The 57,671-nt window shown below is 43.4% G+C and carries 55 protein-coding genes, 2 tRNA genes and 2 pseudogenes (2 of these 59 cut by a window edge); 44 read left to right on the top strand and 15 right to left on the bottom strand.

Annotation, left to right across the window (positions count from 1 at the left end; all coding sequences use genetic code 11):
* The 7 genes from ftsY to PPIS_RS12110 form a co-directional block, all read left to right on the top strand.
* Window positions 1-1,638 carry the 3' portion of a signal recognition particle-docking protein FtsY gene (ftsY, locus tag PPIS_RS12140; RefSeq protein WP_096040879.1) on the top strand. Its footprint begins 546 nt before the window's first position, so only the last 1,638 of its 2,184 coding nucleotides appear in the window; the start codon falls outside the window, past its left edge; the stop codon is at window positions 1,636-1,638.
* A 113-nt stretch (window positions 1,639-1,751) separates the two neighbouring features.
* Complete coding sequence (ftsE, locus tag PPIS_RS12135; RefSeq protein ID WP_010374106.1) at window positions 1,752-2,429, top strand: cell division ATP-binding protein FtsE; 678 nt, start codon at window positions 1,752-1,754, stop codon at window positions 2,427-2,429.
* Window positions 2,426-3,412, top strand: coding sequence for a permease-like cell division protein FtsX (ftsX, locus tag PPIS_RS12130; RefSeq protein ID WP_010374104.1), 987 nt, complete (start codon window positions 2,426-2,428; stop codon window positions 3,410-3,412). Before ftsE ends, ftsX begins: the two co-directional genes overlap by 4 nt.
* 298 nt (window positions 3,413-3,710) lie before the next feature.
* On the top strand, window positions 3,711-4,568 hold the full coding sequence (gene rpoH, locus PPIS_RS12125) for an RNA polymerase sigma factor RpoH (protein WP_010374102.1): 858 nt from the start codon (window positions 3,711-3,713) through the stop codon (window positions 4,566-4,568).
* A 194-nt stretch (window positions 4,569-4,762) separates the two neighbouring features.
* Entirely contained in the window at window positions 4,763-5,476 is a 714-nt protein-coding gene (locus tag PPIS_RS12120) for a 1-acylglycerol-3-phosphate O-acyltransferase (protein WP_010374100.1), read from the top strand.
* Window positions 5,476-5,811 carry a ribonuclease E inhibitor RraB gene (gene rraB, locus PPIS_RS12115; protein ID WP_010374098.1) on the top strand — a complete coding sequence of 112 codons (336 nt, stop codon included), beginning with the start codon at window positions 5,476-5,478 and terminating at the stop codon, window positions 5,809-5,811. The genes PPIS_RS12120 and rraB overlap by 1 nt, the downstream gene beginning before the upstream one ends.
* Window positions 5,812-6,036: 225 nt before the next feature.
* Entirely contained in the window at window positions 6,037-7,311 is a 1,275-nt protein-coding gene (locus PPIS_RS12110; RefSeq protein WP_026345593.1) for a cyclic di-GMP phosphodiesterase, read from the top strand.
* On the opposite strand, the gene PPIS_RS12105 is transcribed toward PPIS_RS12110, so the two are convergent.
* Window positions 7,308-7,625: a hypothetical protein gene (locus tag PPIS_RS12105; protein ID WP_010374094.1), complete on the bottom strand. Its 318-nt coding sequence runs from the start codon at window positions 7,623-7,625 to the stop codon at window positions 7,308-7,310. The genes PPIS_RS12110 and PPIS_RS12105 overlap by 4 nt on opposite strands.
* Window positions 7,626-7,998: 373 nt before the next feature.
* On the opposite strand from PPIS_RS12105, the gene PPIS_RS12100 reads away from it, so the two are divergent.
* The gene (locus PPIS_RS12100; protein ID WP_010374092.1) at window positions 7,999-9,255 is read left to right on the top strand and encodes an outer membrane protein transport protein; all 1,257 of its coding nucleotides are present in this window, start codon (window positions 7,999-8,001) and stop codon (window positions 9,253-9,255) included.
* 46 nt (window positions 9,256-9,301) lie between these two features.
* Here PPIS_RS12100 and mutS read toward each other — a convergent pair whose 3' ends face one another.
* On the bottom strand, window positions 9,302-11,893 hold the full coding sequence (gene mutS, locus PPIS_RS12095) for a DNA mismatch repair protein MutS (RefSeq protein WP_010374090.1): 2,592 nt from the start codon (window positions 11,891-11,893) through the stop codon (window positions 9,302-9,304).
* Window positions 11,894-11,917: 24 nt separating this feature from the next.
* Here mutS and PPIS_RS12090 point away from each other — a divergent pair, with 24 nt between their 5' ends.
* The 5 genes from PPIS_RS12090 to PPIS_RS12070 all read left to right on the top strand — a co-directional run bounded on the left by PPIS_RS12090 (window position 11,918) and on the right by PPIS_RS12070 (window position 17,697).
* The gene (locus PPIS_RS12090) at window positions 11,918-12,409 is read left to right on the top strand and encodes a CinA family protein (RefSeq protein WP_010374087.1); all 492 of its coding nucleotides are present in this window, start codon (window positions 11,918-11,920) and stop codon (window positions 12,407-12,409) included.
* A 66-nt stretch (window positions 12,410-12,475) separates the two neighbouring features.
* Window positions 12,476-13,531 (top strand): recombinase RecA, encoded by a 1,056-nt coding sequence (recA, locus tag PPIS_RS12085; RefSeq protein ID WP_010374085.1) that lies wholly within the window; start codon window positions 12,476-12,478, stop codon window positions 13,529-13,531.
* A 155-nt stretch (window positions 13,532-13,686) separates the two neighbouring features.
* Window positions 13,687-15,033, top strand: coding sequence for an IS1182 family transposase (locus PPIS_RS12080; RefSeq protein ID WP_096040873.1), 1,347 nt, complete (start codon window positions 13,687-13,689; stop codon window positions 15,031-15,033).
* A 466-nt stretch (window positions 15,034-15,499) separates the two neighbouring features.
* Complete coding sequence (locus PPIS_RS12075; protein WP_010378944.1) at window positions 15,500-16,816, top strand: adenylosuccinate synthase; 1,317 nt, start codon at window positions 15,500-15,502, stop codon at window positions 16,814-16,816.
* A 242-nt stretch (window positions 16,817-17,058) separates the two neighbouring features.
* Window positions 17,059-17,697, top strand: coding sequence for a tetratricopeptide repeat protein (locus PPIS_RS12070; RefSeq protein ID WP_010378945.1), 639 nt, complete (start codon window positions 17,059-17,061; stop codon window positions 17,695-17,697).
* A gap of 347 nt (window positions 17,698-18,044) precedes the next feature.
* Here PPIS_RS12070 and PPIS_RS12065 read toward each other — a convergent pair.
* Window positions 18,045-19,001: pseudogene (locus tag PPIS_RS12065) on the bottom strand (NAD-binding protein); the annotation flags it as partial.
* A gap of 231 nt (window positions 19,002-19,232) precedes the next feature.
* A pseudogene (locus PPIS_RS12060) lies at window positions 19,233-21,104 on the bottom strand (cation:proton antiporter).
* Between the two features lie 565 nt (window positions 21,105-21,669).
* Between PPIS_RS12060 and proB the strand changes: the two are divergent.
* Window positions 21,670-22,776, top strand: coding sequence for a glutamate 5-kinase (gene proB, locus PPIS_RS12055; protein ID WP_039955965.1), 1,107 nt, complete (start codon window positions 21,670-21,672; stop codon window positions 22,774-22,776).
* A gap of 3 nt (window positions 22,777-22,779) precedes the next feature.
* Window positions 22,780-24,027 (top strand): glutamate-5-semialdehyde dehydrogenase, encoded by a 1,248-nt coding sequence (locus PPIS_RS12050; RefSeq protein WP_010378947.1) that lies wholly within the window; start codon window positions 22,780-22,782, stop codon window positions 24,025-24,027.
* A gap of 179 nt (window positions 24,028-24,206) precedes the next feature.
* Here PPIS_RS12050 and PPIS_RS12045 read toward each other — a convergent pair.
* Window positions 24,207-24,282, bottom strand: a tRNA-Ala gene (locus PPIS_RS12045).
* Window positions 24,283-24,411: 129 nt separating this feature from the next.
* Here PPIS_RS12045 and PPIS_RS12040 point away from each other — a divergent pair.
* Both PPIS_RS12040 and PPIS_RS12035 read left to right on the top strand, forming a co-directional pair.
* Window positions 24,412-24,807: a hypothetical protein gene (locus PPIS_RS12040; RefSeq protein ID WP_010378948.1), complete on the top strand. Its 396-nt coding sequence runs from the start codon at window positions 24,412-24,414 to the stop codon at window positions 24,805-24,807.
* A complete protein-coding gene (locus tag PPIS_RS12035) occupies window positions 24,804-25,316 on the top strand; it encodes a prolyl-tRNA synthetase associated domain-containing protein (protein WP_010378949.1) in 513 nt (170 codons plus the stop codon). The genes PPIS_RS12040 and PPIS_RS12035 overlap by 4 nt, the downstream gene beginning before the upstream one ends.
* On the opposite strand, the gene PPIS_RS12030 is transcribed toward PPIS_RS12035, so the two are convergent.
* On the bottom strand, window positions 25,275-26,408 hold the full coding sequence (locus PPIS_RS12030; protein ID WP_010378950.1) for an MFS transporter: 1,134 nt from the start codon (window positions 26,406-26,408) through the stop codon (window positions 25,275-25,277). The two genes, PPIS_RS12035 and PPIS_RS12030, sit on opposite strands and share 42 nt — an antisense overlap.
* Window positions 26,409-26,596: 188 nt before the next feature.
* Between PPIS_RS12030 and PPIS_RS12025 the strand changes: the two genes are divergently transcribed.
* The 4 genes from PPIS_RS12025 (at window position 26,597) to PPIS_RS12010 (ending at window position 29,602) form a co-directional block, all read left to right on the top strand.
* Complete coding sequence (locus tag PPIS_RS12025; protein ID WP_010378951.1) at window positions 26,597-27,133, top strand: DUF2058 domain-containing protein; 537 nt, start codon at window positions 26,597-26,599, stop codon at window positions 27,131-27,133.
* 72 nt (window positions 27,134-27,205) lie between these two features.
* Window positions 27,206-27,529, top strand: coding sequence for a c-type cytochrome (locus PPIS_RS12020; protein ID WP_010378952.1), 324 nt, complete (start codon window positions 27,206-27,208; stop codon window positions 27,527-27,529).
* Between the two features lie 121 nt (window positions 27,530-27,650).
* Complete coding sequence (locus tag PPIS_RS12015; RefSeq protein ID WP_010378953.1) at window positions 27,651-28,418, top strand: class II aldolase/adducin family protein; 768 nt, start codon at window positions 27,651-27,653, stop codon at window positions 28,416-28,418.
* 8 nt (window positions 28,419-28,426) lie between these two features.
* A complete protein-coding gene (locus PPIS_RS12010; RefSeq protein ID WP_010378954.1) occupies window positions 28,427-29,602 on the top strand; it encodes a mandelate racemase/muconate lactonizing enzyme family protein in 1,176 nt (391 codons plus the stop codon).
* A gap of 128 nt (window positions 29,603-29,730) precedes the next feature.
* Here PPIS_RS12010 and suhB read toward each other — a convergent pair whose 3' ends face one another.
* Window positions 29,731-30,534 (bottom strand): inositol-1-monophosphatase, encoded by an 804-nt coding sequence (gene suhB, locus PPIS_RS12005; protein WP_010378955.1) that lies wholly within the window; start codon window positions 30,532-30,534, stop codon window positions 29,731-29,733.
* 215 nt (window positions 30,535-30,749) lie between these two features.
* On the opposite strand from suhB, the gene trmJ reads away from it, so the two are divergent.
* From trmJ to PPIS_RS11925, 16 genes are all read left to right on the top strand, one after another.
* Window positions 30,750-31,478, top strand: a complete 729-nt coding sequence (gene trmJ, locus PPIS_RS12000) for a tRNA (cytosine(32)/uridine(32)-2'-O)-methyltransferase TrmJ (protein WP_010378958.1) — start codon at window positions 30,750-30,752, stop codon at window positions 31,476-31,478.
* Window positions 31,479-31,768: 290 nt separating this feature from the next.
* Window positions 31,769-32,260 carry a Fe-S cluster assembly transcriptional regulator IscR gene (iscR, locus tag PPIS_RS11995; RefSeq protein ID WP_010378960.1) on the top strand — a complete coding sequence of 164 codons (492 nt, stop codon included), beginning with the start codon at window positions 31,769-31,771 and terminating at the stop codon, window positions 32,258-32,260.
* 23 nt (window positions 32,261-32,283) lie between these two features.
* Window positions 32,284-33,498 carry an IscS subfamily cysteine desulfurase gene (locus PPIS_RS11990; RefSeq protein WP_010378962.1) on the top strand — a complete coding sequence of 405 codons (1,215 nt, stop codon included), beginning with the start codon at window positions 32,284-32,286 and terminating at the stop codon, window positions 33,496-33,498.
* 60 nt (window positions 33,499-33,558) lie between these two features.
* Window positions 33,559-33,942 (top strand): Fe-S cluster assembly scaffold IscU, encoded by a 384-nt coding sequence (iscU, locus tag PPIS_RS11985; protein ID WP_010378965.1) that lies wholly within the window; start codon window positions 33,559-33,561, stop codon window positions 33,940-33,942.
* A 9-nt stretch (window positions 33,943-33,951) separates the two neighbouring features.
* A complete protein-coding gene (iscA, locus tag PPIS_RS11980) occupies window positions 33,952-34,275 on the top strand; it encodes an iron-sulfur cluster assembly protein IscA (protein ID WP_010378967.1) in 324 nt (107 codons plus the stop codon).
* 60 nt (window positions 34,276-34,335) lie between these two features.
* Complete coding sequence (gene hscB / locus PPIS_RS11975; RefSeq protein WP_010378969.1) at window positions 34,336-34,860, top strand: co-chaperone HscB; 525 nt, start codon at window positions 34,336-34,338, stop codon at window positions 34,858-34,860.
* A gap of 41 nt (window positions 34,861-34,901) precedes the next feature.
* Window positions 34,902-36,764, top strand: coding sequence for a Fe-S protein assembly chaperone HscA (hscA, locus tag PPIS_RS11970; RefSeq protein ID WP_010378972.1), 1,863 nt, complete (start codon window positions 34,902-34,904; stop codon window positions 36,762-36,764).
* A 1-nt stretch (window position 36,765) separates the two neighbouring features.
* On the top strand, window positions 36,766-37,104 hold the full coding sequence (fdx, locus tag PPIS_RS11965; protein WP_010378974.1) for an ISC system 2Fe-2S type ferredoxin: 339 nt from the start codon (window positions 36,766-36,768) through the stop codon (window positions 37,102-37,104).
* An 89-nt stretch (window positions 37,105-37,193) separates the two neighbouring features.
* A complete protein-coding gene (locus tag PPIS_RS11960; protein WP_010378976.1) occupies window positions 37,194-38,627 on the top strand; it encodes an NAD-dependent succinate-semialdehyde dehydrogenase in 1,434 nt (477 codons plus the stop codon).
* A 99-nt stretch (window positions 38,628-38,726) separates the two neighbouring features.
* Complete coding sequence (locus PPIS_RS11955; protein ID WP_010378978.1) at window positions 38,727-39,608, top strand: nucleotidyltransferase family protein; 882 nt, start codon at window positions 38,727-38,729, stop codon at window positions 39,606-39,608.
* Between the two features lie 46 nt (window positions 39,609-39,654).
* Window positions 39,655-40,728: a phosphotransferase enzyme family protein gene (locus tag PPIS_RS11950; protein ID WP_010378980.1), complete on the top strand. Its 1,074-nt coding sequence runs from the start codon at window positions 39,655-39,657 to the stop codon at window positions 40,726-40,728.
* Between the two features lie 141 nt (window positions 40,729-40,869).
* Window positions 40,870-42,246, top strand: coding sequence for a Gfo/Idh/MocA family protein (locus PPIS_RS11945; RefSeq protein ID WP_010378982.1), 1,377 nt, complete (start codon window positions 40,870-40,872; stop codon window positions 42,244-42,246).
* Between the two features lie 80 nt (window positions 42,247-42,326).
* Window positions 42,327-42,827: a nuclear transport factor 2 family protein gene (locus PPIS_RS11940; RefSeq protein WP_017218495.1), complete on the top strand. Its 501-nt coding sequence runs from the start codon at window positions 42,327-42,329 to the stop codon at window positions 42,825-42,827.
* A 29-nt stretch (window positions 42,828-42,856) separates the two neighbouring features.
* A complete protein-coding gene (locus PPIS_RS11935) occupies window positions 42,857-43,123 on the top strand; it encodes a YkoF family thiamine/hydroxymethylpyrimidine-binding protein (protein ID WP_010378984.1) in 267 nt (88 codons plus the stop codon).
* Window positions 43,123-43,743, top strand: coding sequence for a nicotinamide riboside transporter PnuC (pnuC, locus tag PPIS_RS11930; RefSeq protein ID WP_010378986.1), 621 nt, complete (start codon window positions 43,123-43,125; stop codon window positions 43,741-43,743). Before PPIS_RS11935 ends, pnuC begins: the two co-directional genes overlap by 1 nt.
* A complete protein-coding gene (locus tag PPIS_RS11925; RefSeq protein ID WP_248694222.1) occupies window positions 43,706-44,518 on the top strand; it encodes a phosphotransferase in 813 nt (270 codons plus the stop codon). The genes pnuC and PPIS_RS11925 overlap by 38 nt, the downstream gene beginning before the upstream one ends.
* Before the next feature lie 66 nt (window positions 44,519-44,584).
* On the opposite strand, the gene PPIS_RS11920 is transcribed toward PPIS_RS11925, so the two are convergent.
* A complete protein-coding gene (locus tag PPIS_RS11920; protein WP_010378988.1) occupies window positions 44,585-44,767 on the bottom strand; it encodes a helix-turn-helix domain-containing protein in 183 nt (60 codons plus the stop codon).
* Window positions 44,768-44,964: 197 nt separating this feature from the next.
* On the opposite strand from PPIS_RS11920, the gene PPIS_RS11915 reads away from it, so the two are divergent.
* Window positions 44,965-45,039: transfer RNA gene (locus PPIS_RS11915), tRNA-Arg, on the top strand.
* Between the two features lie 14 nt (window positions 45,040-45,053).
* On the opposite strand, the gene PPIS_RS11910 is transcribed toward PPIS_RS11915, so the two are convergent.
* Complete coding sequence (locus PPIS_RS11910) at window positions 45,054-46,019, bottom strand: zinc transporter ZntB (RefSeq protein WP_010378989.1); 966 nt, start codon at window positions 46,017-46,019, stop codon at window positions 45,054-45,056.
* A 283-nt stretch (window positions 46,020-46,302) separates the two neighbouring features.
* Here PPIS_RS11910 and PPIS_RS11905 point away from each other — a divergent pair, with 283 nt between their 5' ends.
* Genes PPIS_RS11905 through PPIS_RS11895 form a run of 3 tightly spaced genes read left to right on the top strand, consistent with a single transcriptional unit; the run spans window position 46,303 to window position 48,654 of the window.
* Window positions 46,303-46,737, top strand: a complete 435-nt coding sequence (locus PPIS_RS11905; RefSeq protein ID WP_010378990.1) for an ATP-dependent zinc protease family protein — start codon at window positions 46,303-46,305, stop codon at window positions 46,735-46,737.
* The gene (gene rimK / locus PPIS_RS11900; RefSeq protein ID WP_010378991.1) at window positions 46,734-47,639 is read left to right on the top strand and encodes a 30S ribosomal protein S6--L-glutamate ligase; all 906 of its coding nucleotides are present in this window, start codon (window positions 46,734-46,736) and stop codon (window positions 47,637-47,639) included. Before PPIS_RS11905 ends, rimK begins: the two co-directional genes overlap by 4 nt.
* Entirely contained in the window at window positions 47,626-48,654 is a 1,029-nt protein-coding gene (locus PPIS_RS11895; RefSeq protein WP_010378992.1) for a succinylglutamate desuccinylase/aspartoacylase family protein, read from the top strand. Before rimK ends, PPIS_RS11895 begins: the two co-directional genes overlap by 14 nt.
* Here the strand turns inward: PPIS_RS11895 and PPIS_RS11890 are convergent.
* The 4 genes from PPIS_RS11890 to recQ all read right to left on the bottom strand — a co-directional run bounded on the left by PPIS_RS11890 (window position 48,644) and on the right by recQ (window position 53,195).
* Window positions 48,644-49,207 carry a mechanosensitive ion channel domain-containing protein gene (locus PPIS_RS11890; RefSeq protein ID WP_010378993.1) on the bottom strand — a complete coding sequence of 188 codons (564 nt, stop codon included), beginning with the start codon at window positions 49,205-49,207 and terminating at the stop codon, window positions 48,644-48,646. The genes PPIS_RS11895 and PPIS_RS11890 overlap by 11 nt on opposite strands.
* A gap of 58 nt (window positions 49,208-49,265) precedes the next feature.
* A complete protein-coding gene (locus PPIS_RS11885) occupies window positions 49,266-50,933 on the bottom strand; it encodes a POTRA domain-containing protein (protein ID WP_010378995.1) in 1,668 nt (555 codons plus the stop codon).
* Between the two features lie 151 nt (window positions 50,934-51,084).
* Window positions 51,085-51,372, bottom strand: a complete 288-nt coding sequence (locus PPIS_RS11880) for a DUF3630 family protein (protein WP_010378996.1) — start codon at window positions 51,370-51,372, stop codon at window positions 51,085-51,087.
* Window positions 51,372-53,195 carry a DNA helicase RecQ gene (gene recQ / locus PPIS_RS11875; protein WP_010378997.1) on the bottom strand — a complete coding sequence of 608 codons (1,824 nt, stop codon included), beginning with the start codon at window positions 53,193-53,195 and terminating at the stop codon, window positions 51,372-51,374. The genes PPIS_RS11880 and recQ overlap by 1 nt, the downstream gene beginning before the upstream one ends.
* A gap of 184 nt (window positions 53,196-53,379) precedes the next feature.
* Between recQ and rarD the strand changes: the two genes are divergently transcribed.
* The gene (rarD, locus tag PPIS_RS11870; protein WP_010378998.1) at window positions 53,380-54,270 is read left to right on the top strand and encodes an EamA family transporter RarD; all 891 of its coding nucleotides are present in this window, start codon (window positions 53,380-53,382) and stop codon (window positions 54,268-54,270) included.
* Here the strand turns inward: rarD and PPIS_RS11865 are convergent.
* Window positions 54,259-55,494 carry a GGDEF domain-containing response regulator gene (locus PPIS_RS11865; RefSeq protein WP_026345641.1) on the bottom strand — a complete coding sequence of 412 codons (1,236 nt, stop codon included), beginning with the start codon at window positions 55,492-55,494 and terminating at the stop codon, window positions 54,259-54,261. The two genes, rarD and PPIS_RS11865, sit on opposite strands and share 12 nt — an antisense overlap.
* A 228-nt stretch (window positions 55,495-55,722) precedes the next feature.
* The gene (gene maoP, locus PPIS_RS11860) at window positions 55,723-56,094 is read right to left on the bottom strand and encodes a DUF413 domain-containing protein (RefSeq protein ID WP_010379000.1); all 372 of its coding nucleotides are present in this window, start codon (window positions 56,092-56,094) and stop codon (window positions 55,723-55,725) included.
* Window positions 56,095-56,181: 87 nt separating this feature from the next.
* On the opposite strand from maoP, the gene PPIS_RS11855 reads away from it, so the two are divergent.
* A complete protein-coding gene (locus tag PPIS_RS11855) occupies window positions 56,182-57,027 on the top strand; it encodes a LysR family transcriptional regulator (RefSeq protein WP_010379001.1) in 846 nt (281 codons plus the stop codon).
* A 148-nt stretch (window positions 57,028-57,175) separates the two neighbouring features.
* Window positions 57,176-57,671: the 5' portion of a porin gene (locus PPIS_RS11850; protein ID WP_010379002.1), read on the top strand. 434 nt of this gene lie beyond the right edge of the window; the window shows 496 of its 930 coding nt (coding positions 1-496); it begins with the start codon at window positions 57,176-57,178; the stop codon falls past the right edge of the window.

The raw sequence follows: 57,671 nt of genomic DNA, 5'->3' as shown, positions 1-57,671 counted from the left end.
GCCGAACGTCAGGCACAGTTAGCTAAAGAACAAGCTGAGCATGAAGAAGCAGAACGCCAGGCACAGTTATCAAAAGAGCAAGCCGAGCGTGAAGAAGCGGAACGTCAGGCACAATTAGCAAAAGAGCAAGCTGAGCGTGAGGAAGCAGAACGTCAGGCACAATTAGCAAAAGAGCAAGTCGAGCGTGAAGAAGCAGAACGTCAGGCGCAATTAGCGAAAGAACAAGCTGAGCGTGAGGAAGCAGAACGTCAGGCACAATTAGCAAAAGAGAAAGCCGAGCGTGAAGAAGCAGAACGTCAGGCACAATTAGCAAAAGAGCAAGCTGAGCGTGAGGAAGCAGAACGTCAGGCGCAATTAGCGAAAGAACAAGCTGAGCGTGAAGAAGCGGAACGTCAAGCACAACTTGCGAAAGAACAAGCTGAGCGTGAGAAAGCAGAACGTCAGGCACAATTGGCTAAAGAACAAGCTGAGCGTGAGGAAGCAGAACGTCAGGCACAACTTGCGAAAGAACAAGCTGAGCGTGAGGAAGCAGAACGCCAGGCACAATTGGCTAAAGAACAAGCCGAGCGTGAAGAAGCGGAACGTCAGGCACAATTAGCAAAAGAGCAAGCTGAGCGTGAAGAAGCCGAACGTCAGGCACAGTTAGCTAAAGAACAAGCTGAACGTGAAGAAGCAGAACGTCAGGCTCAATTAGCTCAAGAACAAGAAAAGCCGAAAAAAGAAGGTTTCTTCTCCCGCCTTAAAAAAGGCTTGTTGAAAACCAAGGCCAATATCGGCTCAGGCTTTGCTTCGGTATTCAAAGGCAAAAAAATCGATGATGAGCTGTTCGAAGATCTAGAAACGCAATTGCTAACGGCTGATATTGGTGTTGAAACCACAATGAAGCTGATAGATAACCTGACTGATGCTGCTGATAGAAAGCAGTTAAAAGACGGTGAAGCTTTATATGACCTAATGAAAAAAGAAATGTCAGAGATCTTAAAAACGGCAGAGCAACCGCTTGAGATCCCTGCCGACAAGAAACCTTTCGTTATCTTAATGGTCGGCGTAAATGGCGTTGGTAAAACGACGACAATCGGTAAGCTTGCCAAACAGTTTCAAAGCGAAGGTAAATCCGTCATGTTGGCGGCTGGCGATACTTTCCGCGCGGCTGCGGTAGAGCAGTTGCAGGTATGGGGTGAAAGAAATAGTATCCCTGTTGTTGCCCAGCACACAGGTGCTGATTCTGCGTCGGTGGTATTTGATGCCTTCCAAGCCGCTAAAGCGAGAAATATCGATGTATTAATAGCGGATACAGCGGGTCGATTACAAAATAAAGATAACCTAATGCAAGAGCTTGAGAAGATTGCTCGAGTAATGAAAAAGTTAGACCCAGACGCGCCACATGAAGTGATGTTGACGATTGATGCCGGAACTGGTCAGAATGCGATTAGTCAGGTAAAACTGTTTAATCAAGCAGTTGGCTTAACTGGTATCACGTTAACTAAGCTTGATGGTACAGCCAAAGGTGGGGTTATCTTTGCTGTGGCGGATCAGTTTAAGGTGCCAATTCGATATATAGGTGTAGGTGAAGGCATTGATGACTTACGCACCTTTAAGAGTGATGATTTTATCGAGGCATTGTTCAGTCAAGAATAAATAGAGACATCAGTTGCAATAAAGCGGGCAAATTTGCCCGCTTTATTCGATTGCCGAATTGCTACAATGCCACGGACTGAGTGTCATGGTTAAAATAAGTATAAGAGGCCAACATGATTAAATTTGAGCAAGTGAGCAAAACTTATCCTGGTGGGCACAAAGCGCTGGAAAAAGTGAGCTTTGAACTTGCAAATGGAGAACTCGCATTTTTAACCGGCCACAGTGGCGCTGGTAAAAGTACATTATTAAAGTTGGTTAGCGTGATGGAAAGGCCATCAGCAGGCCGTGTCTACATTAATGGTGTCGATCTCAATACGGTATCTAACCGGCAGGTTCCTTTTGTTCGCCGAGATATTGGGATTATTTTTCAAAACCACCGCCTACTCGAACGTTACAGCGTATTTGATAACGTCGCACTACCTTTAGTTATTGAAGGTACTCACCATAAACAGATCACCAAAAGAGTACATGCCGCTCTGGACAAGGTGGGTTTGCTTGATAAAGCAAAGTGCCATCCGAGTGTGTTATCTGGAGGTGAACAGCAACGTGTTGGCATAGCAAGAGCGATTGTTAACTCACCGCCTTTGCTGCTTGCAGACGAACCTACGGGAAACTTAGACCCAGAACTATCGATGGAAATTCTGAACCTATTTGAAGAATTTAATCGCCGTGGTACATCCGTTCTTATCGCGACTCATAATTTGGGGTTAATAGCACGCATGAAATACCGTAGCTTCACGCTTAATCAAGGACGGATGCTACAAGATCCGCTAGCGGAGGACACGTTATGAGTTTGCTGTTTAAAGGACGAGGAAATCAGGCTGAACAAAGTAAAAAGTCGGTATTTCATCATTTTTACTTTTTTTGTTTGATGATTATTCGTCAAGGTGTACAGAGTCTTGGGGAAATGTGGCGTACGCCAATGGCCTCTTTAATGACTATTCTAGTTTTGGGACTCAGCCTGACATTGCCCGCGACGCTTTATGTGGTAGTGAAAAATGTACAGCAGGTAAGTAGCGGGTTTAAAGAGGCATCTGAAATATCATTGTTCGTTAAAGATGAAATGACAGAAGCACAGACACAAACCTTGGTGAAGCGGCTTGCACTCTATCCAGAAATAGAAAAAGTAGTACTGATAAGTAAAAGCCAAGCTTTGGATGAATTTAAGTCTATGTCTGGCTTTGGTCAGGCGCTTAACTATTTAGAAGAAAACCCGCTGCCTAATGTTGTGCTGGTAACGCCTGTTAGTCGTTTTAGAAAACCACAAGCTGCAACAGAGCTTCTCACTAAACTTGAAAAAGAGCGCGAGGTCGAGTTTGGTAAGCTGGATATTGAATGGCTAGAGCGCCTAAATGCACTACTGGGGTTACTAAAAGAAAGTGTGATCACCGTGGGGTTTCTATTGCTTAGCGCCGTTATCTTGATTATTGGAAATACCATACGCTTATCCATCATGGACAAGAAAGAAGAAATCCAAGTGCTAAAACTGGTGGGGGCGACCAATACCTTTATTCAGGCTCCGTTTCTTTGGACTGGTGTATGGTATGGCATAGTCGGTGGTTTGGTTGCCTTTATCTGTGTAGCTCTTATGTTGTGGTGGCTGGAGTCAGCCGTATCTACGGTTGTTGGGGTATATCAAAGCAACTTTGTGCTTCAGGGAATGGCAGGGAATGAACTTTTAGTGCTACTTGGCACTGCGATTACCTTAGGGTTTGTAGGCTCTTTTCTTTCTGTACACCGTTATATCAAAGAGATTGAACCTGAAAAGGTATGATTTAACGCTACAAACACCAATCGACTGCTAAAGTGTAGCAGTCGATTGCCAATTACTATCAGATTTTAGCACTCAAACAATCAGAACTAATTAAATTTAGCACTGTCATAAAAAAATAATATCGTAAAAAGAAGCCTAGTTAATTCAATATTTTCAATATTATTCAGTAGGTTACATTTTATTTTTGAAGTTCTTCTAAAAAGGTTGATTTTAAAAATCAGATAAAGTAGATTGCATTTAGCACTCTAGATGTTAGAGTGCTAAATATACACGAAACGGTTTATCACTGAGGTGAAACATGACTAAAGATTTATACGCATTAGCACTAACTGGGCAGCAAAGCGCAAGTGTTGAAGGTTACCTTCAATCTGTAAGCACAATACCTATGCTTGGCGCTGAGGAAGAGAAAAAACTTGCGACACGTCTTCAGGAAGAAGGGGATCTTAACGCGGCTAAGCAACTCATTATGTCTCATTTGAGATTCGTTGCTCACATCGCAAAAAGTTATTCGGGCTATGGCCTACCTCAGGCTGACTTGATCCAAGAAGGTAATATTGGATTGATGAAAGCAGTTAAGCGTTTTGACCCAAGCGTGGGTGTGCGTCTTGTTTCTTTTGCGGTACATTGGATTAAAGCAGAAATCCATGAATATGTATTAAAGAATTGGCGTATTGTTAAAGTTGCGACGACAAAAGCGCAGCGTAAATTATTCTTCAATCTGCGCAAAAATAAAAAGCGTTTAGGTTGGTTTAACCAAGACGAAGTGACAACGGTTGCAAACGAGCTTGGTGTAAGTGAGAAAGAAGTTCGCGAGATGGAATCTCGTATGGCAGGCCAAGATATGGGCTTTGACCTATCTGCTGATGATGACGAAAGCCAAGCGGGTAACTTCTCTCCAGTACAGTATTTAACAGACACTAGTAGTGACCTTGCCGAAGAAGTTGAGCAAGAGCAGTGGCAAGAGCAGTCACATAACCGCCTATTTGCAGCACTGAAAACGCTTGATGAGCGTTCTCAAGATATCGTAAGTGCACGTTGGCTTGCTGACGAAAAGGCAACGCTACAAGATTTAGCTGAGAAATACAGCGTGTCGGCTGAGCGTGTACGCCAGCTAGAAAAGTCAGCAATGAAAAAGCTGCAAAACGCAATGAGCTAAATTTTGCAAAAATGATAAATCGTGTGTCAAATGCCGCTACTCAGCGGCATTTTTATTTTCTATAAACAGATCAGCACCTTAACTCTCATACCTAGAGACTCATCTGGCAATCTCAAAACTATCATCATTTTGAGCTTACAAGTGTTCGCTTATTTTACTATAATGCGCGAGATTTTAATTCTGGAGTGGTTAAATTGATTGCCATTATACGAATTCTCTTATTAGCAGTGTTTATCATTGTTAGTGGTATTTGCGGATTGTTATTGTGTATTGTGCGCCCTTTTCATGCTAACAATGTGCACACGATAGCCAAATGGTATGGCTATATGTCAAAGTTGATAGGCGTTGAGTTGGTTATTACACAGCATGAAAATGCCAAGCATGTTGTCCCCGCGATGTATGTTGCAAATCACCAAAATAATTATGATCTCTTTACGCTGCCGGCCGTGGTGCCAAAAAACACCGTCAGCATGGGGAAAAAAAGCTTAAAGTGGATCCCGTTCTTTGGGCAAATGTATTGGCTATCTGGCAACATTTTGATTGATAGAGCTAATCGTTCTAAAGCCTTAGGTACACTGACCAAATCAGCAAAAAAAATCACCGAGTCAAAACTATCGGTTTGGATGTTCCCTGAAGGAACCAGAAGCTATGGCCGCGGTTTGTTACCATTTAAAACCGGGGCATTTCACACTGCGATGAGTGCCAATGTGCCTATCATTCCAGTATGTATGAGTTCAACGCATGAGCAGATAAAGCTCAATCGTTGGAATAATGGTAAGGTCTATATCGACATACTAGAGCCAGAATATTTAGACCCAGAAGTGCCAGCAAGGGATCACGCTGCTCAGATCCATGCTAAAATGGCTCAAAGAATAGCTGAACTAGATGCAAAAGCGAGATTAAAATAATGGAAAACTGGCGTGAGATAAGTGAAGACATTGTTTCTTCATTGCTAGAAGACGGCTCAAACCCTGAAACGCTTTATGAAGTAGAACATCACTTTGTAAGTGAGGATTTTGACAAGCTGGAAGCAGCAGCATTAGCGGCATTTAAATTGGGCTATGATGTTGAAGAGCCTGCAGAGCTTGAGCTCGAAGACGGCGGCAAAATTTGGGGCTTTGATGTTGTTGTAGAAGCCGAACTGGATACCGACGTTATCATGGAAGACGTAGACAAGTTAGAAAAGGTTGCATTAGACGCTGGCGTTGAATACGACGGCTGGGGAACTTATTTCCAAGAATAGCAATCGTATAAAACCCAGCATGTATACGGTGTTGGGTTTCCCCTCCTGCAACACTTCATAAATACCTCAAATTAAACCCCTTAATTAAGTAAACTGGTATAACAAGCGTTTCTGAGCGGTTGTAATTTCACCATACCTTTGTGTGAATTTAATCTGAATAGATGGTGTTTCACCTCATTCAATGGTATTAATATTCATTGGCTAACTACGTAGTGTAAGCGATTCATGCAGATTGTCCTTCCCATTGAAGATCTTAGACCAGGAATGTTTGTGGATAATGTTCACAAGCATAAGTCTGACGCGGGCATTAAGATCAAATCTCGGGGAATGGTCAGAGATGAAGCCATCATTCAAAAGCTGATTGATAAAGGGGTACTGGAGCTCACCATAGACTTTACGCAGAGTGATATTCCTGTACCACAGAAATATCAGCCGTCAGCAGAACCGGTCACTGAAGCGCCACAAGCCCCTGAAGAACCTGTCGCCAAAAATGGCATGGATGGTAGCCTTTCCACCGCTCGCAGCAAGCCAAAACCCAAAACCAAAACGGTGAGTAAAGAACAAACTTTGCAGCAAGAATTTGCGGTTGCGATGCAAAAGTTTGAAAAAAATAACCGTCAGATCCAAAGCCTCTATGGAGATGTTACATCGGGTTTGAAGGTCGATATGAGCCTCATCAATGAGGTAAGTAAAGACATCGTAGATTCGGTACTTCGTAATTCAAATGCGATGGCGATTTTAACTCGGATCAAAGACAAAGATGCCTACAATTGGCGTCATATGACCAATTGCGCAATTCTGATCACCGTATTTGCCAAGCATCTCGGTTTGCAACATCACATTATTGAACAGTTAGCCATGGGGGCGATGTTACATGACATTGGTCACGCTAAGTTACCGCAGGGGCTGATCAATAAGCCGGGTAATTTTACCGATCTTGAGTATCGTGCGGTCAAAAAACATGTGGCACAGTCGTTGGGGTTGAGTAAAGGTGAGTCTGGGATCACGCCTATTATGCTGGACATGATCATCAACCATCATGAACGCTTAGATGGTACAGGTTATCCCAGAGGGATTAAAGACGACGCACTCAGCACCGCGGCTAGAATGATGGCGATTGTGGATGTATACGACGCCATAACCTCAGATCAGCACCACAAAGAGGCTGATGAGCCTATTAATGCATTACGCTTTTTGCTGTCGAGTAAAAAGCAATTTGATCCTATTTTAGTGCAGCGTTTTATTAAGTGTATGGGGGTTCACCCCGTAGGGACTATTGTTAAACTGACCAACGAGCGATTAGGATTGGTACTCGAAGGCAATAAGCACGCACCAACCGCGCCTCTTGTACGTGTGTTTTACAATACCAAACATCTCCACCATGTTACGGCAAAAGATTTGGATTTAAGCGAGTCAGACATCAAAGTGATCGCAAGTGTTAGGCCGCTTGATTATCAAATTAACCTCTCACGACTGCTAAGAGATCAATTATTGATTTAAGGTTTGGATTGCGCGACTGGAAAGAAAGCGTTTTTACAGCGTCTTTTGAGATTTTGCCATCTAGCAGAGAGCATTGCGCCAGTCATACAGCTCGCCATCATTAGTATCCACAGTAATGTTCCCTTTTCAGAATGTAACGCCGCACAGCTTAGCAGCAGTGATAGCAACGCTGCGACAATAGCTCCTAGCCAGTACTGACTGACCGGGTTATCACACTCTCCCGCGTGACGACAGGCACAGTAGTTTGCTTTACACAGGCAATATACGCTGAGACCGCAAAATACCAATGCGCAAACGATTAATGCTATCGACATGTTGTTCTCCTTGGCACGATTAGCACACAGAATGACTCATACTCAGATTGAAGAGTGTATATAAGGGATGAAGGCACGTCAATGATATTGGTAATTATTATCATTTGATAATTCATCTCATCCGATGAGTTTATAAAGTGCGTAATTTGTTCGTTATATGTTCACTTAATCAACGAAAAGTCGCAAAAAAGGAGATTTCTACTCCACTTTTAGGTAGGGTGTCATGAATTTATTATTCTGCCAATTTGGTGGGTGTGTGGCATAGCTGGATATTGGCTAGGTGAGCAAGGTCAAAGTGAGGCTACGCAGTGTTACTCGAATTGGTTTTTTTAACCATTACTCAGGAAATGGTTAGTTCACAGGGGATTAGAGTATGAACAAAGTATTATTAGGTCTTATCGCATCAGGTGCGATTTTATCGTCATCACAAGCACTAGCTGCCGCCTTCCAACTTGCGGAACAAAACGTATCTGGCCTTGGTCGTGCTTATGCGGGTGAAGCATCTGCAGCCGACGATGCGTCAGTGGTTGCACGTAACCCAGCATTGATGGGTAAGCTATCAGGCACGCAATTATCAGTAGCAGCTATGTATGTTCAACCGGACGTAAGCCTGACGGGAACAGGTACTAGCAATGATATCCCTGCATCAGCGTTAAATGACAACAGCATCGCGCCAAGTGCTATTATTCCTGCTATTTATGCAACACACAAATATAATGACCAATGGTCGATTGGTGCAGGTATCTATTCACAGTTTGGCCTATCTACAGAATTCGATAAGGATTATGTTGCTGGCCAAATCGCGGGTGAAACTGAAATTAAGACCGTTAACTTAGGTATTTCTGCTGCTTACCAAATTGATGAGCAATGGAGCGTAGCGTTTGGTATTAATGAAGTTTATGCTGATGCTAAAATCGTCCGTAACCTTGGCGCGACAACGACAGGTTTGCCAGCAAGTACTCAAGCGGTACATTTAGAAGGTGACGATTATGGCTTTGGTTGGAACTTGGGTGTTGCTTATCAAATTGATGAAAACAACCTAATCGGCTTCCATTACCGTAGTGAAACAGATATCACATTTGATGGCCACTTTAGCAACGACTTACCAGCAGCGATTGGCGGCTTGAATGGCGCGTCACTACCAGGTTCAGTAGATGTAACGTTACCTGCGATTGCTGAGATCTCAGGTTCCCATAAACTAAACCAAGAAACCTCACTACACTACAGCGTACTTTGGACCGGCTGGAATAGTTTTGATGAACTTGAAGCTGTAGTTGGTAACGCAGGTTCAGTATTCACTAAAGAAGAGAATTTCTCTAATTCATTACGTTTTGCAGTTGGCGCTGACTATCAGCTTAGTAATGCGGTGAAACTACGTGCAGGTATGGCGTATGATGAGTCACCAGCGGATGAAAACCATCTATCTATCTCAATTCCTGATACAGACCGTACTTGGTACTCATTTGGTGCGGAGTATACACTTGCTAACCAAGCAACTGTAGATTTTGGGATCAGTGTTTTAAGAGGTAAAACACAAACTTTCACTGAAGCTGACAGATTCAGTGAGTGGGGCTATCGCTCTAAAGGCCATGCGATGATCTTTGGTCTTCAGTATAACCACAAGTTCTAATTGTGAGAGAACATTAAAAAAGCGGCATTTAGCCGCTTTTTACTTTCTATAGCATAGACTTAAGTTGATATAGCAAAGCATGAGCTTGCTTTGGTGTCATATCATCGGGATCCATATCAGCAAGTAGCGCTTCAACCTCAGAAGGCCCATTAGCAAGCATTAAGCTCTGCTGTACAGGTGCAGCTACATGAGTAGGCTTATCGCCAACGACACTCTGATGCTGCTCTAACAAAGCGAGTTTCTGTTTCGCCAACTTAATCACCGCTTTTGGCACGCCGGCAAGACTAGCTACCTGTAAACCAAAACTCTTACTTGCAGCTCCTTCCATTACTGTGTGTTTGAAGGCAATGGTATCGTTATGTTCAACGGCATCCAAATGCACATTAACAAGGCCAGCTTGTTGCTCAGCCAATTCGGTTAACTCAAAATAATGAGTAGCAAACAGTGTTTTTGCTGCAATTTTGCTGGCGAGATAATCTGCTGTCGCATAAGCGAGTGATAAACCGTCATAGGTGCTTGTCCCGCGACCAATTTCGTCCATTAGCACCAATGATTGAGCGGTTGCGTTGTTTAAAATGGTTGCAGTTTCGGTCATTTCAACCATAAAGGTTGAGCGCCCAGAGGCAAGGTCATCACTGGCACCAATGCGAGTAAAAATACGATCGACAATTCCGATGGTGGCTGCGCTTGCCGGTACATAGCTGCCAATATGCGCCATCAACACAATTAACGCGGTTTGACGCATATAGGTCGATTTACCACCCATATTTGGCCCAGTGATAATGAGCATTTTACGTTCATCGTTGAGTTTTACTGGATTGGCAATGAACGGCTCTTTACTTACTTGTTCTACGACTGGGTGGCGACCATCCACTAAATCAATTTCAGTGCCCTCGGTAAGCGTGGGCTTGCAATAGTCTAGTGTCTGAGCACGTTCAGCTAAGGTGTTTAGTACGTCCAAATCGGCAAGCGCCGCTGCCATGACTTGCAATTGTTCAATATAAGGAGCGATGAGTTCAAAGAGCTCTTCATATAGGCGCTTTTCAAGTGCTAGTGCTTTCGATTGGCTTCCAAGCACTTTGTCTTCATGCTCTTTTAGCTCAGGAATAATATAGCGTTCGTTATTTTTCAGTGTTTGTCTGCGAATGTATTCCGCGGGCACTAAGTGCGAATTGGCGCGGCTGATCTCAATATAAAATCCGTGAACGCGGTTATAGCCAATTTTTAATGTCGAGATCCCCGTGCGTTCGCGCTCTCTTTCTTCTAGTTTTTCTAAAACATCCGTGGCACCTGCGCTTAATGCGCGTAGCTCGTCAAGCTCTGCATTGTAACCCTGTGCTATCACTCCACCATCACGAATGAGAACAGGGGGATTGTCGATAACCGCTCGTTCTAACAAATCTTGTAACTTAGGTAATGCCGGTGAGAGGCTAATGATAGACTGAAGTCTCGCATCCGTCGCATCTTGTAAAATATCATGCAATGGCGGTAACGCTTGTAATGCACTTCTTAAACGCGTTAGATCACGCGGACGAGCGGTAAACAACGCTAACCGTGCTACAACTCGTTCAATATCGCCAATGTGTTTTAGTGCATCGTAAACTTCCATGCATAGTTGTTGTTCGATAAGGCTCGCAATCGCATTGAGTCGAGCATTGAGCTCTTTGCGTTCGCGCACGGGCGTATGAATACGGCGTTTTAGTAAGCGCGAACCCATAGCCGTTGAAGACTTATCTAAAATCTGCGCTAAGGTGTTTTCAACACCGCCAGAGAGGTTCAGTGTTAGCTCTAAGTTTTTGCGCGTCGCGGCATCTAAGATCACCGCGTGCTCATTCTTTTCGAGCGTGATCTCACGAATATGAGGTAATGCCGTGCGCTGCGTGTCTTTCACGTATTGCATGACACAACCCGCAGCGATTAAACCCATATTGGCATTGTCGACACCAAAACCGACTAAATCGCGGGTTTCAAACTGCTGACAAAGTAAATGCTTTGCTGTGTCTAAATCGAACTCCCAATCCGGGCGGCGACGACTGCCTTTAATACTTTCTAGCACTAAAAGGTTCTGAAATGATTCTGGATATAACAATTCTGCGGGCTGCAAGCGCTGTAGCGTAGAGTTAAGTGCTTCGTCAGTCTGTAGCTCTACGATATTAAATCGGCCCGAGTTAATATCAAGATAGGCAACGCCATAACCTAAGTTTTTTGGATGTTGGTAGACCGCTGCAAGTAAATTATCTTGGCGTTCTTGTAATAGTGCTTCGTCGGTGACGGTACCTGGAGTAACAATGCGCACAACTTTACGTTCTACAGGACCTTTACTGGTCGCAGGGTCGCCAACTTGCTCACATATAGCAACAGATTCACCCAGTTGTACTAAGCGAGCTAGGTAGTTTTCAACTGCATGATAGGGAACACCCGCCATTGGGATCGGATTGCCACCGGCTTTGCCGCGATAGGTTTGAGAAATATCGAGAAGCTGCGCCGCTCTGATGGCATCGTCAAAGAAGAGTTCATAAAAGTCGCCCATGCGATAGAACAGCAAGATTTCTTGATGCTGAGCTTTAATTCGCAGGTATTGCTGCATCATTGGGGTTTGTTGGTTTATAGTGTGTTCTGAATATAGATCTGACGACATTGTTGATACCTAAAAGGTTTTCCTATGGAGCACTACAAAGAGATAGCCGAATATGCGGCACAATTGGGCGCTATTCTAACGAATAACGGCGTAACAATCACTACCGCAGAGTCATGTACAGGTGGTGGGGTGAGTTATGCGTTAACAGATACGCCAGGGAGCTCTGCATATATAGAGCGTTGTTTTGTGACATACAGTAATCAAGCTAAGCACGAATTATTAGGAGTATCGCAACAAACCCTAACGCAATTTGGTGCCGTGAGCGAGCAAACGGTTTTGGAAATGGTCAAAGGCGCTCAGCAGGCAGCTCATGCTGAAGTTGCCATTGCTGTGTCTGGTATCGCAGGACCGACTGGGGGCAGTGCTGATAAGCCAGTAGGTACTGTATGGTTTGCTATTGCAAATAGTGACAAAGTTCAGGCATTTCACCAAGTATTTACTGGAAATAGGGCTGAAATAAGAGTTCAAGCTATTGAATTTGCATTAAAAAATACTATAACGATGGTAAAATCATAAAATTCTACTTGATACTGTAATTTCATACAGTATACTAGGTGTCATTACGCTGAATTGGAGAAGCAAATGAACGATAACAAGCAAAAGGCATTAGACGCAGCACTATCACAAATTGAGCGTCAGTTTGGTAAAGGCTCAATCATGAAACTGGGTGAGAACAAGGCGCTAGATATTGAAGCCATCTCAACTGGTTCACTAGGCCTGGATATTGCACTTGGTATCGGCGGCTTACCAACTGGTCGTATTGTTGAAATCTATGGTCCAGAATCATCAGGTAAAACAACGCTAACATTACAAGCGATTGCAGAAGCGCAGAAGCTTGGTAAAACATGTGCGTTCGTTGATGCTGAACACGCACTCGACCCAATCTATGCTGAAAAGCTAGGCGTTAATGTTGATGAGCTATTAGTATCACAGCCTGACACCGGTGAACAAGCGCTTGAAATTTGTGACATGTTAGTTCGTTCTGGTGCGGTTGATTTGATTGTTATTGACTCGGTAGCAGCACTTACCCCTAAAGCTGAAATCGAAGGCGATATGGGTGACTCACACGTTGGTTTGCAGGCTCGACTCATGTCACAAGCATTGCGTAAGCTTACTGCTAATATCAAACGCTCGAACACATTATGTATTTTCATCAACCAAATTCGTATGAAGATTGGTGTGATGTTTGGTAACCCTGAAACCACAACTGGTGGTAACGCACTTAAATTCTATGCATCTGTACGTCTTGATATTCGTCGTATCGGTTCAGTGAAAGAAGGTGATGAGGTTGTTGGTAACGAAACTCGTGTTAAGGTTGTGAAAAACAAAGTAGCACCACCATTTAAGCAAGCTGAGTTCATCATCATGTACGGTGAAGGTACGTCGAAACAAGGTGAGTTGATAGACTTAGGTGTGAAACACAAACTGGTTGATAAAGCGGGTGCTTGGTTTAGCTACAACGGCAATAAAATTGGCCAGGGTAAAGCAAACTCAATTAAGTTCTTGAAAGAAAATGTTGAGATTGCCAACGAAATTGAAGGCAAGTTGAGAGAAATGCTCCTAGCGCAAGCGGTTATTATGCCTGAAGAGGGAGAAGATAAAGGCCTTGCTGAAGTTGAAGACGATTTAGAGCTATAGGCTAGTCACTCAAGCTTAACTGCTCGCGAGCAAGCTTGAGCTATATTTTAAAAAGCCCAAAGGTTAACCTTTGGGCTTTTCAGACTGTTGAAAAAGGGCTGGACACAGATCTAGCCCTTTGATCTAATAAGCGTAGTGAGTTTAGGGAGTTCACCATGCTTAAAGACAAAACCCCTCAGCAATATGAACTAGAAATGGTCGCTATCGACCAATTGGTTCCAAAAGACCATTTAGTTCGCCTGATTGACCTTGCGATTGATTTCGAATTCATCCGCGATGAAGTCGCCCATCTCTACTGTAAAAACAATGGTCGCCCAGCGGTTGACCCAGTGCGAATGTTCAAGATTTTATTTCTTGGATACCTGTTTGGCATTCAAAGCGAGCGTCGCTTGATTAAGGAAATCCAAGTCAATGTCGCATATCGTTGGTTTTTAGGTATGGGACTAACTGAAGATGTCATCCACCACTCGACGCTAAGCCAAAACCGCATAAAGCGCTTTAAAGACAGCAATATTTATCAATCCATCTTCGATAACATTGTCCGCCAAGCGATGAAACAAAAACTCATAGGTGGCTATAGCTTATTTGCTGACAGTACACACCTCAAAGCCAATGCCAATAAAAAGCGCTATGACATAGAAGACTTAAAAGTCAGTCCTTCAGTGTATGTAGAGCAATTGAACGAAGCAGTACTGCAAGACCGGGAGGGTGAAGGAAAAAAGCCCCTGAAGTGTAAGGAAGAAACAACTTGCACAAAACCAACCAAAGTCAGCCGCACCGACCCAGATAGCGGGTTTATGGTACGGGATGAAAAGCCAAAAGGGTTCTTCTATCTAGACCATCGAATTGTGGATGGTAAACACGGCATTATTGTTGATACACACGCCACCGCAGGCAATGTCCATGACTCACAACCTATTATCAGTCGACTCGACAGAGCGCTCGATACCTTTGCACTCAACCCTATCGCGGTTGGGCTAGATGCAGGCTATTTTACCGCCGCGGTATGCCACAATCTGGAAGAAAGGCAATTAGTTGGCGTGCTGGGGTATCGAAGACCAAATAAAAAGAAAGGCTACTTCGCCAAACGTGAGTATCAATATCAAGCCGATACAGATACTTACCTGTGCCCGCAAGGTGAAACTCTAATCTACAAAACAACAAGCCGAACAGGCTATCGTCACTATCATTCCGACCCGAGCAAATGTGGACGCTGTCCAGTCAGAAATCAATGTACAGCCAGTAAAAATCAAACCAAAGTTATAACGCGGCATGTTTGGCAATCGAGCGTAGAAAACGCCAATGCGATTAGGCTGAGCGACTGGGGTAAAAAGCTCTATCGACGACGAGCCGAAACGGTGGAAAGAAGCTTCGCTGATGCGAAACAACATCATGGACATCGCTACTGCAGATATAGAGGTCTGTCAAAAGTGACCGCGCAGTGCTTGTTAGCAGCGGCATGTCAAAATATGAAGAAAATGGCGCTCATGGCTGCACACTAGCAAAAAACCTCGAAAACTCCCCCTAAAAGCCCTCAAAACGATCTTGGACACACCAAATCACAATAATTAGCCTAGCCAACACAAAAAACCAACGCTGAAACTTACGGCAGAGAAAACTGCTCCAACAACTGGGAAAAATAAACCCCGCTTAAAAAAGCGGGGTTTATCATCAATCTGAAAAGCCCAAAGGTTAACCTTTGGGCTTTTTACGTTTTATAAAAGTTTACTTTTGATAACAAAGAGATAGTTATCGATTAATCCGAACAATACAGCTATTTTGATATAAAAATAAAATACGTTGTTTGATTTTCAGCTATTAATCCACCTTTTCAACAAGTTATGTAACTTGCCTTGATGCTTTACATCATCAATCTTATTGAAAGCAGAAAAATTAGGCAAATTGGGGTGATTTCGACTATGGTTTTCTGGTAAAATCTGCGCCTAATTTTTTCTAAGTGAATTTGCAATGGGTAAAAACGTCGTTGTATTAGGCACCCAATGGGGTGACGAAGGTAAAGGTAAAGTAGTTGACCTACTTACAGATAAGGCTTCTTTAGTTGTTCGCTACCAAGGCGGACACAATGCTGGCCATACACTAGTAATTAACGGTGAGAAAACGGTACTACACTTGATCCCATCAGGTGTACTACGCGAAGACGTTAAATGTGTAATTGGTAATGGTGTAGTACTTGCACCAGATGCACTAATGAAAGAAATCCACATGCTTGAAGCGCGTGGCGTTCCTGTACGTGAGCGTCTATTGATCAGCGAAGCATGTCCTTTGATCTTGCCTTACCACGTTGCACTAGACCAAGCGCGTGAACTAGCGCGTGGTGAAAAAGCCATTGGTACAACTGGCCGTGGTATCGGTCCTGCGTACGAAGATAAGGTTGCACGTCGTGGTTTACGTGTTGGCGATCTTTTCAACCCAGAGCAATTTGCTGCGAAGCTTAAAGAAGTACTAGAGTTCCACAACTTCGCCTTGGTTAACTACTACAAAGTAGACCCAGTAGACTTCCAGAAGACATACGATGATGCAATGGAAGTAGCAAAAGTACTTAAGTCAATGATTGTTGACGTTACTGAACTACTTGATCAAGCGCGTAATGCTGGCGACCATATTCTATTTGAAGGTGCGCAAGGTACACTACTTGATATCGACCACGGTACTTATCCGTATGTAACCTCATCAAACACGACGGCTGGTGGTGTTGCGACAGGTGCAGGTTTTGGTCCGCTACACTTAGATTACGTTTTAGGTATTGTTAAAGCTTACACAACTCGTGTTGGTTCAGGTCCTTTCCCTACAGAGCTTTACGATGGTCAAGACAAGCAAGACCCAGTTGGCAGACACTTAGGTGAGAAAGGCAACGAGTTTGGTGCAACGACTGGTCGTTTACGTCGTACCGGTTGGTTTGATGCAGTGGCAATGCGCCGTGCAGTTCAAATCAACAGCATCAGCGGTTTCTGCTTAACTAAACTAGACGTACTTGATGGTCTAGAAAAAGTGAAAATCTGTACTGGTTATCAATTAGAAGACGGCACTGTAACTAATGTGACTCCTCTTGCTGCTGAAGGCTACGAGAAAGTAACTCCAGTATACGAAGAAATGCCAGGTTGGAGCGAAAACACCTTTGGTGCAACTTCTGTTGAGCAACTTCCAGAAGCCGCTATCAACTATATCAAGCGCCTAGAAGAAATCACTGGCGTGCCAATTGATATCATCTCAACAGGCCCAGACCGCGTTGAGACAATGATTGTTCGCAACCCTTTTGCTGAATAATCCTGCTGTCGATTGATAAAGAAAAAAGCTGCTACGGCAGCTTTTTTTGTGTCTATTACCCTACAAGTTTTTGTCTTTCTGCCGATAAGTAAGTGAATTTTTGCTCATATGATAAAATTAGACTTCGCTTTGGCGTAAATAATGCTTAATCAAATTTGAGTGTCGATGTTGCTGCAGAGCAAGTAATTTGCCTTTGCAGCCTGCTATAGTTAAACAATCAGCTTTACTTTGATGGGTCTTCGATGAATTACTTACTTCGTTATTTTGCAGCTTCAGCATTGAGTGTTTCCTTAAGTCTCAGTATACAGAGCAAAGTATCTGCCGAAGAGGCTATCGAAGCTGTGCCTTTGTATACGCAACAAGAGCTACTAGCGCTCATTGAAAAAAATCAACACCTTGCTCGGGTTAAAGCGGATGAGTGCCAGCTGGTTAAAGATATTGAAGCGCGTGCTGAAATTATGGCGCTGCCTTCGTATCAGTTTCTTTATGGTGACATGTTAGCTTATGCCGTGTGTGTAGACAGAGATGTTGAGCTCGGCCTTTATTATATGAAAAGGGCAGCAGAGCAGGGCCTTGCGGCGGCGCTTGAACAATTAGGTCGCTACTATGATGTTGGTCAGTTGGTGCAAGAAGATAAAGCGATGGCGGTAACCTATCTGAGAGAAGCCGCAGCACTTGGCAACTTAAACGCTCAGTTAAGACTCGTAGATGTATTTAATCAAGGTCATGGTAGTCCAAGAGATTATGAAGATGCCTATCGATGGTTGTTTCATTCCGCAGTTGCAGATAAAAAGCTACATAAGCGGATCCAGGTAGCACTAGGGCAATTGGCAAACAAAATGCCTGATAGCGTGGTAAAGCGGGCTAGATTGCCTATATAACCTGAACTCGGGATAACAACTTGTTCTCTAGCTGCTGCTATCCCTTACTACTGCGTTAAATTTGCTTGCAATAGGCCAGCTATTGACGCACAAATTTGCCTTGTATTAAGAAATAACTTCTGGCTAGAGTGATACTACGCTTTTGAGCTTAGTGATTTTAGTGGATCAACTTACTTCTTATCTCGAGTTCAGGTTATATAACCTGAAGCTCAGGTTAACTCCGTGGGATAAATAGGTATTACTTTCAGCAGGTTATGAGTGGAAAGTAAAAGCGGCGTAAGTTACGCCGCTTTGCTTACTTCTAAATAAAGCCGGTAAGCTAGCTTATTACTTATCCAAATCTCTGGTTAAGTAATTTGTTGGCTGCTAAGCTTTGCACCAATTTGGCCTTCTTTATTCGTATTTGGATCTTTAAGCACCGTTAGCTTAGGCGGCTGCAACGCCAATACGCGGTCGCCTTCTTCTGGAAGCTTTTTCATGTCAGAGGTAAAAGGGCGGATCAAGATGGGTTCCTCATCTTTGTTCTGCTCTGTGAGTACAAACAGTGGGATTGCTTCACTGTTAACCTCTTTATACTGTTCCCATTTAAACTCTTCTGAGATCCGAGTTACGCTCACTTTGCCGCCCTTAGCCATCATACTACTTAGCTTGGCGTAGTTACCTTCGTCGCCAAACAAGATTTGGCGAGAAAGGAAAGTGGCGCTATCTTTGTTCGCCTTAGCGTGGTTAGTGGATGATTTGAGCGAATAAACACATTGATCGCCAAGTAAATGAGAAAAGTACTGTACGCCTAATGCGTTGTGGTGACGGTTAGGTGAAAGCGCTAGCACTGACTTTAAGCTGGTCAACGGGAGGTAACGCTCGGCATGTTCCGACTATGGGTTACCATAGTAACAAGGCAGTCCGTCCATTCTTGCCATTTTGCAGTTTTCCCATGCGGGATCGGAGAGATAAACATCAATATTTTGGTCTTTTAAGCCCTTAGCCACCGCTCTAGCTACATGGTTTGCACCAATGATAAGTAAGGTATTGGGCTTTGGTTGACGCACTCCTAAAAGACGTGCGAAAGGCGTTGCCGTTAGGCTTTGTAGTACCACGGTGACAATGATGACGGTGAAAATAAGCGGCACCATTTTATCCGCATCTGCTATCTGTGATTTGGTCATACTCAACGCAAAAACTGAGCCTACAGCTGCAGCAACAATGCCTCGAGGAGCTATCCAGCTTAACAGAATACGAGACTTTATCGGTAAGTCAGTATTGAACGTCGATAAGAATATCGACAGTGGTGTATTAAGAAATAACTTCTGGCTAGAGTGATACTACGCTTTTGAGCTTAGTGATTTTAGTGGATCAACTTACTTCTTATCTCGAGTTCAGGTTATATAACCTGAAGCTCAGGTTAACTCCGTGGGATAAATAGGTATTACTTTCAGCAGGTTATGAGTGGAAAGTAAAAGCGGCGTAAGTTACGCCGCTTTGCTTACTTCTAAATAAAGCCGGTAAGCTAGCTTATTACTTATCCAAATCTCTGGTTAAGTAATTTGTTGGCTGCTAAGCTTTGCACCAATTTGGCCTTCTTTATTCGTATTTGGATCTTTAAGCACCGTTAGCTTAGGCGGCTGCAACGCCAATACGCGGTCGCCTTCTTCTGGAAGCTTTTTCATGTCAGAGGTAAAAGGGCGGATCAAGATGGGTTCCTCATCTTTGTTCTGCTCTGTGAGTACAAACAGTGGGATTGCTTCACTGTTAACCTCTTTATACTGTTCCCATTTAAACTCTTCTGAGATCCGAGTTACGCTCACTTTGCCGCCCTTAGCCATCATACTACTTAGCTTGGCGTAGTTACCTTCGTCGCCAAACAAGATTTGGCGAGAAAGGAAAGTGGCGCTATCTTTGTTCGCCTTAGCGTGGTTAGTGGATGATTTGAGCGAATAAACACATTGATCGCCAAGTAAATGAGAAAAGTACTGTACGCCTAATGCGTTGTGGTGACGGTTAGGTGAAAGCGCTAGCACTGACTTTAAGCTGGTCAACGGGAGGTAACGCTCGGCATGTTCCGACTATGGGTTACCATAGTAACAAGGCAGTCCGTCCATTCTTGCCATTTTGCAGTTTTCCCATGCGGGATCGGAGAGATAAACATCAATATTTTGGTCTTTTAAGCCCTTAGCCACCGCTCTAGCTACATGGTTTGCACCAATGATAAGTAAGGTATTGGGCTTTGGTTGACGCACTCCTAAAAGACGTGCGAAAGGCGTTGCCGTTAGGCTTTGTAGTACCACGGTGACAATGATGACGGTGAAAATAAGCGGCACCATTTTATCCGCATCTGCTATCTGTGATTTGGTCATACTCAACGCAAAAACTGAGCCTACAGCTGCAGCAACAATGCCTCGAGGAGCTATCCAGCTTAACAGAATACGAGACTTTATCGGTAAGTCAGTATTGAACGTCGATAAGAATATCGACAGTGGTCGAGCAATAAATAATACTACAGCAAGAAAGATAAAGACGTCGGTGTCTAACAGCATTAAATCTTCTAATTTGAGTCGTGCCGCGAGTAAGATAAATAAGCTCGAAATCAGGATCATTGAGAGATCTTCTTTAAACTCTAATACTGAGTCTATTTCCAAGTCATCTTGGTTAGCGAGCCAAATACCAAAGATGGTCACGGCAAGTAGGCCTGACTCATGACTCAGATGATTCGATAGCGTAAAGCTAAACAACACGAGCGCTAAAATGGCGAATTTGTGAAGCTCGAAAGGAAGCCACTCTTTTCTTATTAGGTAAGTGGTGAGGTAACCTGATGCGACGCCAATACTTATCCCCACACCGAGTGTTGATACAAGCGCCCATAGGGTGTGACTGAAGATACCTTCGCCACCAACTAAAGAGACGGCTTCAAATACGAGTACCGCAAAGAGTGCACCAATAGGGTCTATGACTATACCTTCCCAACGTAAAATACGGTCTATGTCTTTGTCTGGGCGCATCGCGTTCAGCATCGGGGCAATAACCGTTGGACCGGTCACGACAAGTACTGCGCCCAATACGGCGGCAACTTGCCAGTTAAGCTCCAGCACGAAAATTGCGGTTGTTGCTATCACCGCAAAGGTTGCCAACATCCCGATAGAACAAAGGTTCCGTACGACCTTACCAATTCCTTTGAGTTCTTTAAAATGCAGGGTTAGTGAACCTTCAAAAAGGATAACGGCAACGGAAAGTGAGACGACGGGAAAGAGTAAATCCCCGAGTAAGGCATCTGGATCCAGCGTGCCACTAAATGGCCCCAAAGCAAGACCAATAAGAAGTAAAAACAAAATTGCAGGAACCTTAAAGGCCCAAGCAAGCCATTGTGCTATTACAGAACATACTGCAATACCTGCAATGTAGATTGCTGACATAGATTCTCCCCGGTTGGATTATCCCAACATTTTTATCAGTATAGCTAGCATCCAGTTATAACACAGCGCGAATGAGGGTAAAGTGAATAAATTACTGAAAATAAGGTATTATAAAATTGATTTATGGTGGTCATAAATAATTAACATGGGATAGGGTTGCAATCTTACCCGAGCTTACGTTAAGGTAATAGGCGTTCAAGGCGTGGAGTAAATCGCGCCGTCATTCACAATCTACTCATTACGCAATTATTCATTGCGGTACAGCCTTTCCGGCCGCACCAAACCATGGTGGCCCTGTTGGAAACGGCTCGACGTCAAGGGTTAAGTACTTGATGTCACAATCAATCTTCTATTAGTGAAATGTCAGCCAGTTAACGATAGTTGCTGTGTCTGGGTTTAGCATGTGTGGCGACATGATGGGACTAAGGTCTTCGCCGTCGCACGTCTGTTTGTTTTATCTATTTGCCGACTTTTAGGTCGATGCATTGCGCTTTCTGTTGTCTTCTAATAGGAGATATTTGGAGTACCAACTCGTGAGTGGGTGGTTAATTTAATGCAGGAATTTATGTCGATGAAACAGTCAAAACGTATAGTAATCAAGATCGGGAGTGCGCTGATCGCGCCAGAGCAAGATGGGTGTCGATCCCGCTATTTACTCAGCATCGCGCAATTCATCGTGCGTTGTCGAGCCAGAGGTATTGAAGTAATCCTCGTCTCTTCAGGTTCAGTCGCAGCAGGGTCACACTTATTTCCAAACTCAGAGCAGCCTAGCATTGCGGTAAAAAAAGCGATGGCGGCAGCTGGCCAAACCGAGATGATGGCTACGTGGGACCGCTTCTTCGACTTTCCGTCGGCGCAGATATTGCTGACTCATGGCGACCTGCGTGACAGGGAGCGATATACCAGTATTCGTGAAACAATATTCACTTTACTCGATCATGGAATACTGCCTATTATCAATGAAAATGATACCGTGACCACAGACGATTTGAAGGTGGGTGATAACGATAATTTATCTGCCATGGTAGCGGGGGCTGCAGATGCTGATGGGCTAATTATCTGCTCCGACGTCAGTGGTTTATATAACAAAAACCCTAATTTACATGCTGACGCAGTGCTGATTTCAGAGGTGACAGAGATCACTGAAGAAATCTACGATATGGCAGGTTGTCCAACGAGCAAGGTTGGCACCGGTGGTATGAAGACCAAAATTGAAGCTGCTGAAAAGGCGACGTCTCACGATATAGATACTTATATTGTTAACGGCTTCGAAGAAACAACCTTTGAATTATTGTTGGCGGGAAAAAATCCAGGCACGGTATTTACAGCCTATGATAAACCGATGCAAGAAGCGGTGCATTGGATGACTCACACAGCATCAGAGCAAGGTGAGCTGGTCGTAGATAGCGATTATGGCTCAGGCGAAAATCAAGTGGTGGGTCAGTTAAGTGGTGATGAAATCACTGAAGTAAAAGGTGAGTTTTCTGTTGGAGATACCGTACTCGTGAGGAGCAAAGATGGTAAGCGCTTAGCCAAAGCAACCACCAATTACAGTAGCTGCCTATTAAACTTTTTAACTGAACATGAAGAGAATCCGATCAGCGAAAGAATTCAAGATAGTATCGGACCCGTTATTTCAGAACAAGATATTGCATTATTGGAGAAGTCATAAGACATGAGTTTAATCACAGATATTTCATCACAGGCTGCAAAAGCAGCGAAACAGTTAGCACTATTATCTACAGAGCAAAAAAATGCAGTGTTAGCAGATATGGCAAAAGGGATCCGTGAAAACAGCGATGCCATTATTAAAGCCAATGAAGCTGATTTAGCTGCTGCTCGTGATAACCAGCTTAGCGACGCCATGATCGATAGATTAACGCTTAACCAAGCGCGGATTGAAAGCATGGCTGAAGGTATCGAAACCATCATTCGACTGGACGATCCAGTGGGTGCACGTAGAGACATGGGTGTAAGACCAAATGGCATTAAAATCAGCAAAATGCGAGTGCCACTTGGTGTTGTCTGCATGATTTATGAGGCGCGCCCCAATGTCACCGCTGACGCAGGTGCGCTGTGTTTTAAATCAGGTAATGGTGTTATTTTACGTGGTGGTAAAGAGGCGTTAGCGAGTTCTTTAGAGATCGCAAAAGCGATGCATAAGGCGCTTGAAAAACATAACCTACCTGCCGCGTTGGTTTCTGTTATTCCTGATCCAGACCGCGCGTTGTTAATGGAGCTGATGCAGCAAAAAGAGTATATCGACCTTATCATCCCACGTGGCGGTGAGGGTCTAATCAATTTCGTTACTGAGAATAGCACGGTGCCAGTGATCCAGCATTTTAAAGGCGTGTGTCACTTGTATATAGATAAAACAGCCAATCTCGACAAAGCAATGGCGCTCCTGTTAAACGGTAAAACGCAGCGTACTGGTGTGTGTAATGCGCTTGAAGGGTTAATCGTTCACCAAGATATCGCTCCGACTTTTTTACCGAAAGTTGCTGCAGCACTGGCTGAAAGGGGTGTGAAAATTAATGCGTGTAAGCAAACCGTAGCTTATTTTGATAATGCAGTTGAATTAAGTGATGACGAATTTGGTGAAGAATACTTGAGCCTTGAAATAGCGATTCGTCAGGTTGCTGATTTTAATGCAGCGCTTGCACATATTGATCGCTTTGGCAGTCATCATACTGAAGTTATCTGTACGGAAGACAAAGCAGCTGCTGATTTGTTCCAACGCGGTGTTGATGCGTCGGTTGTGATGGTTAACGCTTCCTCACGCTTTAGTGATGGTTCAGCGTTAGGTTTAGGTGCCGAGATTGGTATTGCTACCACCAAATTGCACGCATACGGACCTATGGGCTTGGAGTCGCTAACAACCGAAAAGTTTTTAGTGAATGGTGAAGGCCAAATCAGAGAATAATGAACTGATGCTGCTTGAGTAGGTGGAAGAATTATACTCAGTGGTATACACAGAATGACATAAGTAACTGCAAAGCTCGGGTCGAAAGACTTGGGCTTTTTTCTTTTCGATTTAGAGGGTTAATTTTGTAAGAAGTAAGAAGTAAGAAGTAAGAAGTAAGAAGTAAGAAGAGCGGAAAGTGGTGGAGCTAAGCAGGATCGAACTGCTGACCTCCTGCGTGCAAGGCAGGCGCTCTCCCAGCTGAGCTATAGCCCCACATTCCGTCAGTAGACGAAGCGAAATTTAATCATTTTTTATATTCCCGTCAACCCCAGACAAAAAATTTCGCTATTTTTTTATAGTCTTTGTTACACTGAACTGAAAATAAAACGAATTAAGCGAATTATGGTTCTGCGTCCTATCTTTTCTATTCTCATTATTGGGCTGCTAGCGAGTTGTGCATCACAGCCTGATGAGCCTGAACTTATTATCGAAAAACAATCTCTTCATAAGCGTCTTTCGCCAACTGGTGATCAAGAATTTGCTTTTATTGTCACGGTACAAGCAACACCTCGAATGGAGCTGGATGCAAGTAAGCCAATATCAAGAAGAGAGCTAAAACGTTTTGCTGAGTTTGAGCGTATTGAAGATTCCCCCTCTCTAAAACTCAAGTTAGAAGAGCAAGCCGTCGCCTTATTAAAACCTGCTTTGATTGAGGCGGACTACTGTAATGCAGGTCATAAAATTACTGATGTGTACTGGCGACATCGTAGCGTTCAGCTACGAGGTAAGTGTTTGTGATCAGAAACAATCCGAGTGCACTTGCAGAGCGGCTCGCTCAGTTAGATATCAATTATCTCAATTATGAGCATCCACCGTTACATACTTGTCTAGCTGCTGACAACTTGAAGTTAGAGAGAAAAGGGACGCGACTGAAAAACCTCTTTCTTCGAGATAATTATGGAAAGCGACACTTTCTTTTTATTATTCCTGCAGATAAGCAAGTTGATCTAAAAGCGCTGTCTAAATCTCAAGGGATGTCGCGTTTAGGTTTTGCATCGACGGACAGGCTAGCAAAGTATTTAGGAGTGGAACAAGGCTGTGTATCAGCACTCACATTGCATAACGACAGTGAGCAACAAGTCGAATTATGGCTTGATAGTGAACTGCAATCTGCGCAGTTATGGCAGTGTCACCCTCTAGTGAATACTAAAACTTGGGTGTTAACGCTCGAAGATTTGAAACGCTTTTGGCAAGTCACTGGGCACTCACCTCACTGGGTTGACTGTGTTTCTCAAACTCAGAGCTAAGCCGACTGTACAGACGGTAAAAAGTGACGCACAAAACCAAGTGATACCAGCTTGCTCATAAATCAAACCCGGAAGATAAGAACCCAGCACGCCTCCGGAATAATAAAATGAAACATAAGCGCCATTAGTGACGGTTGCAGGTGCCTGACTAATACTGTTGGCTAATGGCGCAGCGGTTGAATGGATCACAAACATACAGGCGCAGAATAGCGTAAATAAGACCACAAAAAAGAACACAGACGCCACGGGTAATAGCGCAATGGTTGTAGCATAGATGAAGAACATCACAGCTAAAAATCGCCAGGTAGAATGAAATTTACTTTGTAGCCAAGGTGTAACGATAGACCCTAAAGCACCAACTAAATAGCCTGTATAGACCCAGCCCACTTTGCTGGGATCGGTTAAATTAAAGTCGTACTTGAGTATAAAAGGTAAAAAGTTAAGTAGTCCCGCGAAGCAGAAAAACATACAAAATACAGAGCTGTATAATCTCACTAGGCGTGATTGCTTGAGTGGTGCCAGGTAGTCCCTGATCCTTGTCGCGTGAATTATTGGTGGTTTGTTCTTGCTGGCCCGAATGCTAAATGCTAGCACAATCAATAACAATGCGTTTAGGTAATAGAAACTTTGCCACTCAAACCAGACAGTAAAGTTGGCTGCAAGCGTACGGCCAAAATAACCTCCGGCTATGGTACTTCCGATGTACAAGCTCATGTTTCTTTTCAACTGTGAGCCACTAAACTGTTGGCCGATATAACCTATCATCGCAGTAAGTGCAGCAGGTAATAATAGTCCTTGAATTAACCGGGTAAACAAGAGCCCTGAAAACGAAGTCATTGAAGCAAATGCTACACTGCTGAGTGCCAATAGCAGCATGGTCCATTTTAAAATGCGCAGCGGATTAGACTTTGTCAGCAATAATCCGTAGCAGATTGGCGCGATAGCCAGAGGTAGCATAGTTGCTGACATCAGCATGCCTGCATCTGACGCTGACACATTAAATTGCTCTGCAAACTCAGCCAGCAGCGGCTGCGGTGCATAGAGCACAAAAAAAATGGTAACGGAGCAAAGCAGTAGATGAATGACAGGCATTAAGCAATAAGGCTTTTAATTTCGATGAGTTAGCTTAAATTAAAGCAAACTAGATGACAATTTTTTGCGCTAAATCACGGTGTGCAACAATAATTTTGGTAGTTTTACATTAGATTGAACGATTCCTCTCTGGTCAATCGAAATTGCTGAGTTAAAATAGTGAAAAGTCTATTTTACGGAGTTGCATGATGGGTTCACTGCAAGATCAGTTGCTAAAAGCAGGTCTAACAACTGAGCACAAAGCGAAAGTTGCAAAAACACAAAAGCGTAAACAGCAGAAGAAAAAGAAAAAAGGCGCAACGAGCGACCAAACAGACCTCCAAAAACATATTGAGCAAACAAAGCTTGAGCAGCAAAAGCGTGCCGAAGAGCTAAATAAAGCGAAGCAAGAAACGCTAAAAGATAAAGAGCAAATTGCTCGCGTGAAGCAGATCTTAGAACATCATAACCAAGATGAGATCCGCGGCAATGTGACCTTTAACTTCACATACCAAAATAAGGTGAAGGAGTTAGAAGTTAATTCCGAAACACAAAAAGCGCTATCAAAGGGGCGTTTAGCGATTTGTGTGTTAGAAGAGCAGTTCTACGTACTACAAGATGAACCTGCTAGAAAGATTGCAGAGGTAGACGAGAAGTATATCGTTTTCCATGTTGAGGACAATCAGCAAGGTGATGAGGATGACCCTTACGCTGACTTTGAGGTCCCAGATGATTTGATGTGGTAGTGATTAGGCTTTAGGTCAAACTTTAGTCTACACTGACTTACAACGTTAACCGTCAATAAAAAGAGTAATGATATGAGCAAGATGAAAAAACTACTAGTAGGGACTACGGTGGCAATTTGCGCACTAGGTTCAGCAAGTTCAATGGCTGCAGATGGTAAAGCATTATACACAGCAAAAATGTGTCAAACCTGTCATGGTGCAGAAGGTAAAGCACCAATCATGCCTCTGTATCCTAAGCTAAATGGTCAAAGCAAAGAGTATTTAGCCGCACAAATGAAAGATATCAAATCAGGTAAACGTAATAATGGTATGTCAGCGGCGATGAAAGCGATGGTTGCCAATGTCACTGACGCTGAAATCGATGCGATTGCAGAGTATCTATCTAAAGTTGAATAACATCAAAATTAGATGTCAAAGATGATAAAAAACCACCGTTCGCGGTGGTTTTTAGTTGAAGATATAATTAAGCTATTTTAGACTTATATACATCCAAATGTGGAGTCAATAAGGGATCCCCATGTTCGAATTACCTCAGTTAAATTTAAAAGACAAAGTAAGCGCAGAAGAATGGCAACTGCGTGTTGACCTTGCCGCTTGCTATCGATTGGTTGAGCACTTTCGTTGGGGAGATCTAATTTATACACATATGTCGGCGCGTTTGCCGGGAACGGATCATTATTTAGTAAACGCCTTTGGGCTGACCTTTGATGAAGTCACCGCTTCCAATTTGGTGAAGGTCGATCTCGAAGGAAATATTCTTGATGATACGCCATTTAAGATTAATCCGGCGGGCTTTACCATTCACAGTGCAATCCATGAGGTGCGAGAAGATGCGCATTGCGTTATTCACCTCCATACCAAAGAAACGATTGCAGTCGCGAGTGTAGAATGTGGTTTATTGCCTTTGAGTCAGCATAGCATGTTCTCTTTACCATCACTGTCATATCACGGCTATGAAGGTTTAGCGGTGAATATGGATGAGAAAAAGCGTTTGCAAGATGACTTAGGTACAACTAATCACATGCTGCTCGTAAACCATGGTGGTTTAACTGTTGGACCAACGGTAGGCGATGCCTTTATGCGTTTTTATGATTTACAGCGTGCATGCGAAATCCAAGTTGCAATTCAAGCAACGGGACAACAAGCGTTACCTGTACCACAACCCATTATTGATAACATTTATAACCAAGCGAATGTCGTGCATAGCGGTAGCACCGGTGGTCAATTAGCATGGCCTGCAATGCTTCGTAAAGCTTACCGCCTAGACCCAAGCTTTGCGCAATAGGAGTCAACATGAAAGTTAATCGCGTCGAAGTTTTCGATATTCATTGTCCAGATAGACCTGCTTGGACACCCGTTTTTGTTCGTATTCACACCGATGAAGGTATTTCAGGGGTTGGTGAAGCAGGGCTTGCATACGACCTTGGTCACAGTGCTGCGGCCAGTATGATCAAAGAAATGGCTGAAGCCTTTTTGATTGGTCATGACCCTTTTCAAACTGAGCTGCTTTGGTCGCGTATGCTGAGAGAAGGTTTTTGGGGTTTAGGTGGCGGACCTGTGGTATATGCGGCGATGTCAGCAATAGATACCGCGCTTTGGGATATTAAAGGTAAAGCCTTAAACCTACCTGTTTATCAGTTGCTTGGTGGTAAAGTGAACCCTGAGCTTCGCACCTATGCCTCGCAATTACAGTTTGATTGGGATAGCGAATTTAAGGCGCTTGTTCAGCCACACGAGTATGCTGAAGCGGCTCACAAAGCCATTGCAGAAGGGTACGATGCGGTTAAAGTTGATCCAATTCAGTACGACAAAGATGGCAACACCTATTACGATAGAACTAAGCTTATCTCGCGTGCGGAAATGAAATTATACCGTGCAAGAATGAAAGCAATACGTGAAGCGGTAGGTGATGAAGTCGACATTATTTTTGAATGCCACAGCTTACCGGGCGCGACATCTGCCATTCAAATTGCAGATATCGCTGAAGAATTTGATTGTATGTATTATGAAGAGCCTGTGAATTATCTTAACCACTCTTTACATGCGAAGGTAGCAAACAAGACCTCTGTACCAATCGCAGGTGGTGAGCGTTTGTATAATCGCTGGGGTGTTCGCCCTTATTTTGAAGATCAAAGTATTGATGTACTGCAGCCAGATATTGGCCTATGTGGTGGCTTTACGGAAACCAAGAAAGTATGTGATTACGCCGATATCTTTGATATCCGTATTCAGGCGCACGTCTGTGGTGGCCCGGTTGCAACTGCAGCGTTATTACACTTGGAAACCGCGATCCCAAACTTCCTGATCCATGAGCACCATACTTACGCAATCAAAAAGTGGAACAGAGAGCTATGCTTGCAAGATCCACAGCCTAAGAATGGTATCTTTAGAGTGTCAGAAGAGCCGGGGCTTGGTATTGAGCTAAACGATGAAATCGTGATGCGCTCAGCCCGTGTGGAAATTAAGTAGACATCCGACGCTCAGCTTAAATACCTGATTTTGGAGTAACAGTTAGCTCTTGCTATTGTTATTCTTAGACTCAATCAGATACAAAAAAACCCAAGCAGTGCTTGGGTTTTTCATCTAAGCCAGAGTTATTATTTTAACAATGACTCAGTTAGTACCGGGCGAATTTCTTTTACAATCGCTTGGCAAAGCTTAGGTGCGCCACAGATGATGTTGCCGCTACGGTTAAAGTTAGCACCGTCAGCAAAATCAGTGACCATACCGCCTGCTTCTTTTACTAGCAGCTCACCGGCTGCTGTATCCCAAGGCTTAAGGCCAATTTCAAAGAAACCATCCATACGACCTGCTGCAACATATGCCATGTCTAAAGCTGCAGAGCCCGCACGGCGGATATCAGCTGTATGAATGAATAATGCTTTGAATGCTTCTAGGTAGGCATCCATGTGGTGCTTTTGCTTGAAAGGGAAACCCGTGGCAAGCACAGTGCCTTGTAATTCAATAGACTTAGATACACGAATACGTTTGTTGTTTAGCTGTGCGCCTTGGCCACGAGAAGCGGTAAATAACTCGTCGCGGATTGGATCGTATACAACAGCTTGCTCTACGCGGCCTTTAACTCTTAACGCGATAGAAACAGCATAGTGAGGAATACCTTTAACGAAGTTAGTTGTACCGTCTAGAGGATCGATAACCCAAAGGTAGTCTGCATCTTTGCCTTCGTGATGACCAAATTCTTCACCAACAATAGAGTGATCAGGGTAAGATTTTAAAATTGTGTCACGAACGATTGATTCCGCATCTTTATCGATGTTAGTTACTAAATCATTAGTGCCTTTTTGAGTGGCTTCAACGCGCGATAAATCTTCACTTGCACGTAGGATAATCTTACCTGCGTTACGCGCAGCGCGTACCGCAATGTTCAACATTGGATGCATAGCATTACCTTTAGGTTGTAAAAGAACAGGATCATTTTGAGCCGGCGTATTCTAGCGGTTTTTTCTCTAAAGTAAATAACCAATTGTGAATTTTTCTGGTTGTTTTTTGTACTCCGTTGCTGCGTAAAGATTTTTAATTTCTGGTTGTGGAGCTTGGAAAAACGCAAATTAGATATGCTACACTGCGCCATTATTTTTGTTTGAGACTCGTGTAAATGGCTTTAGAAGATATTCGAATTGTATTAGTGAACACCTCACACTCTGGCAATATTGGCTCTGTTGCGAGAGCGATGAAGACGATGGGGTTATCTAAGCTTTATTTAGTTGACCCTGCATGTGAAGTGGACAGCCATGCAAGTGCATTGGCGGCTGGCGCAACCGACGTGTTGGGTGCAGCGACTAAAGTCGATACACTTCAAGAGGCGATTGCTGATTGCGCTTTAACTATTGGCACGAGTGCGCGCTCACGCACTTTGTCGTGGCCAATGGTAGACCCGCGTGAGTGTGCACAAAAATTGGTTGCTGAGTCGGTGAATGGTCCTGTCGCCCTTGTATTCGGTCGTGAGAATAGCGGCCTAACAAATGAAGAGTTGCAATTGTGCAACTATCATGTGTGTATTCCAGCTAATCCTGAGTATAGCTCGCTTAATCTTGCCATGGCAGTGCAAACTTTGGCCTACGAAACGCGTATGACATATCTAGACACGCAAGAAAAGCAGCCAGAAGAAGTAGATGAAACGATTTACCCATCATCAAAGCAGATGGAGTTATTCTACGAGCATCTTGAAAATACCCTGAATGACACCGGCTTTATCATCAAGCAGCATCCGGGCATGGTAATGACTAAGCTAAAGCGTTTGTTCAACCGCGCTAGACCGGAAGAGCAAGAACTTAATATTCTACGTGGGATCCTAAGTTCGATAGATAAATCTACTAACAAGTAAACCAGACAGGATGCAGTATTGGCCAACTCAGCGCGCCAATACTGTTATATTTCTATCGTCTAAATATTAACCATTCCTTTTGTGAAATCTTGCATAAATCTTCATCACTAATACTTGACTAAAATACTCAGGTAATTACAATATCCATAATACTTGATTAAATTACTCAGGTATTTCGGGTAGGCATACGAGGGTTGCAGATTTAAAGCCGTTATTATGCTTGGTTAATACTTGACTATCTTAGTCAAGTAATTAAAATTTGCGGCTTGGTAAATTAGCGGGGGTTATGCATGAAACTAACATCAAAAGGCAGATACGCCGTGACAGCAATGTTAGATGTTGCGTTACACGCAAGTATTGGCCCTGTTCCACTAGCCGATATCTCTGAACGACAAGAGATTTCGCTATCTTACCTTGAACAATTATTTGCCCGTCTACGTAAACATGGCTTAGTTAGCTCTGTACGTGGTCCAGGCGGCGGCTACTTATTAGGCCGTGATGCACACACGATTTCCGTTGGTGATGTGATTAATGCAGTTGACGAGTCCGTTGACGCAACACGTTGTCACGGCGAAGGCGGCGGTTGCCAAAGCGGTATGCGCTGTCTGACTCATTCATTGTGGTCTGATTTAAGTGTGCGAATTGAAGAGTTTTTAAACAGTATTTCCCTAGCCGAGTTAGTCGCCGACGCGGATGTTCAATCCGTAGCAACGCGGCAAGATAAGCACGTTAAACGTGTTATCGAGCAATTAGACAATATTCAAGTGAGCTGTCAACTCTAGGTTGACGTCAAGCGGAGAGATAAATGAAATTACCGATATATCTAGATTATGCAGCAACCGCTCCGGTTGATCAGCGTGTTGCAGACGAGATGATGCAGTGCCTGACAATGGATGGTAACTTTGGTAATCCAGCTTCTCGTTCACACCGTTTCGGTTGGCAAGCAGAAGAACTGGTTGATCAGGCGCGTAATGATATCGCTGATTTAATCAACGCTGATCCGCGTGAAATCGTTTTCACATCTGGTGCAACTGAATCAAACAACCTTGCAATCAAAGGTGCTGCACAGTTCTACAAAAAGAAAGGCAAACACATCATCACCGTTCGTACTGAACATAAAGCAGTACTAGACACCTGCCGTGAGCTTGAGCGTCAAGGCTTTGAAGTGACGTATATGGATGTTGAAGACAACGGCTTACTTGACTTGAAAAAGCTTGAAGCAACGATGCGCGAAGACACTGTTTTAGTGAGCGTAATGCACGTTAATAACGAGCTAGGTGTTATTCAAGATATCGCGACTATCGGTGAGATGTGTCGTGAGCGCAAAATCATGTTCCATGTTGATGCGGCGCAAAGTGCTGGCAAGGTACTAATCGACCTACAAACATTGAAAGTAGACTTTATGTCATTTTCTGGCCACAAAGTTTATGGCCCTAAAGGCATCGGTGCGTTGTACGTACGCCGTAAGCCACGTGCGCGTTTAGAAGCGCAAATGCACGGTGGTGGTCATGAGCGCGGTATGCGTTCAGGTACGCTTGCTACTCACCAAATTGTGGGTATGGGCACTGCGTTTAGAATTGCTAAGCAAGACTTTGAAAAAGACCATGCACACATCAGTGCGCTTCGTCAGCGTCTATTGGACGGCCTAATGGATATGGACGAAGTTTATTTTAATGGTGCTATCGACCAATCAGTACCTGGCATTGTAAACATCAGCTTCAACTTTGTTGAAGGTGAAAGTCTACTGATGGCGGTAAAAGACATTGCGGTTTCTTCAGGTTCTGCATGTACATCGGCGAGCTTAGAGCCATCTTATGTACTGCGTGCTCTAGGTCGTAATGACGAATTAGCACACAGCTCTATCCGTTTCAGTATTGGTCGTTTTACGACAGAAGAAGAGATCGATTACACCGTCAATCTTCTTAAGAATTCTATTGGTCGCTTACGTGAGATGTCACCGCTTTGGGAAATGCACCAAGATGGCATCGACTTAGATAGCGTTGAATGGGCACACCATTAAGCAAGTTTTAGCCGCTGGCTGGATACTATCCAGCCGCAAGCAGGTAGTGAGGAAATAGTTATGGCTTACAGTGATAAAGTTATCGACCACGTTGAGAATCCACGTAACGTAGGTTCTTTAGACAAGAACGATCCAAGCGTAGCAACGGGCATGGTGGGGGCACCTGCATGTGGCGACGTAATGAAACTACAAATTAAAGTGTCAAAAGAAGGCATCATCGAAGATGCGAAATTCAAGACATATGGTTGTGGTAGCGCGATTGCATCATCATCCCTTGTGACTGAGTGGGTGAAAGGTAAATCGTTAGAAGAAGCTGCGACTATCAAAAACACTGATATCAGTGCTGAGCTTGAGTTGCCACCAGTGAAAATCCACTGCTCAATTTTGGCAGAAGATGCGATTCAAGCTGCGATTGCAGATTATAAGAGTAAACAAGCGAAGTAAGAGACTATTATGGCAGTGACGTTAACAGATGCAGCCGCTAATCGCGTATTAGCCTTTTTGAGTAACCGTGGAAAAGGCATAGGGCTGCGCGTTGGTATTAAAACCACGGGCTGTTCAGGTCTTGCTTATGTTCTCGAATTTGTCGACGATTTAGATGAAGGCGATGAAGTATTTGAAGACAAAGATGTCAAAATCATCGTTGATGCAAAAAGTTTAGTTTATATCGACGGCACAGAGCTTGATTATACAAAAGAAGGTCTGAATGAAGGGTTTAAGTTTAATAACCCAAATCAGAAGGACGAATGTGGCTGTGGCGAAAGCTTCACCGTATAGTTTGCAACAGTGAATAGCTTAAAGCCCTGCCTTGGTGGGGCTTTGCTGTATTAGGTGCGTATGCGTTATTTTGAATTATTTGATTTACCTGTTGATTATCACGTTGATTTAAACAAACTAAATCAAGGTTATTTAGAGCTACAGCGTGCAGTTCACCCAGATAGATTTGCTGGTAAAAGTGAGCGTGAGAAGTTGCTCGCGGTACAGAAAACCGCAGAGATCAACGACGCGCTAGCGGTGCTTAAACACCCAGTTAAACGCGCCGAGTATATGCTAAGCGAAAAGGGTGTAGACATACGTGCAGAGCAACAAACGTTGCAAGATCCGATGTTTTTAATGCAACAGATGGAGCTGCGCGAAGCATTAGAAGAATTACCTGATGCGGCGGATCCTGACGGCGCGATTGCAGAGTTCGAAACACAGATTAAAGCGTTAGATACAGAGTTTAGCGCCTCCCTTGCCGAGCAGCTTCAAAGCGATGACATGAGCACATTAGAAGCCGCAGCAGACAATATTCGTAAGCTAAAGTTTGTCTACAAGTTACGCGACGAATTAGCACGTATCGAAGATGAATTATTCGATTGATGATGTATAGCATCAACAAACGTTAAAGTGAAAAGAGCATTATGGCATTATTGCAAATTGCTGAGCCGGGGCAGAGCGCGGCACCTCATGAGCATAAATTAGCGATTGGTATTGACTTAGGTACCACGAACTCTCTTGTGGCAACAGTACAAAGTGGCGAAACGAAGACCCTTAGCGATTTAATGGGTAAACCTATGCTGCCGTCGGTAGTAAGGTACACCGACTCAGAGGTTATCGTTGGTGAACAAGCCCAAGCTGCTTCTGCTGAAGACCCGACAAATACGCTTATTTCTGTAAAACGTTTTTTAGGTAAAACGCAATCTGAAATAGAACAAAGCTATGGTCAGTTGCCTTATAACTTTGTCGATAATAACGGTTCGCTTGCTATTGAAACCGTAGCTGGCGCTGTAAGTCCAGTACAAGCCTCCGCTGAAATTTTAAAAACATTACACCAACGTGCTATTGATAGCTTTGCTGGTGAAGATGTAATGGGCGCAGTGATCACCGTACCTGCGTATTTTGATGATGCACAAAGACAAAGTACAAAAGACGCAGCCGAGCTTGCTGGTCTAAAAGTATTAAGACTTCTCAATGAGCCGACTGCAGCTGCGGTAGCTTACGGCCTAGACTCTGGTCAAGAAGGCGTGATCGCGGTTTATGACCTTGGTGGTGGTACGTTTGATATTTCTATCTTACGCTTAAACCAAGGCGTGTTTGAGGTATTATCAACCGGTGGCGATTCTAGCCTCGGTGGTGATGACTTTGATTCACTGTTGGTCGATTTCTTCAAACAGCAAACGCAGCTATTTGATTTAAACCCTAAAGAGCTACGCTTGTTTATCAATAAGGCAAGAGCCTGTAAAGAAGCGCTTTCAAGCTATGAAACGGTAAACGTAGAGCTACCAGTTCGCGAGCAAAAGTTGGTTGTTACGATCACGCGTCAAGCATTCGCTGAAATGGCAATGCCATTGGTTAAAAAGACTTTACGCTCTTGTCGCCGCGCGTTAAAAGATGCCGGTGTCACAGCAGAAGAAGTCTTGCAGGTTGTGATGGTCGGTGGGTCGACTCGTATGCCGGTGGTGCGTGAAGAAGTCGGGAGTTTCTTTGCCAAAGAGCCACTAACATCAATCGATCCAGATCGTGTGGTGGCATTAGGTGCTGCTATCCAAGCTGATATTTTAGTGGGTAACAAGCCTGACTCTGACATGTTACTGCTTGATGTATTGCCATTGTCTTTAGGTCTAGAAACTATGGGTGGACTGGTTGAAAAAATCATTCCGCGCAATACCACTATTCCTGTTGCACGCGCACAAGAGTTTACCACCTTTAAAGATGGTCAAACTGCTATGTCATTACATGTATTGCAAGGTGAGCGTGAGCTCGTTGATGATTGTCGTAGCTTGGCTAAATTTAGTCTAAAAGGCATTCCGCCAATGGCGGCAGGCGCTGCGCATATTCGAGTCACTTTTAGAGTTGACGCTGATGGTCTATTGAGTGTTTCGGCTGAAGAAAAGTCGACAGGCGTACAGGCTGAGATCCAGGTAAAACCATCGTTTGGTTTGAGCGATGACCAAGTAGCACAAATGCTAAAAGATTCGATGAGCAATGCCAAAGAAGACATGAGCGCTCGTATGCTTAAAGAGCAGCAGGTTGAAGCACTGCGTGTGTTGGAAGCGTTAGAGGCATCGCTTGCAACGGATGGTCATCTGTTGGCAGAAGATGAGCTCAATACACTGCGCGGTGCAATGACTGAACTTGCACAAATTCGCGAAAGTGCAGACAATCCAGAGCAGATTAAAAAGGCGATCGAAGAAGTCGATCAGGCGAGTAGTGATTTTGCTTCACGCCGTATGGATGAATCAATTAAAAAGGCACTGCAAGGGCAGTCGGTAGACGAGGTGTAATATGCCACAAATTATCTTTTTACCCCATGAAGAGTTATGTCCGGAAGGTGCTGCAATCGAAGCGAAAACGGGTGAAACTGTACTCGATGTGGCGTTGAAAAACGGAATCAGTATTCCACATGCCTGTGAAAAATCATGTGCATGTACTACGTGTCATATCGTTATTCGTGAAGGTTTTGACTCGCTGGAAGAAAGCGATGAGTTAGAAGATGACATGCTAGATAAAGCATGGGGTCTCGAAGCTGAGTCTCGTTTAGGTTGCCAAGCGATAATTAGTGATGAAGACTTAGTGGTTGAAATTCCAAAGTACAATCTCAATATCGTAAATGAAGACCATTAAGTGCTGCTAACAACCTAGGTTGTTACTGACAAATTTAATAAAAGCCGTAGTCTTATACTACGGCTTTTTGCTTTTCTAGGAGGAACGCTATGTCACTCATCAGTAATCCCGAATTTTCACTTATCAATGGCCAAGCACATCATAGTAAAACGCATGTCGATGTGGTTAATCCTGCAACTGGAGAGCACCTTGCTCAGGTTTCTGAGGCGGATAATCAGGCAGCTGATAAAGCGCTGCAAGCAGCGGCTGAAACCTTCGAAAAACTCGTTAGCACCACAGCACATGCCCGTAGTCAAGTACTTAGAAAATGGTACGAATTGGTAATAGAGCATCGTCAGGTGTTGGCTGAAATCGTCACTAAGGAACAAGGCAAGCCGCTTAAGGAGGCACTTGCCGAGGCGGATTATGCTGCAGGATTTATTGAATGGTATAGCGAAGAAGCCAAGCGTGCCTATGGTCAGGTTATTCCCAGTCATTCTCAATCTCATGAGCTAACGACTATTAGGCAAGGGGTTGGTATTGTACTTGGGATCACACCGTGGAATTTTCCACTGGCGATGATCACCAGAAAAGTAGCACCAGCTTATGCCGCAGGCTGTAGTTTTATTTTAAAGCCCTCTGAAAAAACTCCTCTTGCGGCCATTGCTCTTGCAAAGCTGGCTATTCAGGCTGGAATGGAAGTTGGCGCTTTTCAGGTGTTAGTGACTAACGATTCTAAAGGGTTAGTAGCACATCTTACTGAGTCACCACAAGTGCGAAAACTCACTTTTACGGGGTCAACACAAGTGGGGAGTGCGTTGTTGAAGCAATGTGCCGATACGGTGAAAAGAACCTCAATGGAGCTTGGTGGTAATGCACCATTTATTGTTTTCGACAGCGCTGATGTTGAGCAAGCGGTAAGTGGTTTGATGGCAGCGAAGTTTAGAAATTCAGGACAAACTTGTGTGGCCGCAAATCGCGTGTTTGTCGCGAAAGGTATCGCGGCAGAGTTACTCAATACACTCACTCAGCAGGTAAGCACGCTCACCTTGGGAAATGGTTTAGAACAAGGTGTTGATATTGGTCCACTCATTTCACTTGAAGCCAAACAAAAAGCACAGCAGTTGTTGGAAGATGCGTTAGCTAAAGGTGCGAGCATCGCTTATCAAGGTGATAAACAAAGCGGCCAATTTATAGCACCGGTAGTTATCACGGGTGTAAATAGCACCATGCGGATCTTCCATGAAGAAATTTTTGCACCGATTGTCAGCATTATTGATTTTGAGAGTGAAGATGAAGTGGTAAGAATGGCAAACTCTGTGCCGGAAGGGCTTGCTGCTTATTTTTATTCGAATGATGGCAATCAAATAAGGCGAGTAAGTCAAGCGCTTGAGTATGGTATGGTTGGGATTAATGAAGGGATCATATCCAATCCTGTAGCGCCTTTCGGTGGTGTGAAGTTTTCAGGTCTTGGCCGAGAAGGAGCACAGGAAGGACTGCTTGAATACCAAGAAATAAAGTACTTATGCCAAAAGTTTAGCTAGTTCACACTAATTGCGAGGTCGCCTTTCCTCGCAATTGCTTTTATTCTGAGCAAAAGCTCAGTACACTTACCCGCTTATTTGAGTTTTGATATTTTTTCAATGATAGGAATCGAACAACCCCCTACGCTGATCATTTTGGCTGGTGGATTAGGAAGCCGCTTTGGTGGTAACAAGCAGGTTGCTGAGCTGCCAAGTATCGATAAAAGCATTATGGAATTGAGCATAATTGACGCGCATCATGCTGGTGTGCGCGATGTTATTTTGATCATTAATGACAAAGTGCGAAGCCTAATCGAAAATGTGATATTGCCACGATTGCCGAAGGCGCTGAACATTACTTTAGTGCAGCAGCGGCTTAGCGATATTCCAAGTGAATTTATCGACTGTTTAGCCGGGCGAGAAAAACCATGGGGCACAGGGCACGCGCTGTTGTGTGCAAAGGCATACGTTGATAAGCCAGCGATAGTTATCACGGCGGATGATTATTACGGGCCTGATGCATTTGAGCAGCTTGTTGAACATTTTCAAAATCATCGCAATATGGCGATGGTCGCATACCCAATTATAAATACCTTATCTGAACAAGGTGGAGTAAACCGTGGCGTTTGTCAGGTACAAGCGCAACAACTACACTCGGTTGAAGAAGCATTAGATATTCGCTTTGAAAACGGCGAATTGTCAGGTGATATTGCAGGTAAGCGATGTAAGATCGCACACTCTGCGCTTGCTTCGATGACCTGCTGGGGTGTGACGCCGTCACTTTTTGATTCATTAGAAGCCGGATTTAATGCGTTTTTAAGGAGTTATGACAACGGTGTCAAAAAAGAGTATTATCTGCCAGATTGTATCCAACACAGTATCAATAAGGGCCTGCAAACCGTGACGGTCTACCAAGCTAAATCACATTGGTACGGTATAACTTATAAGAGCGAACTAGACATTGTCGCGAGAAAGATTTATGAAGCACGTCAGGGAAGATAATCATCTCCACACAACTACATCCGACTTAACTCCTTTTGAGGTGAATATGGAGTATCAAGCCGTTGCGCAACAACTTGCTGATGAGTACGGTCTCATTAGTGAAGAAGCTAAAATGAAGCCGATTGGTAGTGGTCATATCAACACGACTATGCTGTTGCAGGGCAACCACAAAACCATGGTAGTACAAAAACTAAATACCACGGTATTTCCAAACCCTTTGCATCTTGTTGAAAATGCGCGAGCGATTGAACAGCACTTAACAGCAAAAGCCTTAAATGGTGAATATAGTCTCGCTATCATAAAGCATTTAGCGACGAGTTCAGGCCAATATTTAGTCGATATTAATGACGAAGTTTGGCGTGCGCTTGCATTTATTGGCCGCAGTTATAGCGAAGACGTAGTGGCAAACGAACAACAAGCATTAACGGCTGCAAATGCCTTCGGGCAGTTTGCACATGCGCTAAATGATTTTGATGCGGCGCAGTTACATCATGTCATTCCAAACTTTCATAACTTGGCGATGCGTATTGACGCATTCAACCAAGTACTTGCGAAAGATGAGCATGGTCGCGCGGAAAAGTGCAGTGATGTTATCGCCGCTTTTCAGCAGCAATTTGCACTTGCAGAAGAATTGCAGCAGGCACAAAAACAAGTACCACTTAGAGCTTGCCACAACGATACCAAAATCAACAACATGCTGTTCTCAACACAGAGTGATGCAGCACGAGCCGTTATCGACTTAGATACTTGTATGCCAGGTAACTGGTTGTTTGATTTTGGCGATATGGTACGTACCTTCTGTTCGCCAGAAGCTGAAGACTCTACGAACTTGAGTAATGTGCAGGTAAGAGAAAATATCTTTGCTGCGCTGGCGCAAGGGTACATTGAACCGTTACAAGACAGTGTGACTGAAGCAGAAAAAGACAGTTTTATTCTTGGCGCCAAAGTGATGCCATTCATGATAGGTCTGAGATTTTTAACAGATCACTTAGATGGAGATAATTATTTTGCAACCCACAGAGCCAATCATAATCTTGACCGTGCGAAGAACCAGTTTGCGTTGTATTCCAGTGTGCTAGAAAAAGAGGATTGTCTGAATAATATTATCAGAGCAATTTAACGATTTAGTATATTTTAAGAAAAAGCGCTTCAAGCGCTTTTTTTGCGGCTTTATCGCAATGTTTTGAACCTAAGATTGGGATAGGTTAGCTTGATAGCTAGCAGTATTAGTGCTGTTAAGAAGTATCGTTTAGGAGTAAGAATGAAAAATATAAACCGCCGCGACTTTTTAAAAGCCGCAGGAGCGGCAGCGGCTGCGAGTGTAGTAGCTGGGTGCGCAAGCTCTAATCAAAATAATAGCATTGTACCCAAGCAACAAGGCCGCTCTGTCATTGGACTCGTAGCACCAAAAATGGACGTAGTTCGGGTAGGTTTTATTGGGGTTGGCCAACGTGGCTATGGTCATGTAAAGCGTATGAGTCACATCGATGGCGCACGTATTGTCGCGATTTGTGATACCCATGATGAAGTGCTTGAAAAATCGGCTGACTACCTTGTGCGCGAGCGAGGTTTGCCGAAACCTGCGCTGTATCGTGGTGGTGACTTAGCTTATCAAGAAATGCTTAACCGGGATGATATTGACATCGTTATCATTTCAACACCTTGGAAATGGCACGCGCCGATGGCAATTGATACCATGAATAGTGGTAAGCACGCGTTTGTTGAAGTGCCTTTAGCGTTGACCGTTGAAGAAATGTGGCAGATAGTCGACACCGCAGAGCGCACGCAAAAAAACTGTATGATGATGGAAAATGTCAATTACGGTCGCGATGAGTTGATGGTACTGAATATGGTTCGCCAAGGTGTATTTGGTGAGTTATTACATGGTGAAGCTGCATATATTCATGAACTACGTTGGCAAATGAAGGAAATTGAGCACAAGACCGGCTCATGGCGTACACACTGGCATACTAAGCGAGATGGTAACCTATATCCAACTCATGGTTTAGGGCCAGTATCTCAGTACATGAATATTAACCGCGGTGATCGTTTTGATTACTTAACCTCTATGAGTTCTCCCGCCCTGGGTCGTGCAGCCTATGCAAAACGCGAATTTCCGGCAGATCATGAACGCAATCAACTACAGTATATTGCGGGTGATATGAATACCACGATGATTAAGACCATCAAAGGACGCAGTATCATGGTACAACACGATACGACCACACCTAGGCCTTATTCTCGTCACAATCTTATTCAAGGAACTAATGGGGTCTTTGCTGGTTTCCCTAATCGTATCGCGTTAGAGCAAGGTGGTGCTAAGAGCTTCCATGAATGGGATTACGAAATGGATCCATGGTACAAACAATACGACCATCCGCTTTGGACTAAAATGGGTGAAGAAGCACAGCGCAATGGCGGTCATGGTGGTATGGACTTTTTAATGTTCTGGCGCATGATCTATTGCCTGCGCAATGGTGAAGCGCTAGATCAAGACGTATACGACGGTGCGGCTTGGTCGGTAATTTCTCCGTTATCGGCTCAGTCAGTGGCTAATCGCAGTGAATCATTGAGTATTCCAGACTTTACCCGTGGAGCGTGGAAAACCGCTAAACCATTGGGTATAGTAACAGTATAAAAATACATATTTTATCATTGTCGAATTAAGCGCTATAGGCGCTTTTTTTATACACAATTAATACGGCTTTTGGAGTGGCTATGATGCGCTATGGGTTCTTGTTATTTTCTATATCAATACTGAGTGGTTGCAGTAATTCGGTTAATATCAGTAACAAAAATACATTCATCAGCCATGCCGATGCTTACTTTAATACCTATGCTCAGCGGCAGAACTTTACCCAGTTTATCGAGTTCTATGCCGAAGATGCCGTGCTGGAAGATATGGTTTTTGGCCATAAGGCACAAGGTAAAGATCAGATTACGGCTTTTTTTAACTGGTCTGCTGGAAATTTTGCTGTGCTGGATGAACAACCCGCCTTAGTGGTTGAAGATAAAATAGTCGATAGCACGACTCGAACCGTGGTTGCTAGAGGCGTTTTTAATCGCTTTAATTATACGTCACGCGAGTTAGGGCCTTGGCGATTTCTGATAGTGCTAAAGTTTGACGAAAAAGGTAAAATTATCTATCAGCAAGACTGGATTAACTATACCCCAAAATCGGATTTTACCGGTGGGGAAAATCTAAACCAGCAATATTAATAATCGGCTGCCATTTGTAAGGAGCGCCCATGCAATTTTCTGTTGAAATAAGCAAGTACCCACTGCACCAAGACTATATCCCTTTTATTAAAGGTTTTATTGATAGGCTGAATGAGCATGAAGGGATCAAGGTGATCACAAATACGATGTCAACTCAGGTCTTTGGTGAATTTGATTTAGTGACCTCAGTATTGAATCAAGAAATGAAACACTCATTTGAAGCTTACGGAAAATGTATTTTTGTTTGTAAGTTTATCTCAGGCGATTTATCTCCAGCTGATAGTGCCTGTGATTAATGGACTGGTTTACTGAAACCTTTGCAGGGTTCACTGCGATGTCGAGTTGGGAGTATATCGCTGTGGTGTTGGCTGTTGCCTATTTATTGCTGGCAATTCGAGAGAATATATGGTGTTGGCCTGTGGCCTTTATTAACACCTTTATCTATACCGTGCTGTACTGGAACGGTGCACTAGTGATGGAATCACTGCTGCACTTTTACTATATGGTCATGGCCGTCGTCGGTTGGTGGATGTGGCGTCAGGGTGATAAAAACAAGCCCAGTGATATTGTTTCTTGGTCGCTATCAAAACATCTTTCAATCATTGTTATCACTTCAGTGGTTTCCGTTTTGCTCGGTTATTTCACCAAGCATTATATGGCAGCAGATCTCGCTTATTTAGATAGCTTTACCACATGCTTTGCGGTGGTGACGACTTATTTAGTGGCTAAGAAAATTCTTGAAAACTGGTTATATTGGGTCGTGATTGATGCAGCCTCTATCTACCTTTATTACCTTAAAGGCTTCTATCCTACGCTGGTGCTATTTATTTTCTACACCTTGATGGCGTGTTGGGGCTACAAGCGTTGGTACGAAGAATATGAAGCTAAGCAAGGAAAGACGCTTGCAGCCCTCTGAGCTTGAAAAATTAAAAGTAAAGGTGAATACCGTATTCAAGGTTTCAGCTGAGCGATTAGAAAAGCTGACAAAAGGCGTGAGTAACAATAATTACCTGATGGTGAGTAAAGGCGAAAGCTACTTATTAAAATGCTATAGCCATGGTATTCCTACTGAGGCCTTAAAGGCGCAAAACAAGTTAGCGCAACAAGACATTACTTCTAACGTACTGCAGTATGACCTACGCACTCGTATGGCACTATTTACTTTTATGCCAGAAGTGTGTGCTGAGCCAAAGTTAAATACTGCGTTGCTAGCACAAGTTATTCAGGTGCATAACTTAGAGCTTGAAATATATGAGGTGCTGGACTTGGTCGGTTATGTTCAGGCTATTGATGAGAAACTGCGTCACCTAGTCGACATCGAACGGCTTATCGAAAGCTTAGCTTCCTTACCTGTGGATCAGGCGTTTTGCCATAATGACTTAGTCATGAGCAATATTATTCAAAGTCCAGAGGGGGTTCGGTTAATCGACTTTGAGTATGCTTGTCATAGTGACATATTTTTTGATTTAGCAGCGCTGGTGTGTAGTTTTAGCTGTGATGTTGAAGCAGCACTTACGGTAGTTGAGTCTTACTTTTCTCTAAAGCGGCAAGCCATGCCTTCATACGCTCAAGCTAAGCTGACGGTATTTTGCCAAATTTATTTGATTGTTAGCATTCAATGGTACGAGCAGCGCGGCGTAATGATAGAGGCCGAAAAGCTTAGACAGTTACTGAAGCAGTGGATACTGTAGCTGCAAGTTGAGCCAGTAGTATGTGATATTCCTTGATCACATTACTGGCCATCACTATTGGGTAGTTTAAATCCCACCCAGTCGCTGTGCTAGCTCTTTGTATTTTTCAACATCGGCTTTGTCAAAGATAGGTTCGCCACTGGCATCAGTGTCTTTGGCGACTAGCAAGTTTTCTCGTGCGAGGCGTCTTACACGCTCAACCTTTACGTCAAGAAACTCTGCAACTTGCTCTGTTGTCATCGGTGTCATATTTGGGATCCTCAATGATGTATCGCGATATTTCTGAACTGGCAGCAATATCAGTCTATTTTATTATTTTCAAAGCATAGTTGAATAACTGGTTTTTTGCCCAAAGTACAGCTTTTTTTAAAAAATAGGTTACTAATTAGTCATATAGCAAACATTGTCTGGCAATTGCCTGCACTTAGCATTATTATGTTGCCGACGCTCTCGTGGTGAAATGGATATCACGTAGCCCTCCGGAGGCTGAGTTCTAGGTTCGATCCCTAGCGAGAGCGCCAATGATTACTCCTACTTACAACCAGCCTTTGCGTTTAAAGTACACCCCAATACCACCAGTTAGTACCACCAACATAATAACAAAAAAGGCAAATGCGCCACCCCATTCAGTGCCAGGAATACCGCCAATATTCACCCCCAACAAGCCTGTTAAAAACCCAAGTGGTAAGAATAGCGCTGCAACGACAGACATCACGTACATTCTTTGGTTTAACTGTTCATTTTGATGGTTGGTGATCGCATTTTGGATCACTTGTGCACGTTCAATCGCAGCCTCTAATTCTTCGATATATCGACTTAAGGCATTGCTCGCCTCTTCAATCATGTGTCGATGATCTTCATCTAGCCAAGCAATCTTTGCCAATAGCAGTTCGCTAATAGCAAGCTTTTGTGGCTTAAGATAGCGTTTTAAACCAATGGTTTGTCTTCTTAATGTTGAAAGTTGCTGATAGTTTGGCAGCTGCTCACTGCTTTCCATCGCGTCTTCAAACTCGTCAAGCTGTTCTTCTATTTGCCAGATGATGTCTTGCATTCGCACAGAAAGTCGCATTACCAATGTAGATAGTAACTCACCGATACTTTTTGCGCCTTGACTCTTTTTAAGCGATGCCAGCATATCTTGGGCAGACATAATATGGCGCTTACGACAGGTGATAAGTAGTTTATCGTTTGCAAAACAGCGAATAGAAACCATGTCTTCAGGGCTTTGCTTGGGGTTAAGGTTCACGCCACGCAAGAACACTAGCAAACCTTCATCGCCATTCGCCGTTCTCGGACGGGTTTCATCTGCGGTTAGCGCTTCTCTTTCCCAGTCATCCAAAAACGTTTGTTGCTTCAGCCATTCGGTCGTTTCGTCGAAGCTGTAGTCAAAATGAAGCCAAAGTGGCTCCTTGTGAATTACGGATTTTACTTCACTCAGATCGCAAAGTAGCCTACCGCCACCTTGACCGTCGAGCACAAACGCATGGAGTAATCCAGTCATAGCTAATTCCTATTAAAAAGTTCGTCCCAAGACTGACATAGATAATTTAATTTTCAAATTCATTTAGGTCCTAAAATCTTGGCGATGAAATAAATTGTTTGAATACTCTATTTTACTTTAGCTCAGTATAGGGCTTTACCTTGAAAAATGTGTAAGTGGTGTTACTGTAAGTTAAGGTGCTTGGCTTAACAGAGCGTTTTTATCTTTAGGATAAATTTATTTTGTTTTTCAAGTGACTTGAATCAGCGTATAAGTCCGAACTCATTTTGTACGAGAGCATAATATGATCACAGTTGGTTGGAGAGAGTGGCTTTCCTTACCCGATTTAGGTATCGAAAAAATCAAAGCGAAAGTAGATACTGGAGCAAGAACATCATGTCTGCACGCCTTTAAGGTTGAGCCTTTCAAAACAGAACAAGATGAACTTTGGGTAAGGTTTTGGATCCATCCCAAACAAGACAATACTGACTATGAAGTCTGTAGTGAAGCAAAAGTAGTGGATGAGCGCGTTGTTACCGATTCGGGCGGTCATAAAGAACTACGTTATGTAATAGAAACAAATTTAACTATCGGCAATCAGGCTTGGCCAATTGAAATCACGCTAAGCAATAGAGAAACCATGAAATTTAGAATGTTACTGGGCCGCACGGCGATGCGAGGCCGCATCCTTGTTGATCCAGAGCAGTCATACTTAAGTAATAAAACGGATAAATCATGAAAATTGGCATTCTTTCAAGGAATCAATCTTTATATTCAACACGTCGTTTAATTGAGGCGGCAGAGCAGCGTGGGCATGAAGTTGAGGTTATTGACGCGCTACGTTGTTATATGAATATCAATAGTAGTGAGCCTGAAATTCACTTTAAGGGTCAGCAGTTGAGCGGCTTTGATGCGATTGTTCCGCGAATTGGTGCCTCTGTGACATTTTATGGTTGTGCGGTACTCAGACAGTTTGAGATGATGGGGGTTTACCCATTGAATGAGTCTGTTGCAATCACTCGCTCAAGAGATAAGTTGCGTTCATTACAGTTACTGTCAAGAAAAGGCGTAGGCATGCCAATCACAGGCTTTGCCAGTAAGCCTGATGACGTTAAAGACTTACTGGAAATGGTTGGCGGCACACCAGTTGTGATCAAACTACTAGAAGGCACACAAGGTATTGGTGTGGTGTTAGCTGAGACACGTAAAGCGGCGGAAAGCGTTATCGAAGCATTTATGGGCTTAAAAGCCAACATCATGGTGCAAGAGTATATTAAAGAAGCTGGTGGTGCGGACATTCGCTGTTTCGTTATCGGCGACCGTGTCATTGCCGCGATGAAGCGTCAAGCGCAAGAGGGCGAATTCCGCTCAAATCTGCATCGTGGCGGTTCTGCGACATTGGTAAAAATCACTCCGGAAGAGCGCCGCACTGCAATTGCTGCAGCAAAAGCCATGGGCCTAAATGTTGCCGGTGTAGATTTATTGCGTTCAGAGCGTGGTCCTTTGGTGATGGAAGTGAACTCATCTCCGGGCCTTGAGGGCATTGAAAAGGCAACTGGTAAAGACATAGCTAGCTTGATCATCTCCTTTATCGAGAAGAATGCAGCGGCGAAAAGGACTGCTACACGTGGCAAAGGTTAAAATCAACCAACCCTTTACGTTATTAGATACACGAGTGGGTGTTGCTGAAAGGCAGACTGTCCAGTTGGAAGTGGCCAAGCTCTACACTCACACACCAATGACCATTCCGATTGAAGTCGTTAATGGCGCAGAGGCCGGACCGGTACTTTTGGTCTGTGCCGCAATTCATGGTGATGAATTAAATGGCGTTGAGGTCGTGCGCCAGCTATTAAGTAAAGTCGATGCGGCAACGCTACGTGGCACCTTGATAGCGGTGCCTATCGTAAATATCTTTGGCTTTATTCATAAGTCTCGCTATTTACCTGATAGACGAGACCTAAATCGCTGTTTTCCAGGTTCTGAGCAAGGCTCGTTAGGGGCTCGAATGGCATCTATGTTTTTCGATTTGGTGGTAAAAAAATGCACCCATATTATCGATTTACATACCGGCGCGATTCATCGCTCTAATTTACCGCAGATCCGCGGTGACTTGTCCTGCGAAATGACCAAAGAAATGGCCATGGCGTTTGGTACACCAGTTGCGATAGATGCGCGACTGCGTAACGGCTCGTTGCGAAGTGAAGCGGCGGGATTGGACATTCCAGTTATCACTTATGAAGCGGGAGAAGCGTTGCGGTTTGACTCATTAGCCATTGCTGCTGGATTGCAAGGGGTTGAAAATGTCATGCGTAAACTCAGAATGCTGCGTGGGCGTCGTAGGAAACAACGTCATGATGCAGTTATCGCGGCAGCAACAAGTTGGGTGCGTGCGGACGTTGACGGTATTGTTCGAGCTCAAGTTAACTTGGGAGAACGCGTATCAAAAGGTCAAATTTTGGCTTATATAGACAGCCCACTAGGCCAAAGCGAAGAAGCGATTATCGCGCCTCGTAGTGGGATAGTGATTGGCCAACAAATGCTACCTTTGGTGAATGAAGGAGATGCGGTTTTTCACTTAGCTTACTTTGCACATGCAAATAGCATTGTTGAACAACAGCTAGAAACCTTTATTGACGATATAGGCCCTATTTCTTAGGGCCTAATGTTCTTCTTGGTGTTGGAACCTGTTTAGGTTTAGCTGGTTCCTGACTAAGCACCATAACGGGGCGAGTAACAAACAAGTTGTTAGGATATACAACCTTATGGCCATCAACATGGCGCAGCACTACACTCATCAATCCCATCTCCACAATACAGCCTTCAACAAAGTTTGCACCGTCAACAATTCTTACCCAATTCCCAACGCGATAATCGTTTTGAATAAACATAAGTAAAAACGAAGTCAGATTGGATAGCAGTGACCAACCGGCAAACATGGCAACACCAAGCATCGCAAATAACGATGAACCAAGCACCAGTAAACCACGAAGTTCTATACCCCAGAATACGAGCATAAAACAGACGAATACAAAGGCTACGAGTACACGAACGAGTAAATCGGCACGTTGTTTACGATGAGAGTCTATTTTTCCGCGTGTTACTTTTTCTAATAGTTTGCAACATGCTTTCATCAATAGTGGGAAGGATAATAGCGCCACTAAAGTTACAATTAGCTTGTATTGACTGAGTGCGAAATCTAACAAATGCAAAGTCGTATCCTAAGAAATTTTTTCTGCTTTATATCATGTTTATTGGTGCGCGACACCGTTAAAAACGATTTTTTACCGTTAATAGCCACTGTACGCTATCGACGTTATCCGGGCCATTAATTGGCGCGGCTAAATCAATATGAACCATGATATCTGAATTGGCTCGGCTAGGTGCTAAACGCAAGCCAATACCGACATTTTTTAGGACAGATTCATCTGCTTCAATCGGCAGATGAGAGTGGTACGCGCGCCCTACATCAAAAAAAGCCGCACCGCCAATTTTGAATAAGCGCAGTAAGTCATATTCCCAGTAATAGCGTTTTTCGATATTGAGTAGCATACTGCGACTACCTTGTTGATATTTTATTGGGTATCCGCGAAGCCCGGTTTCGCCCCCTAATGTAATTTGATTATCAAAGGTCAGGTTGTCTCCATAGGTATAGCTTGCGTTGATAAACCAAGATTCATACAAACTGGTATTTAAATAGTATTGAAAGGTCGTTTTCGCTATCAGATTTTCGGTTTTATCTGTGTCTTTGTTCCAGTTGCCACTAACGTCAAAATAAAAACGCCATAAGCTGTGATCTGAGGTGTAGTGCGCTGTATTGGCAGAAAATGAATAGACAAGACGTTCAGTATCGTCACTCCAAGATTCGGCTGAATAGCCAAATAAGGCATTAATATTCCAACCTAAATTAAGATCCTCTGTACGATAAATCGAGTCAAAGTTGCGTACTTTTACATAGGAATCTTCAAACCACTGAGCTTGAACATAAGGGTAGGTGAGCGTTCTATCCTGTGCAATGGGTAAAGTGGTATCAGCTATCTTACGGAAGGTATGTTGCTCATGTCTAACGCCTGCGATGAGACGACGAGTCCAACTGCCCGATAGCGCTTTTGAGTGTCCGAAATACACTTGCGTGACATCCGTGGATTGACTGAACTCTGAGATTGTTTCCCCTTCAGAATATATGGGTTCTTCACGTTTGTCTGAATAACTCGTAAAACCGTAACTATATGGGGTGTCGGTTGCAAAAAATGGATAGCTCACATCGATATAGTGGCGTTCACCATCGTCATTATCTGAATATTCTATGCGACCACGATATCTTGAGTTTAAAATATTTGGGTCGTCATAGACAAATTGATAACCAGAGCGGTCGACCTCTTGTATATGAGTAAAAGAAAGGCGTTTTCCCCAGCCAAATAAATTACTTTCTCTAAACCCAATTCGAGAAGTATTTTCCCCACCACTACGACTAAAACTTAAATCGGGCAATAGTGTCCAAAGATCCCGCGTTACAACCGTAACTAAAATATCACCATCACAGTTTTCCACGGCATAGATACGAGCATCATATAGGTATGACTGATTGCGAAGGAGTCGCTCGGATTCACTGAGTTTTCTTGGATTGTAAGTATCCCCTTCCTGAAATAGGAGCACGCTTTTTAATACTTCGGGTTTGGTTTGAATGTGATAACGGTTAGCAAATCGGAATAGGGCATTGTCTTCTTCAGGTTTGTCGGTATCGAAAACATTAAGTTGTTTTAGCGTGATAGCGACGACCTTTTTACCCTCTGCGGGCTCTGGGTAGGCTTGCTTGCTGTCTAGCTGGCGTGAAAGATTTTGGTCGCTTTGTGCTTCAACCCGGTTATTACCGCAGCTATTAGAAAAATCAACAGCAGGCACTTTTTCAGCTTGCGCAGCTGCATTTAAGCTACACATTAGCACAATACTATTACACGAAATCCTCTTTACATTCATCACAGAGCCTTTAAGTCTAATATTCCTTTAGTATGGATTATATTGTTGCAGCTTGCTTTAGTTCTGCAACAAAAGTAATAATATTTATAGACTTAAAGAGCTTTATGTGGACTTAACGAGAAAGTTGTTGGCGTAGGAAAGATAGGAGTTCTAAGGCATCAACGCCATCAGGAGCTATCCACACACTCTCACTGTAATGTTCAAAATTTAAATTAAAATTACAGTTTTTATATGAAAAGCGCCACTGATGTCTATCTGCTCCTGCAGAGAATTCGATTAATTGAATCTCATCTTGATGTAAGAATATTTGCCCCCAAAGTTCAAATTCATCGTCTTGAGGTGTAATTTCACAGCTGATGATAATCACCTCGTGTGAATTGTCCAAAGTGAGTGTGGTCATTATTCTCTTCCCAAATAATTACGGATGAGCTGCATGAAAGGGGCTCCGTACTTGCTGAGCTTAGTAAAACCGACACCAGACACTTGCAAAAACTCGCTATCGGTTGTTGGCGTTCTTTGTGTCATTTCAGCCAACGTTCGGTCGTTAAATACAACATACGGCGGTACATCATCTTCATCTGCGAGCTGCTTTCTGAGTGCACGAAGCTTAGTAAATAGTTTCTTATCGTAATTAAACTGAGCCAGTTTATCTTGATAGACATGCTTTGCTACAAGTCTTGGTTCTGCGAGTTGTAGCACATATTCGCCGCGCAGTACGGCGCGTGCGGCTTCTGTTAGTCTAAGCGTTGCGCCTTGAGTAATATCTTGACTCAATAAACCATGATGGATCAATTGACGTAAGATACTCAGCCAAAATTCATTACTGTGCTCTTTCCCGATCCCATAGGTTGAGAGGGTATGGTGGTTTTGCTCTCTGATCCTTGCGGTATTTGCCCCACGCAAAATATCCACAATGTAACCAATGCCAAAGCGTTGCTCTGCGCGGTATACGCACGATAACGCTTGTTGGGCAACTAATGTGCCATCAAATTGCTTCGGAGGGTTAAGGCAAATATCACAGTTACCGCATGCTTCACGTTGATATTCGCTGAAGTAATTGAGCAAAATTTGACGACGACAGGTTTGTGCTTCAGCAAAACTCGACATTGCCTGAAACCTTTGCTCTTCAACCTTACGACGTTGCTCGTCTGGAATATCTTCAAAAAAGCGTCTAACACGGGGAATATCCGCAGGATCAAAGTACATAACGGCTTCAGCTGCTAAGCTATCTCGCCCTGCACGGCCCGTTTCTTGATAATACGCTTCTACACTTTTTGGAATATCATAGTGAACCACAAATCGCACGTTCGGTTTATTGATCCCCATACCAAAAGCAACGGTTGCAACTACGATTTGAATGTCATCTCGGGCGAAGCGGTTTTGAACAAACTGGCGCTGATCATTATCTAGACCTGCGTGATAACCTGCAGCATTGAACCCAGCATCAATCAGCTTTTCGGCAATATCATCAACACGTTTACGGCTACCACAGTAGATTATGCCACTTTGCCCTTTTTGCTCTTTTAAATAGCGGATCAATTGCGACAGGGGTTTGAACTTTTCTTCGATGGTGTAACGAATATTGGGTCTGTCAAAGCTACCGGTATAGATAAATGGTGCTTGCATACCCAATTGCTGGACAATATCTTTTCGTGTTGCTAAATCAGCTGTTGCGGTTAATGCCATCATCGGAACAGACGGAAAATGTTGACGCAATTCTTTTAAACGGAAATAGTGCGGTCTAAAGTCATGTCCCCAATGAGATACACAATGGGCTTCATCAATGGCAAATAAACTGATGTTACAGTTGGATATGCGATCAATAAAGTCGCGTTGTAAGGCTTTCTCTGGAGCAACGTACAACAGCTTTAAACGACCTTGGAAAAGCGCGTCATAGGTATCTTTTTGCTGCTCCCAAGCGACGCTGTTGTTGATATATTCAGCGGCTATGCCTTGTGCTTTTAACTGCGCGACCTGATCTTGCATTAATGAGATAAGTGGCGATATAACAATTGTCACGCCTGCAAATAATACTGCTGGGACTTGGTAACAGAGTGATTTACCGCCGCCGGTAGGCAGTAGTACAAGCGTATCCTGACCAGCTAAGCTAGACTGAATAATATCGAGCTGACCATCTCTAAACGTACTGTAGCCAAACACATCTTTCAGTACTGAATGAGGATCGTTAATTGGGGTGCTTACGAGGGTATCCATCGGCGTCATTTTAGAGCTTTTTTTGAACCTTGTCTTTGCTTTTTATCTAATCTGAAGAGACTTGAATAAGTTTTGAGCACTTGAAGGCTTTAAACTTTGCGATTGTGAATTCATCGAACTTTCATCGCCGAGATTAATAAAAAAGAGTATAATGATTGACCTCTTAGTTGATCCCTCCAAAGGTTAAACGTCCGTGATTGAAGAACAAAAGAAAGGCCACTTACTCGCTGTACTCGCCTTTTTTATGTGGGGACTTGCACCCATCTATTTTAAGCAACTCGTCCATGTTGACGCGATTGAGATATTCATTCATCGCGTTGTGTGGTCTGTATTTTTTATTGCACTAATTGTGCTGGCAAAGCAGCAATGGCCCAAAATTAAGGCCATTTTGGCTAATCCTAAGTTGCTGGCGATGTTGACACTCACTGCGTTGCTACTGGGTTTTAACTGGGGTTTATTTATTTGGTCTGTGAATAACGGCTTTATGTTAGACGCGAGTTTGGGTTATTACATCAACCCATTACTTAACGTGCTATTGGGAATGTTATTCTTATCAGAAAGGTTGAGAACGGCGCAAAAGTTTGCTGTGCTATTAGCGATAGTGGGCGTGGTGTTACAGTTAATCAGTTTTGGCTCATTCCCTGTTATTGCGTTTTCACTGGCGGGATCGTTTGCAATATATGGATTGTTACGTAAGACCTTAGCGGTTGAATCGCTGCCTGGGTTGCTGGTGGAAGCGCTTATTCTCACTCCAATTGCACTGGCTTATTGGTGGTGGGTTGAGCCCAGTGCCACAAGTAACCTTTGGAATAACGATTGGTACACCAACACCCTATTGATAAGTGCGGGTGTGGTGACAACTCTGCCTTTGTTATGCTTTACCGCAGCGGCAAAACGGATACCCTACACGACACTTGGCTTTTTTCAATATATCGGGCCGAGCTTAATGTTTATATTGGCGGTACTCTTTTACGGGGAAGCCTTTGATGCAGAACGAGCTATAACCTTTGCCTTTATTTGGGGCGCGCTGGTGATGTTTAGCTTTGATTCTTATCGAGATAAAAGAAAGCGCTTAGTGAACTAAGCGGTTTCTTCCCGAAGCTTTCGCCTGATATAAACGCTCATCGGCTTGTTTTATCAGGCTTTCAATGTCCGTAGTTACCTGAGCGGCAAGTCCCATTGAAACAGTAAATGAGATCCGTTGTTCAGTCAGTGCACTACTACTTTGCTCTAAATATTTCCTGAAGCACTCCAGTCTTTCTTTGCAATGATCAGCCACCGTATCTTTAAAATATATCGCAAACTCTTCGCCGCCTAATCGAGCGACTAAATCATTGGGAAAGTATTGAGCAAACGCTTGGCCAATGGACTCAAGCACCGCATCGCCGCCTTCATGGCCATATTTGTCATTTACTTGCTTAAAATGATCTATATCTATCATAGCGATCAGCCCGTAGAGCTCCTTTTTATGTCTTGCTTTTAGGCTTTTCTTTACGGTATCGAAAAAGTAGCGTCGATTTGGCAAGCTGGTTAGATAGTCTGTATTTGCTTGTCGGCGTATCGTTTGAATATGTTCTAGCATATCGACGTTCTGGCTAAGACGGCAGTAAAACTCTTCAGCGTTAAAGGGTTTTCTGAGGTAGTCATTAGCACCATTTTTCAAAAATCGTGTAGATAAATTTTCGGTTTCAACTCCAGATATACCAATTATCGCTTTATCATCATCAGTGTAGAGTCGCCTAATTTCGATACATAACTCTTCACCTCGCATATTTGGCATTTCATTGTCGGTAATGATCACTGAAATATCCGGATTGTCTTTTAATACCGCAAGTGCTTCTATGCCATCACAGGCTTCTAGTACCTGATATTTATGGCGAGTGAGGAGTGCTGAGACATAGTGTCTCGACGAAATAGAGTCGTCCACAACCAGTACTCTGACATTTTCATTTCTTGGCAGGCGTTCTAATTGGCGACGTAAATAATGATAGGCTTGTTTATTTTCCTTGGTGATATAGTCGATGATGGGGTATTGCTCAACGATTGAGCGAGTCTGACTTTCAAGGTTACCAGTCATCACTATGGTAGGAATATCAGCTTTAACCGTGCAGGGAATAGCTTCTCCAAGCGGCGCATCAGGTAACACAAAATCTACCACGGCACAAAAATAGTCGTGCTGTGACAATAACACTTTGGCTTCAGCCAAAGATCCTGCAATATCTACATGGTATCCCACTGTGGTGGCAATATGCTTTTGCACCTTCGCAATCGTGGGGGTGTCTTCAATGATTAAGATTTTCCGTAACACAACCTTCGCCAATCATTTCCTGTTTTACTAATTCTTAACCTAACTGCGCTTAATTGCAATGCTTGTGCTAATAAACAGGTAATGACTAAGAACAAAATACGAGAAAGATAGGGGAGATGAGCTCATCGACATTGAAATGGTATAAATAATAGAAGTGCTCAGACACCAACGACAGAAATAAAATCACTCTGTTGGCGTCTAAGCTTGATAGAATTCAGGCGATTTTGCTTATAGCTCGTCGTCAATATCTACCGGGATCACTACGCTACCATCGTTTTGAACTTTAGAACGTCCAAATAGCGTGTGAAACTTTGTCTTACACGTAGTATGCTTCAAATATTTGGTCCAAGCTTTTTCTACAGCGTTAGTCGGGGGAATTAACCCTTCCATTACCTGAACAAACTGAGATTGGAAACTGTTTTGAGGTTCTTCTGCTTTGCTGTATAAGCTTCTTAATGTGGCACCACAGCGTTCAAGAATTTCGGCTTTTTGTAGCGTGAAGTGACCACTGCGTCCGAATCCTCTAGGGAAGTTGGCGTCATCATAAAAGGCTCTGGGGCTTGCAAATGCATTTTTCAAAGTCGCTAAATTATGATCCATAACTGAGTCCTCTAAGATTATCTGGCTGGAGTATGGACCAAGTTTTATAATTTTTTAAACGAGTAATTTTTATCGTCAGGAAGAAAAATGGACATAGATCTATTAAAAACTTTTGTCGAAGTTGTCAAAACCCGTCACTTCGGTCGAGCGGCAGAAAATTTATACATCACTCAGTCAGCTGTAAGTTTTAGGATCCGCCAGCTTGAGCAAAGTTTAGGGGTGAATCTTTTTATTCGCCAGCGTAACAATATTCAGTTAACTGCGCCAGGTGAAAGGTTGTTACCACACGCCAAAATGATCTTAACTGGGATGCAGCGCGCCAAAGTCGATGTTGCATTGGCAAACAATATGCACAAGCAATTGTCACTGAGTGGCACGGCTAATATTTGGGACGCATTTTTACAATTCGGGATTAACCATATTGTATCCGCTATGCCCGGAGTATCGCTTGTTGCTGAAGTGAAAGCACAGCAAGAAAGCACGCGACTATTATTAGAGCGAACATTGGATCTCGCTGTTCTGTTCGATCCGCCAAAAGTGGATGAATTGGTTGTTAAGCCGATCAGTGATCTTGCTATTATTCCTGTAAGCACTTTTGATAACGCAACAAAGGAAGACTTTTTTGACAACCAGTATGTTTATGTTGATTGGGGAACTGCTTTTTCTCTCTGGCATGCAAAACAGTTTACTGGCGCAACCCCTCCTTATTTTAGAACCAGCACCGGCAGAATAGCACTCGATCTTATTCTTCAGTGTGGTGGCTCTGCATTTGTGCCAGAAGCGCTAGCGCTAGAGTCCATTGAGACTGGAAGGTTGACTCAAGTTGAAGAAGTCGAAAGTAACTCAAGAGAGATATTTGTAGCATACCACAAAGACAACGACCAATTAGAGCAAATAGAAACCATCGTAAATTTACTGGGGGCGGTGAAGTAATTCTTATAATGAATCTTTTGTGACGCATTTCTTAAGGTTGGGTGTCATTTTATTTTCAGAAATATTTTATGTGTAATATTTTTGTCATTTACCAGTGTCAAACTGCGCGTGTTTTGAAAATACGTGTTGCGATATTGAGGAAATACACATGAAACTAACTAAGACTGCTTTAGCGCTATCATTACTAAGTGCATTCACTTTTCAAGCAAACGCTGAAGTAGATGTTTATGGTAAAGCGAATGTATCGGTACAATCTTCTGACGATGGTGCAGGTTCAGTTACTGAAATTAAAAGTAACGCTTCTCGCTTTGGTTTCAAAGGTTCTGAGAAATTAGACTCTGGTTTAGAAGTTATTTATAAGCTTGAGTTCCAAGTAGATGTCTCTGACGCTGATTCAAAAGGTGATAAAGACAATATTACTGCACGTAATCAGTACGTGGGTTTAAAAGGTAACTTCGGTGAAGTCGTTATCGGCCGTAATGACACAGCATTAAAACAGTCTCAAGGTAAGTTAGACCAGTTCAACGACCTTGAGGGTGACATTAAGGTACTCTTCAAAGGCGAAAATCGCTTAGGTGATTCAATTTCCTACAAGTCGCCAAGCTTTAATGGCTTTAGAGTATTAGGAAGCTTTATTGCTGAAG

The sequence above is a fragment of the Pseudoalteromonas piscicida genome (assembly GCF_000238315.3).
GTDB lineage: Bacteria > Pseudomonadota > Gammaproteobacteria > Enterobacterales > Alteromonadaceae > Pseudoalteromonas > Pseudoalteromonas piscicida.
This window is presented reverse-complemented; position numbering and strand designations above follow the sequence as displayed.

Excerpts from the sequence above, each read along its gene's own strand:
- PPIS_RS12100 (WP_010374092.1), top strand. The coding sequence starts at position 7,999 with ATGAACAAAGTATTATTAGGTCTTATCGCATCAGGTGCGATTTTATCG.
- PPIS_RS12040 (WP_010378948.1), top strand. The coding sequence starts at position 24,412 with ATGGTTCTGCGTCCTATCTTTTCTATTCTCATTATTGGGCTGCTAGCG.
- PPIS_RS12080 (WP_096040873.1), top strand. The coding sequence starts at position 13,687 with ATGCTTAAAGACAAAACCCCTCAGCAATATGAACTAGAAATGGTCGCT.
- rimK (WP_010378991.1), top strand. The coding sequence starts at position 46,734 with ATGAAAATTGGCATTCTTTCAAGGAATCAATCTTTATATTCAACACGT.
- PPIS_RS11910 (WP_010378989.1), bottom strand. The coding sequence starts at position 46,019 with ATGACTGGATTACTCCATGCGTTTGTGCTCGACGGTCAAGGTGGCGGT.
- PPIS_RS12090 (WP_010374087.1), top strand. The coding sequence starts at position 11,918 with ATGGAGCACTACAAAGAGATAGCCGAATATGCGGCACAATTGGGCGCT.
- PPIS_RS11950 (WP_010378980.1), top strand. The coding sequence starts at position 39,655 with ATGGAGTATCAAGCCGTTGCGCAACAACTTGCTGATGAGTACGGTCTC.
- PPIS_RS11940 (WP_017218495.1), top strand. The coding sequence starts at position 42,327 with ATGATGCGCTATGGGTTCTTGTTATTTTCTATATCAATACTGAGTGGT.
- PPIS_RS11905 (WP_010378990.1), top strand. The coding sequence starts at position 46,303 with ATGATCACAGTTGGTTGGAGAGAGTGGCTTTCCTTACCCGATTTAGGT.
- PPIS_RS11920 (WP_010378988.1), bottom strand. The coding sequence starts at position 44,767 with ATGACACCGATGACAACAGAGCAAGTTGCAGAGTTTCTTGACGTAAAG.
- recQ (WP_010378997.1), bottom strand. The coding sequence starts at position 53,195 with ATGACGCCGATGGATACCCTCGTAAGCACCCCAATTAACGATCCTCAT.
- fdx (WP_010378974.1), top strand. The coding sequence starts at position 36,766 with ATGCCACAAATTATCTTTTTACCCCATGAAGAGTTATGTCCGGAAGGT.
- iscA (WP_010378967.1), top strand. The coding sequence starts at position 33,952 with ATGGCAGTGACGTTAACAGATGCAGCCGCTAATCGCGTATTAGCCTTT.
- mutS (WP_010374090.1), bottom strand. The coding sequence starts at position 11,893 with ATGTCGTCAGATCTATATTCAGAACACACTATAAACCAACAAACCCCA.
- PPIS_RS12030 (WP_010378950.1), bottom strand. The coding sequence starts at position 26,408 with ATGCCTGTCATTCATCTACTGCTTTGCTCCGTTACCATTTTTTTTGTG.
- PPIS_RS11880 (WP_010378996.1), bottom strand. The coding sequence starts at position 51,372 with ATGACCACACTCACTTTGGACAATTCACACGAGGTGATTATCATCAGC.
- pnuC (WP_010378986.1), top strand. The coding sequence starts at position 43,123 with ATGGACTGGTTTACTGAAACCTTTGCAGGGTTCACTGCGATGTCGAGT.
- PPIS_RS12070 (WP_010378945.1), top strand. The coding sequence starts at position 17,059 with ATGAATTACTTACTTCGTTATTTTGCAGCTTCAGCATTGAGTGTTTCC.
- iscR (WP_010378960.1), top strand. The coding sequence starts at position 31,769 with ATGAAACTAACATCAAAAGGCAGATACGCCGTGACAGCAATGTTAGAT.
- PPIS_RS11960 (WP_010378976.1), top strand. The coding sequence starts at position 37,194 with ATGTCACTCATCAGTAATCCCGAATTTTCACTTATCAATGGCCAAGCA.
- rraB (WP_010374098.1), top strand. The coding sequence starts at position 5,476 with ATGGAAAACTGGCGTGAGATAAGTGAAGACATTGTTTCTTCATTGCTA.
- PPIS_RS12010 (WP_010378954.1), top strand. The coding sequence starts at position 28,427 with ATGAAAGTTAATCGCGTCGAAGTTTTCGATATTCATTGTCCAGATAGA.
- PPIS_RS12105 (WP_010374094.1), bottom strand. The coding sequence starts at position 7,625 with ATGTCGATAGCATTAATCGTTTGCGCATTGGTATTTTGCGGTCTCAGC.
- PPIS_RS11955 (WP_010378978.1), top strand. The coding sequence starts at position 38,727 with ATGATAGGAATCGAACAACCCCCTACGCTGATCATTTTGGCTGGTGGA.
- recA (WP_010374085.1), top strand. The coding sequence starts at position 12,476 with ATGAACGATAACAAGCAAAAGGCATTAGACGCAGCACTATCACAAATT.
- PPIS_RS11925 (WP_248694222.1), top strand. The coding sequence starts at position 43,706 with ATGAAGCTAAGCAAGGAAAGACGCTTGCAGCCCTCTGAGCTTGAAAAA.
- hscA (WP_010378972.1), top strand. The coding sequence starts at position 34,902 with ATGGCATTATTGCAAATTGCTGAGCCGGGGCAGAGCGCGGCACCTCAT.
- PPIS_RS12075 (WP_010378944.1), top strand. The coding sequence starts at position 15,500 with ATGGGTAAAAACGTCGTTGTATTAGGCACCCAATGGGGTGACGAAGGT.
- PPIS_RS12020 (WP_010378952.1), top strand. The coding sequence starts at position 27,206 with ATGAGCAAGATGAAAAAACTACTAGTAGGGACTACGGTGGCAATTTGC.
- PPIS_RS11855 (WP_010379001.1), top strand. The coding sequence starts at position 56,182 with ATGGACATAGATCTATTAAAAACTTTTGTCGAAGTTGTCAAAACCCGT.
- PPIS_RS11885 (WP_010378995.1), bottom strand. The coding sequence starts at position 50,933 with ATGTGTAGCTTAAATGCAGCTGCGCAAGCTGAAAAAGTGCCTGCTGTT.
- PPIS_RS12015 (WP_010378953.1), top strand. The coding sequence starts at position 27,651 with ATGTTCGAATTACCTCAGTTAAATTTAAAAGACAAAGTAAGCGCAGAA.
- PPIS_RS11945 (WP_010378982.1), top strand. The coding sequence starts at position 40,870 with ATGAAAAATATAAACCGCCGCGACTTTTTAAAAGCCGCAGGAGCGGCA.
- proB (WP_039955965.1), top strand. The coding sequence starts at position 21,670 with ATGTCGATGAAACAGTCAAAACGTATAGTAATCAAGATCGGGAGTGCG.
- PPIS_RS11935 (WP_010378984.1), top strand. The coding sequence starts at position 42,857 with ATGCAATTTTCTGTTGAAATAAGCAAGTACCCACTGCACCAAGACTAT.
- rpoH (WP_010374102.1), top strand. The coding sequence starts at position 3,711 with ATGACTAAAGATTTATACGCATTAGCACTAACTGGGCAGCAAAGCGCA.
- trmJ (WP_010378958.1), top strand. The coding sequence starts at position 30,750 with ATGGCTTTAGAAGATATTCGAATTGTATTAGTGAACACCTCACACTCT.
- hscB (WP_010378969.1), top strand. The coding sequence starts at position 34,336 with ATGCGTTATTTTGAATTATTTGATTTACCTGTTGATTATCACGTTGAT.
- PPIS_RS12025 (WP_010378951.1), top strand. The coding sequence starts at position 26,597 with ATGGGTTCACTGCAAGATCAGTTGCTAAAAGCAGGTCTAACAACTGAG.
- iscU (WP_010378965.1), top strand. The coding sequence starts at position 33,559 with ATGGCTTACAGTGATAAAGTTATCGACCACGTTGAGAATCCACGTAAC.
- suhB (WP_010378955.1), bottom strand. The coding sequence starts at position 30,534 with ATGCATCCAATGTTGAACATTGCGGTACGCGCTGCGCGTAACGCAGGT.
- maoP (WP_010379000.1), bottom strand. The coding sequence starts at position 56,094 with ATGGATCATAATTTAGCGACTTTGAAAAATGCATTTGCAAGCCCCAGA.
- PPIS_RS11990 (WP_010378962.1), top strand. The coding sequence starts at position 32,284 with ATGAAATTACCGATATATCTAGATTATGCAGCAACCGCTCCGGTTGAT.
- PPIS_RS12050 (WP_010378947.1), top strand. The coding sequence starts at position 22,780 with ATGAGTTTAATCACAGATATTTCATCACAGGCTGCAAAAGCAGCGAAA.
- PPIS_RS12110 (WP_026345593.1), top strand. The coding sequence starts at position 6,037 with ATGCAGATTGTCCTTCCCATTGAAGATCTTAGACCAGGAATGTTTGTG.
- ftsE (WP_010374106.1), top strand. The coding sequence starts at position 1,752 with ATGATTAAATTTGAGCAAGTGAGCAAAACTTATCCTGGTGGGCACAAA.
- ftsX (WP_010374104.1), top strand. The coding sequence starts at position 2,426 with ATGAGTTTGCTGTTTAAAGGACGAGGAAATCAGGCTGAACAAAGTAAA.